Origin of the sequence: Streptomyces sp. DT224 (genome assembly GCF_049844595.1) — a bacterium.
Lineage (GTDB): Bacteria > Actinomycetota > Actinomycetes > Streptomycetales > Streptomycetaceae > Streptomyces.
In genome coordinates, this window is record NZ_JBNCLI010000015.1 from 115,076 (window position 1) to 166,163 (window position 51,088).

The 51,088-nt window shown below is 71.6% G+C and carries 45 protein-coding genes and 2 pseudogenes (1 of these 47 only partly in view); 15 read left to right on the forward strand and 32 right to left on the reverse strand.

The genetic code is table 11. The features are described from left to right. Both ACLQ2N_RS32205 and ACLQ2N_RS32210 read right to left on the reverse strand, forming a co-directional pair. Positions 1-302, reverse strand: the 5' portion of a protein-coding gene (locus ACLQ2N_RS32205) for a hypothetical protein (RefSeq protein WP_425818654.1). It extends 7 nt beyond the left edge of the window; only the first 302 of its 309 coding nucleotides appear in the window; the start codon lies at positions 300-302; the stop codon falls past the left edge of the window. Between the two features lie 7 nt (positions 303-309). Next, complete coding sequence (locus tag ACLQ2N_RS32210; RefSeq protein ID WP_425818656.1) at positions 310-942, reverse strand: ATP-dependent Clp protease proteolytic subunit; 633 nt, start codon at positions 940-942, stop codon at positions 310-312. A 96-nt stretch (positions 943-1,038) separates the two neighbouring features. Here ACLQ2N_RS32210 and ACLQ2N_RS32215 point away from each other — a divergent pair, with 96 nt between their 5' ends. Next, positions 1,039-1,323, forward strand: a complete 285-nt coding sequence (locus tag ACLQ2N_RS32215; protein ID WP_425818658.1) for a type II toxin-antitoxin system Phd/YefM family antitoxin — start codon at positions 1,039-1,041, stop codon at positions 1,321-1,323. A gap of 59 nt (positions 1,324-1,382) precedes the next feature. Here the strand turns inward: ACLQ2N_RS32215 and ACLQ2N_RS32220 are convergent, their stop codons facing one another. Then, a complete protein-coding gene (locus ACLQ2N_RS32220; protein ID WP_425818659.1) occupies positions 1,383-2,372 on the reverse strand; it encodes an ABC transporter permease in 990 nt (329 codons plus the stop codon). Between the two features lie 123 nt (positions 2,373-2,495). Here ACLQ2N_RS32220 and ACLQ2N_RS32225 point away from each other — a divergent pair, with 123 nt between their 5' ends. Further along, the gene (locus ACLQ2N_RS32225; RefSeq protein WP_425818660.1) at positions 2,496-3,125 is read left to right on the forward strand and encodes a TetR/AcrR family transcriptional regulator; all 630 of its coding nucleotides are present in this window, start codon (positions 2,496-2,498) and stop codon (positions 3,123-3,125) included. 211 nt (positions 3,126-3,336) lie between these two features. Here ACLQ2N_RS32225 and ACLQ2N_RS32230 read toward each other — a convergent pair whose 3' ends face one another. The 6 genes from ACLQ2N_RS32230 to ACLQ2N_RS32255 form a co-directional block, all read right to left on the reverse strand. Then, positions 3,337-4,071, reverse strand: a complete 735-nt coding sequence (locus tag ACLQ2N_RS32230; protein ID WP_425818661.1) for a lysophospholipid acyltransferase family protein — start codon at positions 4,069-4,071, stop codon at positions 3,337-3,339. A gap of 99 nt (positions 4,072-4,170) precedes the next feature. Beyond that, positions 4,171-5,769, reverse strand: coding sequence for a sigma-70 family RNA polymerase sigma factor (locus tag ACLQ2N_RS32235; RefSeq protein ID WP_425818662.1), 1,599 nt, complete (start codon positions 5,767-5,769; stop codon positions 4,171-4,173). Between the two features lie 178 nt (positions 5,770-5,947). Continuing rightward, the gene (locus ACLQ2N_RS32240) at positions 5,948-8,077 is read right to left on the reverse strand and encodes a glycoside hydrolase family 6 protein (RefSeq protein WP_425818663.1); all 2,130 of its coding nucleotides are present in this window, start codon (positions 8,075-8,077) and stop codon (positions 5,948-5,950) included. 139 nt (positions 8,078-8,216) lie between these two features. Further along, positions 8,217-8,402: a hypothetical protein gene (locus ACLQ2N_RS32245; RefSeq protein ID WP_425818665.1), complete on the reverse strand. Its 186-nt coding sequence runs from the start codon at positions 8,400-8,402 to the stop codon at positions 8,217-8,219. After that, on the reverse strand, positions 8,399-11,158 hold the full coding sequence (locus tag ACLQ2N_RS32250; protein ID WP_425818741.1) for a glycoside hydrolase family 48 protein: 2,760 nt from the start codon (positions 11,156-11,158) through the stop codon (positions 8,399-8,401). The genes ACLQ2N_RS32245 and ACLQ2N_RS32250 overlap by 4 nt, the downstream gene beginning before the upstream one ends. A 165-nt stretch (positions 11,159-11,323) precedes the next feature. Next, complete coding sequence (locus ACLQ2N_RS32255) at positions 11,324-12,874, reverse strand: endo-1,4-beta-xylanase (RefSeq protein WP_425818667.1); 1,551 nt, start codon at positions 12,872-12,874, stop codon at positions 11,324-11,326. 822 nt (positions 12,875-13,696) lie between these two features. Between ACLQ2N_RS32255 and ACLQ2N_RS32260 the strand changes: the two genes are divergently transcribed. After that, positions 13,697-14,176, forward strand: coding sequence for a diadenosine tetraphosphate hydrolase (locus ACLQ2N_RS32260; RefSeq protein WP_425818669.1), 480 nt, complete (start codon positions 13,697-13,699; stop codon positions 14,174-14,176). Here ACLQ2N_RS32260 and ACLQ2N_RS32265 read toward each other — a convergent pair. The 5 genes from ACLQ2N_RS32265 to ACLQ2N_RS32285 all read right to left on the reverse strand — a co-directional run bounded on the left by ACLQ2N_RS32265 (position 14,160) and on the right by ACLQ2N_RS32285 (position 18,648). Further along, positions 14,160-14,318 (reverse strand): hypothetical protein, encoded by a 159-nt coding sequence (locus tag ACLQ2N_RS32265; protein ID WP_185992839.1) that lies wholly within the window; start codon positions 14,316-14,318, stop codon positions 14,160-14,162. The genes ACLQ2N_RS32260 and ACLQ2N_RS32265 overlap by 17 nt on opposite strands. Positions 14,319-14,384: 66 nt before the next feature. Then, a complete protein-coding gene (locus ACLQ2N_RS32270) occupies positions 14,385-15,335 on the reverse strand; it encodes a cytochrome c oxidase assembly protein (protein ID WP_425818671.1) in 951 nt (316 codons plus the stop codon). A 118-nt stretch (positions 15,336-15,453) separates the two neighbouring features. Further along, positions 15,454-16,479 (reverse strand): 6-phosphofructokinase, encoded by a 1,026-nt coding sequence (locus tag ACLQ2N_RS32275; protein ID WP_425818673.1) that lies wholly within the window; start codon positions 16,477-16,479, stop codon positions 15,454-15,456. A gap of 167 nt (positions 16,480-16,646) precedes the next feature. Next, complete coding sequence (locus ACLQ2N_RS32280) at positions 16,647-17,375, reverse strand: type 1 glutamine amidotransferase (protein WP_425818675.1); 729 nt, start codon at positions 17,373-17,375, stop codon at positions 16,647-16,649. A 34-nt stretch (positions 17,376-17,409) separates the two neighbouring features. After that, the gene (locus ACLQ2N_RS32285) at positions 17,410-18,648 is read right to left on the reverse strand and encodes a Mur ligase family protein (protein WP_073968916.1); all 1,239 of its coding nucleotides are present in this window, start codon (positions 18,646-18,648) and stop codon (positions 17,410-17,412) included. Positions 18,649-19,035: 387 nt separating this feature from the next. On the opposite strand from ACLQ2N_RS32285, the gene ACLQ2N_RS32290 reads away from it, so the two are divergent. After that, positions 19,036-20,202 (forward strand): alanine--tRNA ligase-related protein, encoded by a 1,167-nt coding sequence (locus ACLQ2N_RS32290; protein WP_425818678.1) that lies wholly within the window; start codon positions 19,036-19,038, stop codon positions 20,200-20,202. Between the two features lie 51 nt (positions 20,203-20,253). On the opposite strand, the gene ACLQ2N_RS32295 is transcribed toward ACLQ2N_RS32290, so the two are convergent. Next, positions 20,254-21,447, reverse strand: coding sequence for a right-handed parallel beta-helix repeat-containing protein (locus ACLQ2N_RS32295; protein WP_425818680.1), 1,194 nt, complete (start codon positions 21,445-21,447; stop codon positions 20,254-20,256). 146 nt (positions 21,448-21,593) lie between these two features. Beyond that, positions 21,594-22,271: a 2-phosphosulfolactate phosphatase gene (locus ACLQ2N_RS32300; RefSeq protein WP_425818682.1), complete on the reverse strand. Its 678-nt coding sequence runs from the start codon at positions 22,269-22,271 to the stop codon at positions 21,594-21,596. 149 nt (positions 22,272-22,420) lie between these two features. On the opposite strand from ACLQ2N_RS32300, the gene def reads away from it, so the two are divergent. Beyond that, positions 22,421-22,975: a peptide deformylase gene (def, locus tag ACLQ2N_RS32305; protein ID WP_425818684.1), complete on the forward strand. Its 555-nt coding sequence runs from the start codon at positions 22,421-22,423 to the stop codon at positions 22,973-22,975. 16 nt (positions 22,976-22,991) lie between these two features. Here the strand turns inward: def and ACLQ2N_RS32310 are convergent, their stop codons facing one another. After that, positions 22,992-23,642, reverse strand: a complete 651-nt coding sequence (locus tag ACLQ2N_RS32310; protein WP_425818686.1) for a TetR family transcriptional regulator — start codon at positions 23,640-23,642, stop codon at positions 22,992-22,994. Between the two features lie 171 nt (positions 23,643-23,813). Here ACLQ2N_RS32310 and ACLQ2N_RS32315 point away from each other — a divergent pair, with 171 nt between their 5' ends. Next, the gene (locus tag ACLQ2N_RS32315; RefSeq protein ID WP_425818688.1) at positions 23,814-25,040 is read left to right on the forward strand and encodes an acyl-CoA dehydrogenase family protein; all 1,227 of its coding nucleotides are present in this window, start codon (positions 23,814-23,816) and stop codon (positions 25,038-25,040) included. Between the two features lie 157 nt (positions 25,041-25,197). After that, entirely contained in the window at positions 25,198-25,596 is a 399-nt protein-coding gene (locus tag ACLQ2N_RS32320) for a hypothetical protein (protein ID WP_425818690.1), read from the forward strand. 8 nt (positions 25,597-25,604) lie between these two features. On the opposite strand, the gene ACLQ2N_RS32325 is transcribed toward ACLQ2N_RS32320, so the two are convergent. Then, positions 25,605-26,093, reverse strand: coding sequence for a glutathione peroxidase (locus ACLQ2N_RS32325; protein ID WP_425818692.1), 489 nt, complete (start codon positions 26,091-26,093; stop codon positions 25,605-25,607). A gap of 35 nt (positions 26,094-26,128) precedes the next feature. Beyond that, a complete protein-coding gene (locus tag ACLQ2N_RS32330; RefSeq protein WP_425818694.1) occupies positions 26,129-26,671 on the reverse strand; it encodes a GNAT family N-acetyltransferase in 543 nt (180 codons plus the stop codon). A gap of 216 nt (positions 26,672-26,887) precedes the next feature. Between ACLQ2N_RS32330 and ACLQ2N_RS32335 the strand changes: the two genes are divergently transcribed. Then, entirely contained in the window at positions 26,888-27,325 is a 438-nt protein-coding gene (locus ACLQ2N_RS32335) for a DUF7144 family membrane protein (protein WP_425818696.1), read from the forward strand. 7 nt (positions 27,326-27,332) lie between these two features. Here ACLQ2N_RS32335 and ACLQ2N_RS32340 read toward each other — a convergent pair whose 3' ends face one another. From ACLQ2N_RS32340 to ACLQ2N_RS32355, 4 genes are all read right to left on the reverse strand, one after another. Then, complete coding sequence (locus ACLQ2N_RS32340) at positions 27,333-29,084, reverse strand: cation:proton antiporter (RefSeq protein WP_425818698.1); 1,752 nt, start codon at positions 29,082-29,084, stop codon at positions 27,333-27,335. Positions 29,085-29,334: 250 nt separating this feature from the next. Further along, positions 29,335-30,033: a hypothetical protein gene (locus tag ACLQ2N_RS32345; protein WP_425818700.1), complete on the reverse strand. Its 699-nt coding sequence runs from the start codon at positions 30,031-30,033 to the stop codon at positions 29,335-29,337. Positions 30,034-30,096: 63 nt separating this feature from the next. Continuing rightward, positions 30,097-30,981 (reverse strand): acyl-CoA thioesterase, encoded by an 885-nt coding sequence (locus ACLQ2N_RS32350; RefSeq protein WP_425818702.1) that lies wholly within the window; start codon positions 30,979-30,981, stop codon positions 30,097-30,099. A 17-nt stretch (positions 30,982-30,998) separates the two neighbouring features. Continuing rightward, a complete protein-coding gene (locus ACLQ2N_RS32355) occupies positions 30,999-33,512 on the reverse strand; it encodes a DEAD/DEAH box helicase (protein ID WP_425818704.1) in 2,514 nt (837 codons plus the stop codon). Positions 33,513-33,682: 170 nt separating this feature from the next. On the opposite strand from ACLQ2N_RS32355, the gene ACLQ2N_RS32360 reads away from it, so the two are divergent. Next, on the forward strand, positions 33,683-34,474 hold the full coding sequence (locus tag ACLQ2N_RS32360; protein ID WP_425818707.1) for a metal-dependent hydrolase: 792 nt from the start codon (positions 33,683-33,685) through the stop codon (positions 34,472-34,474). Positions 34,475-34,524: 50 nt separating this feature from the next. Here the strand turns inward: ACLQ2N_RS32360 and ACLQ2N_RS32365 are convergent, their stop codons facing one another. Next, positions 34,525-36,321 carry an ABC transporter ATP-binding protein gene (locus ACLQ2N_RS32365; RefSeq protein ID WP_425818743.1) on the reverse strand — a complete coding sequence of 599 codons (1,797 nt, stop codon included), beginning with the start codon at positions 36,319-36,321 and terminating at the stop codon, positions 34,525-34,527. Positions 36,322-36,332: 11 nt separating this feature from the next. Beyond that, the gene (locus ACLQ2N_RS32370) at positions 36,333-38,135 is read right to left on the reverse strand and encodes an ABC transporter transmembrane domain-containing protein (RefSeq protein WP_425818709.1); all 1,803 of its coding nucleotides are present in this window, start codon (positions 38,133-38,135) and stop codon (positions 36,333-36,335) included. 318 nt (positions 38,136-38,453) lie between these two features. Between ACLQ2N_RS32370 and ACLQ2N_RS32375 the strand changes: the two genes are divergently transcribed. Further along, positions 38,454-39,173 (forward strand): L,D-transpeptidase family protein, encoded by a 720-nt coding sequence (locus tag ACLQ2N_RS32375; RefSeq protein ID WP_425818745.1) that lies wholly within the window; start codon positions 38,454-38,456, stop codon positions 39,171-39,173. A 10-nt stretch (positions 39,174-39,183) separates the two neighbouring features. Here the strand turns inward: ACLQ2N_RS32375 and ACLQ2N_RS32380 are convergent, their stop codons facing one another. Continuing rightward, positions 39,184-42,117, reverse strand: a complete 2,934-nt coding sequence (locus ACLQ2N_RS32380) for an FAD-binding and (Fe-S)-binding domain-containing protein (protein ID WP_425818711.1) — start codon at positions 42,115-42,117, stop codon at positions 39,184-39,186. 58 nt (positions 42,118-42,175) lie between these two features. Further along, a complete protein-coding gene (locus tag ACLQ2N_RS32385) occupies positions 42,176-42,619 on the reverse strand; it encodes a MarR family winged helix-turn-helix transcriptional regulator (protein WP_425818713.1) in 444 nt (147 codons plus the stop codon). A gap of 143 nt (positions 42,620-42,762) precedes the next feature. Between ACLQ2N_RS32385 and ACLQ2N_RS32390 the strand changes: the two genes are divergently transcribed. Together ACLQ2N_RS32390 and mltG are read left to right on the forward strand one after the other, a co-directional pair. After that, positions 42,763-44,568 (forward strand): ABC transporter ATP-binding protein, encoded by a 1,806-nt coding sequence (locus ACLQ2N_RS32390; RefSeq protein WP_425818715.1) that lies wholly within the window; start codon positions 42,763-42,765, stop codon positions 44,566-44,568. A 65-nt stretch (positions 44,569-44,633) separates the two neighbouring features. Further along, complete coding sequence (mltG, locus tag ACLQ2N_RS32395) at positions 44,634-45,494, forward strand: endolytic transglycosylase MltG (protein ID WP_425818717.1); 861 nt, start codon at positions 44,634-44,636, stop codon at positions 45,492-45,494. An 11-nt stretch (positions 45,495-45,505) separates the two neighbouring features. Here mltG and ACLQ2N_RS32400 read toward each other — a convergent pair whose 3' ends face one another. Next, a complete protein-coding gene (locus ACLQ2N_RS32400) occupies positions 45,506-46,606 on the reverse strand; it encodes an NAD(P)-binding domain-containing protein (RefSeq protein ID WP_425818747.1) in 1,101 nt (366 codons plus the stop codon). A 102-nt stretch (positions 46,607-46,708) separates the two neighbouring features. Here ACLQ2N_RS32400 and ACLQ2N_RS32405 point away from each other — a divergent pair, with 102 nt between their 5' ends. From ACLQ2N_RS32405 to ACLQ2N_RS32415, 3 genes and pseudogenes are all read left to right on the forward strand, one after another. Beyond that, positions 46,709-47,134: a secondary thiamine-phosphate synthase enzyme YjbQ gene (locus ACLQ2N_RS32405; RefSeq protein ID WP_425818719.1), complete on the forward strand. Its 426-nt coding sequence runs from the start codon at positions 46,709-46,711 to the stop codon at positions 47,132-47,134. A gap of 531 nt (positions 47,135-47,665) precedes the next feature. Further along, positions 47,666-47,887 carry a hypothetical protein gene (locus ACLQ2N_RS32410; protein ID WP_425818721.1) on the forward strand — a complete coding sequence of 74 codons (222 nt, stop codon included), beginning with the start codon at positions 47,666-47,668 and terminating at the stop codon, positions 47,885-47,887. Positions 47,888-47,952: 65 nt separating this feature from the next. Further along, a pseudogene (locus ACLQ2N_RS32415) lies at positions 47,953-48,177 on the forward strand (IS3 family transposase); the annotation flags it as partial. 92 nt (positions 48,178-48,269) lie between these two features. Here the strand turns inward: ACLQ2N_RS32415 and ACLQ2N_RS32420 are convergent. The 4 genes and pseudogenes from ACLQ2N_RS32420 to ACLQ2N_RS32435 form a co-directional block, all read right to left on the reverse strand. Continuing rightward, entirely contained in the window at positions 48,270-48,653 is a 384-nt protein-coding gene (locus tag ACLQ2N_RS32420; RefSeq protein ID WP_425818749.1) for a hypothetical protein, read from the reverse strand. A gap of 36 nt (positions 48,654-48,689) precedes the next feature. Beyond that, entirely contained in the window at positions 48,690-48,869 is a 180-nt protein-coding gene (locus ACLQ2N_RS32425) for a transposase domain-containing protein (protein WP_425818723.1), read from the reverse strand. Positions 48,870-49,030: 161 nt separating this feature from the next. Continuing rightward, positions 49,031-49,889, reverse strand: a pseudogene (locus tag ACLQ2N_RS32430) (IS5 family transposase). Positions 49,890-50,059: 170 nt separating this feature from the next. Next, positions 50,060-51,088 (reverse strand): KR domain-containing protein (locus tag ACLQ2N_RS32435; RefSeq protein WP_425818725.1); only part of this gene is annotated, 1,029 nt, incomplete at its 5' end.

The window sequence follows — 51,088 nt, forward strand, 5'->3', positions numbered from 1 at the left end:
GGCGGCGCCGGAGGCAGGGTGATCCGGGCCGCCCGCCGCTCGCCGTCCAGAGCCCGCAGCGCGCGGGTCAGCGTGGTGCTGTGGATACGTGTCTCGCCGCGCCGGTGCATCAGCGCGAGGGCGTCCCGCAGCTCCGCCGCGTGCGAGGCGAGCGCCTGGGCCGCGCGCAGGGCCGCGTAGGTGTCGTCGCCGTGAGCCGGGTTGATCCGGCCCACCTGGTCGAGTACATCGAGATAGCGGTCGACGAACGCGGATTCAGCTCCGGTCAGGGCGGGCAGCGGAGAGAACTCCGGTGGCTGCATCGCCGGTTCACCACTCTGGGCGCGGCGGCGCAGGTACCCGGTTACGCACGATGTGGTCGACCAGCCCGTACGCCAGGGCGCCCTCCGCGTCGAGGACGAGGTCGCGTTCGGTGTCCTCGGTGACCTGCTCGACGGAGCGTCCCGTGTGCCGGGCCAGCATGCCGGTCATCGTCGCCCGCATCCGGGCCAGTTCCCGCGCCTCGATCTCCAGGTCGGACGGCTGCCCCTGGACCGGCTCGTCCAGGGCGGGCTGGCTCACGACCACCTTGGCGCCGGGGAGCATGTGCCTCCGGCCCGGGGCGCCCGCGGCGAGCAGCACGGCCGCTCCGGCCCCCGCCCGGCCCAGGCAGAAGGTCTCCACCTCGCAGCTGAGGAAGTTCATCGTGTCGTACAGGGCCGTCATCGCGCCGAACGAGCCGCCCGGCGAGTTGATGTACAGCGAGACGGGCCGGTCCGGCGCGTCGTGCTCCAGATACATCAGCTGGGCCACCAGGTCGTTGGCGGCCGTCTCGTCCAGGGCCGTGCCGAGGAAGACCACCCGCTCGGCGAGCAGCTTGGAGTACGGGTCCAGGGGCCGGGAGCCCTGGGAGGTGCGCTCGGTGAACTCGGGCAGGACGTAGCGGGCGACGGGACGGTACACGGCTGTGCCTCTCCTCCGGTCGCGCGGGCACAGCGGGGAGCCCGCGCACGCTTCCGTAAAAAATGTACAGGATGTACAGAAGGTTATGATGGGAGCATGGCCTACGAGATTCCGGTGACGCAAGCCCGGGCTGAACTCGCCGAACTGATCAACCGTGTCGTCTACGGCGGCGAGCGCGTGGTCGTCACGCGCCACGGCAAACCGCTCGTCGCCCTCGTATCGGCCGCTGACCTGGAGCGACTCGAAAAGGAGGAGGCGGCGGAGCAGGAGCACGTGATCAGCTCGGTCTCCTCGATCGGCTCCACCCCGTCCGCTCCCGGCGAACGGCAGCGCTTCGGCATCGCCGCCGAGCGCCGCGGCCACCACGGCCGGGACGACTGACCCCCGTACACGGCGAAGCGCCCCCGACCAGCCGGACGGGGGCGCATTCCTGAGCGTGGTCAGCCGGTCAGTGCGGGCTCCCGCACCGCCGCCGGCGCCGCGGTGTCCGCAGCCGTCCTGCGGCGCCCGCCGACGAGCACCGCGGCCAGCCCCAGCGCCGCCCACGCGCCGAGTGCCAGGGCGGGGGCGGCCGCCGCCGCGCCGTCGAAGAACGCCACCGAACGCAGCATCGACCCGCCCGCTCCGGGCGGCAGCAGCTGACCGATCAGGCCGACCGGCCGGGGGAGCAGTTCGGGTGCGCTGGTGACGCCGGAGAAGGGGTTGCCCAGGAGCACCATGAGCAGGGACCCCAAGCCGATCCCCGGCGTCCCGATCAGGGCCGCGAGCCCCGCGACCGGTGCCCCGATGGCGAGCACGGCCAGGGCGATGGTCCCGGCCTCGCTCCACCAGTCGCCGGTGAGGGCGCCGAGCCAGCTGTCCGTCACGGCGGTGGCCAGGAGCCCCACCGCGACGGCCACGCCGAGCAGTGCGGCCCCGGCCCGCGCCCCGCGCAGCCGCAGCATGGTGACGGCCGCACCGGCGGCGACCCCCGCGATGGCCAGCGGCATGATGCTCGCGCCGAGCACGGCGCCCCTCGGGTCGGCGGCGGGCGCGGCCACGACATCGGTGACCGGCACCTCGGAGCCGGCCGGGGCTGCGGCGGTCACCGCCTCGCGCAGCAGCTGGGCGACCACCGTGCCGCCCGCGCTCGCCGTCAGCAGCTCGGGGCCCTCGGCGGTGACCACGACCGCGCCGTAGACGGTCCGGTCCTCGATCGCGGCCCGGGCCGCGGCCTCGGAGTCGTACCGGTGCACGTCGAAGGCCCCGTCGCGCTCCTCGAGCCGCTGCTGGAGCCGGTCGGCGGCCGGTGCGGTACCGGCGATCCCGACCGGCAGGTCGCGCGGGGCGGTCCGGGCGGCGGGCCAGGCGAAGGCCCACAGGGCGAGGGTCACCACCAGCGGAACCAGCAGGACCACCACCACCAGGCGGCGGTTCGGGGTGAGGGGCATGGGACGGGCCTCGATTCAGGGGGATCCCTCAAAGAGAAGGATCGTTCGTTTTATAAGACATGGCCACTGTCACCCCGGCTGTCGGCGGTTGTCAAGAATGAATGTTCGTTTTAGGTTGGCCGCATGGCCCGTGTATCCCAGGCGCACCTCGACGCCCGCCGCAGACAGATCCTCGACGGCGCCGCGCGCTGCTTCGCCCGTGACGGCTTCCACGGCACCTCGATGCAGGACGTGCTGAAGGAGGCCGGTCTGTCGGCGGGGGCGGTCTACCGCTACTTCAGCGGCAAGGAGGACCTGATCGCGGCCATCGCCACCGAGGCCGTGAACGGGGTGCGCCGGGCCTTCGAGGGGGCGGCCCGGGACACCCCCGTCCCCGCCCCGGACGTCCTGATCGGCCGGGTGTCGCGGAGTCTGTTCGCGGACGGCCTCGAATCGGGCCGGGGGCTCGAACCCCGGGCGTACGCGGGGCTGATCGTCCAGGTGTGGTCCGAGACCCTGCGCAGCGAGCGGCTGGCGGCCACCCTCTCCGAGGCGTTCGAGGGACTGCGCCGCGTCTGGACCGAACTGGTCGGGCTGTACCGGGAGGCCGGGGTGCTCCGGGCGGACGTGCCTGACGAGCACGTCGCCCGGGCCCTGATCGCGACCGCCCAGGGGTTCATCGCCCAGCTCGCCATGTTCGGCGACACCGGCCCGGAGGCCCTGGAGAACGGCCTGCGCGGGCTGATGTCGATGGACCTGACGCAGGCGGGCTGACGCCGCCCGGGGTCATGCCTTCCGGCCGTGCTCCTCCCGCCAGGCGTCCTCGGCCGCGTGGTCGAACAGGCTACGTGCCGTAGGCCCGCGCCATCCGGCGCGCACAGCGGCCCGTCCTGTCTGCCCCGCCGCTCCCCGTACCCATGCGTTTCCCTTGCTCATGGCCCGTGGGCCGGGCCCGGCCCACGCCCCCTGCCCCGGCCAGCGGCGTTCACCGCTCGCGGATCCGCTGTCGGCGTCGCCGGTTCGGGAACCCGCCCGGCTGCTTGCCCTGGGCCGCCTCCTTCACCTTCACGGCGTACTCGTCCACGTACTCCTGGCCGGAGAGCCGCAGGATCGCGTACATGATCTCGTCGGTCACCGCGCGGACGGCCGCCTTCTCGTTCTCCAGGCCCGCGTAGCGCGAGAAGTCCAGCGGTTCACCGAAGCGGATGGTGACGGGCTTGATACGGGGGAGCCGGCGGCCGGGCGGCTGGATCTCGAAGGTGCCGACCATCGCGCACGGCACCACCGGCACCCCCGCCCGGAGGGCCATCACCGCGACCCCGACCTTGCCCTTGTAGAGCCGCCCGTCGTGCGAGCGCGTGCCCTCCGGGTAGACGCCCAGCAGCTCGCCCCGCTCCAGCACCCCGATGCCCTCGCGGATCGCGGCCTGCCCCGCCTCCTTGCCCGACCGGTCCACCGGGATCTGACCCGCGCTGCGGAAGAAGGCGGCCGTCAGCCGCCCCTTCACGCCCGGGCCCGTGAAGTACTCCGCCTTGGCCAGGAAGGTGATCCGCCGCCTGAGGATCGCGGGCATCAGGAAGTGGTCGGAGAACGACAGGTGGTTGCCCGCGACGATCGCGGCGCCATCGTCCGGGACGTGCTCCGCGCCCTCGATGACCGGCCGGAACAGCAGCCGCAGCACCGGCCCGAGAACGACGTATTTGAGGACGTAGTAGAACACGGTCGCTCCCCGGTCCGGTGGCGTCAGCGGGTCGATGATGGAGACATGGGGCCGCTGATGGAGACATGTACCCCGTACCCGCCGGGCGACGCCGTGGTCTCACATACCCGCGCCGAAGTCCTGGGTCCAGACGATGCCGCCGGGGCTGTCCTGTATGCCCACGCCCAACTCCTTGAACGAGCAGTTCAGGATGTTCGCCCGGTGGCCCGGGCTGTTCATCCAGGAGTTCATCACGTCCGCCGGCGTCCGCTGCCCCTTCGCTATGTTCTCCCCGTACGTGCTCCACCGGTAGCCGGCGGCCGTGATCCGCTCGCCGGGGCCCGAGCCGTCCTGCGAGGTGTGCGAGAAGTAGTCCCGCGCGGCCATGTCCTCGGAGTGCCGCTGCGCGGCGGTCGTCAGCTCGTCGTTGCCGGTCACCGGCGAGCAGCCCTCCTTCGCGCGCTCCGTATTGACCAGGGCCAGGACCTGTTCCGCGTCCGACGGCGGGCTCGGCGCGGACGGGGCCGGGGCAGGCCGCGTCGCGGCCGGGGACTTCGCCGCCGGGGGACGGCTGGTCGCGGGGGCCGTCTTCCTCGGCTTCGCCCGGTCCTTCCTCTCCGTGGCGCTCGGGCTCGGTCTCGCGGCGGGGTGCGAGGGCGCGGCGGACGGCGTCGCGGAAGCGGACGCCTCGGCGGAAGCGGTCGCGATGACGGAACCGCCGGTCTCGGGGGCGGTCGCGACGGAGACCTCGTCGCCGCCGTCGTCCCCCGTCGACAGATGGACGGCGGCGCCCCCGGCCCCCAGCACGCCCACCGCGACGACGGACGCCACCACGGCGTTCCGCCGCCGGCGGCGCGCCTGGTCCCGGCGCAGCGCCGCCCGGCCCGGCCGCGCGGACGCGCCGAGGGGCGCACCGGCCGCGACCTCGGCCGGCCGGTGGCTCCGGCCCGCCCCGGCCACCGCGATCGGCACCAGCGCGAGGCCCACGAGCAGGCCCTCGGCCGGCACCAGCCCCGAGCCGAACCCGGAGCAGACCGTGCAGCCGCGCGCGTGCCGTGCGATGCGCTTGCGCCACAGCGGCGAGGGGGCCCCGTCCCACCCGACGAGGATGTCGTCCAGCAGGACGCACCGGGGCCGGGCGGCCAGCGCGCCCACCACCACCCGGGCGGTGTCCAGCCGCGCCTTCATCCGCTGCACGCGTACGGCGGTGTGCTCGGGCGACAGGTTCATCGCGGCGGCCACCTCGGCCCGGGTCAGCTCGCCCGCCGCCTCCAGCCACCACAGCGAGAGCAGCGCCCGGTCTTCCTCGTCCACCCAGCGGGTCGCCTCGGCGACCTGCCGGCGCTGCCCGGACAGGCCGAGCCGCAGGATCGTCACGTCCACGAAGTCCGCCGCGGGATCGACCCGGTCGTGGCCGGTGGCCAGGGGCTCCACGGGGATCGCGGCGGACTGCCGGTCGCGCCAGTGCCCCCGTATCTCGTTCATCGCGATGGCCACCAGCCAGGAGCGGAAGCGGTCCGGGTTCCGCAGGCCGGGCAGGGCGCGCAGCATGCGCAGGACCGTCTCCTGCACGACGTCGTCCACGTCCGCGTGGCCGTTGAGCGCGCGTCCGACGATGTTGTAGAGCAGCGGAAGACAGGAGGCGACGAGCTGGTCCTTGGCGTCGCCGTCACCGGCCCGTGCCGCCTTGATCAACGCCCGTTCGCGGTCCTGGCCCATGCTGTGCTCACTCTTCCGGAGTCCTGTTCTGGCTTCACGCACACCTGGGAGATGCGGCCCGGCCGGAGACCATAACAAAAACCCGTCGCTCACTTGTGCGGGTGCGCCGAAAGGGGTCCGGCCCCGCCACGGAGGTGGCGGGGCCGGACGGGATTCACCGGATCATCCGGCGGGTTGTTCAGGGCGCGGTGCCCCAGGAGAGCGCACCGGCCGTGTACACGCCGACCTTCGAAGCGTCGGCGAACGAGGTGCCCGTGCCGTGGCTGTAGTCGTCCGCCTCGTTGAAGTTGGACCAGTCGCTCTTGTTCAGCCGCAGCTGCATCTCACCGGTGGAGGCGCCGGCCGCGAGGGTGCCGCTGCCGAAGGAGACCTCCAGGTAGTGACTGGCGCCGGCCGCGGAACCGCCCGACTTCACCGCCAGGCTCAGCTTCCCGCAGCCCAGGACCGCGTAGTCGCACGAGGTGCCGAAGGTGGAGGAGCCGGACTCGGGGGTGAACCAGTAGCGCAGCTTCACCGTGGACAGGTCCACCGCCGTGCTGCCGGTGTTGGTCAGCTGGAGACCGAACCGGATCTGGTTGTCGGTCGCGGAGGAGTCGTTGTTCTTGTACTGGACCTTCAGCGCGCCCGTTCCGGTGCCGCCCCCGGCGGAGGTGGTGACGGAGAGGGCCGAGGAGGCCGCCGAGACGTTGCCGGCCGCGTCCTTCGCCTTGACGGTGTAGCTGTAGGCGGTCGAGGCCGACAGACCCGTGTCGGTGTACGAGGTGGTGGTGGTCGAACCCACCTTGGTGGAGCCCCGGTACACGTCGTAGCCGGTCACGCCGGTGTCGTCGCTCGACGCCGACCAGGACAGCGAGACGCTGCTGCTGGTCTTCGCCGTGGACGTCAGACCCGTCGGCGCGGTCGGCGCCTGCGTGTCGTCGTCGTCGCCACCGCCATTGTCGCCGCCGCCGTCGATCGGCGGGTAGGCGTTACGCACCAGCTCCTGGAACTGCGCGGAGAACCAGTGACCCGCGACCGGGGCGTTCGGCAGGGCGCCGGACATGCTGTTGCCGTTGCGCCCGTTGCCCTCGTAGGTCGGGTCGCACATCCGGTCCCAGCCCTTGCCCTCGTCGTTCTCCACGGGCTCGCTGTTGCCGTCCGACTCCCCCGGGGGCTTCGCCCACACGTAGGCGTCGATCCCGGGCTCCGGGGCGGCGGTGGGCCGCTCACCGATGCCGGCACCGCTCTGGTTGCACCAGTTGCCGGCGTGGATCCGCCGGTCGACGCGGCCGCCGTTGATGTAGGCGTCCACGCTGGTCAGCGGGCCCGCCGAGGTGGGCCGGTCGGGACCGCCCCAGCCGTTGCGGGCGGTGTCGATCAGCATGCCGATGTTGGAGTTGAAGCCCTGACCGACCAGTTGGGTGCGCAGCGCCTGGGCGAACGTCAGCTCATCGGTGTAGTAGTTCCAGTCGATCCACTTGGACTGGCGCACCGTGGTGCCGTTCACCGAGTCGGTGATCTTGAAGTTCGGCTCCTTGAGGGCCGAGTAGTTCGCCGTGTTCACGATGAAGCCGGCGACGTCGTTGACCGTGGCGCCCTCGGAGGTGGCGGCCTTCTTGAACTCCAGGCCGGCCGGGGCCATGTTGCTGTCCCAGCCCAGCCAGCCGTGGTGCGCGGCGTCGATGTAGTTGTAGACGTTGGGAATGGCACCCAGGGTGTGCAGGGCGTAGCCGACACCCTTCTCGTAGTTGCCGTTCGCCTTCATCGTCGCGCAGTCCTCGGTGGAACCGGCGGTGCCGCCCGCGTTGGTGACGATGTTGGGCAGCGAGTCGGGCTCGATGATCGTGACGATGCGCAGGTTCGCGTACGCCGGGTCGGCGAGGATCTCGGCGATCGGGTCGATGTATTCGTCCTTGTACCGGTCGAGCTCCGTGGCGCCGAGCTCGCCTTGGGACGCCAGGGCCGCACAGTCACGACCCGGCAGGTCGTAGATGACGACCTGGAACAGGTCCGCACCCTGGGCGAGGGCGGTGTCCAGGTGGTCGCGCAGGCTCCGCTTCCCCTCCGTGCCCTCGATAGCCGCGATGCGGTCCATCCAGACGAAGGCGGGGGTGTCGGCGATGGCCGCACCGCCCGGCTCGGCCGCCGCCAGGGCGGACCAGTCCGGGTTCACGTACGCCTTGGCGCCCACGTAGGGGTTGTCGACCCGGGCCGCCGCCGCGTCGGCGGTGGTGGGGATCGCCACCGCCAGCGCCGCGCCCATGGCCAGGGCGGAGGCCGCGGCCAGCCTCCTGCGCAGACCTTGCTTGATGGTGCCTCTGGTACTCATTGCGGCTCCGTGCTCCTCTCGTACGCCTGCGGAGACTCCCCGCAGACGGGTTCATGGGGGGTGTGCCCGATGGCGGGCTGAGCGGGGTGAGTGTGTGGCCCGCCATCGGGAGTAGGGGGGTGACCGGTGGTTCGGCCGGTCACGGGGCGGTGTCCTTGACGTACACCCCGGCCTTCGAGGCGTCGGTGACGGTCGTGTGGGCGGCCGGGCCGTGGTCGCCGGTCTCGTGGGATGAGGCCGAGGACGCGCCGGTCAGCATCGACGCGGCGGCCAGGACCAGGGCGGCGGCCGTCCCGGCCAGCGCCGGCAGCGGGCGGCCTGTCACGGCTCGACACCCCAGGCGAGGGTGCCGGCGACATAGGCGCCGACCTTCGAGGAGTCCGCGTACGAGGTGTTGGTGGCCCGGCTGTAGTCGTTCGCCTCGTTGAAGTTCGACCAGTCGCTCTTGTTGAGCCGCAGCTGGATCTCACCGGTGGACGCCCCGGCGGCCAGCGTTCCGGCGCCGCCGGTGAATCCGACCTCCAGGTAGCGGTCGGCGCCGGTCTTCGGGCTGGAGACGGCGACCACCGTGTGCGTGATGGTGGAGGAGCCGAGCGCCGCGTAGTCGCAGTAGGTGCCGAAGGTGCTCGGTCCGCCGTCCGCGGTGAACCAGTACCGGACCTTCACCGTCGACAGGTCGACGGGCGCGCTGCCCGTGTTCACCACCTGGAGGCCCATCCGGATCTGGTTGTCCGTCGCGGAGGAGTCGGTGCTCTTGTACTGGACCTTCACCGCGCCGGTCCCGGACGAGCCGCCGGTCTTCGTCTTGGCGAGGACCGCGTCCGACAGCGCCGAGGTGTTGCCGCCCGCGTCCCGCGCCGCGACCGCGTAGGTGTACTCGGTGTTGGCGGCGAGCCCGGAGTCGGTGAACGTCCGCCCGGTCGCGTTGCCCGCCAGCACACCGTTGCGGTACACGTCGTAGCCGGTCACCGCGACGTTGTCGGTGGACGCCGACCAGGAGAGCGAGACGCTGTCCTTGGTGGTCGCCGTCACCGTCACACCGCCCGGCGCGGTCGGCGGCTCGGTGTCGACGCCCGGCTCGCCGCCGCCGCCCTCCACCAGCAGCTCTGCGTAGATCGCGAAGGCCAGGGCGAGCGCCGCCTGCGCCCAGAAGCGGTGGTACGTGAAGACGGGCGCGTCCCCGCCGTCCAGGTACGCCTGCACCTTCGGCCAGTCCGGGTCGTCCTTGTACCAGCTGCGGATGGAGAGGAAGGTCGAACCGGGCCGGATCGGGTCGCCGTTGGGCATGGTCCCCGACCAGCCGGACGGGATGTACACCTCGTCCTCGAACCGGTTGTAGTCCAGCCGGGTCTCCGGCACCGAGATGCCCTTGTCCGTCGTGTTCAGGGCCATCGCGTCCAGCAGCGCCTTGGCGAGCGCCGCCGCGTCCTGGTCGCCCGACTTGGCGGCGTAGTAGGTGAGCGTCTTGACGTACGCGGCACCCACACCGACGTCGTTGGCGTAGTTCACGACCGAGACGTGCAGGCCGGCGTTGTCCCCGGGCGACGCGGCGTTCCAGGTGTCCGGCTCGCCCGTCCAGTTCAGGGTGGAGGGGAAGCGGAAGCTGCCGTCGGAGCCGATGGTCGTCTCGCTCGACGCCCAGGCGACCCACTTCGAGAGCACCGCCTCGGCGGTCGCGTTGCCGGTCACGTAGTAGTACGCGGCGACGCGCTCCATGCCCCACGCCTGAAAGCCGAACCAGTTGTTGCTCGCCGGGTCGTGGTACACCGGCTGCCAGTCGTACGCCATCCCGTAGAAGGTGGGCGTGCCGGCCGGGGGTTCGCTGTAGCTGCCCTCCCAGCTGTTGGTGCAGCCGCCCGCGAGGGCACCCTCGCTCGACTGGAGCCAGGTCAGGAACTCCAGCTGCCGGGTCAGGCTCTTGGACCAGTCCGACCTGGCCGTCGCCGACTTCGGGGTGAGCGAGGGCACGTTGGACAGCGCCCACGCGGCGAGCGGGTTCTGGTAGCCCTGGTGCGAGGCGCTGTCACCGATGCGCCAGGCCCAGCCGCCTCCGCTGCCCGCGGACCCGCCCCAGGCGTAGTACCACGACAGCAGGTAGTGCTGGGAGTCCCTGCCGGAGGCGGCCGGGCAGGAGTTGGGATCGGTGCAGTCGCCGATGCGCTTGAAGTACTTGTCGAACATGGCGTAGCGGAGGTAGTCGCCCATCTTGGCGGCCTTCGCCACCGACGCGGCGACCTGGCTCTCCTTGCCCTGCTCCGAGGCCCAGCGGTACGCCCAGTAGGCAGCCTGCACCGCGCGGGCGTCGGCGTCCGGCGCGTTGGTGTACTTCCACTGCTTGGCGTAGCTGGAGTCCCCGACGAACAGGTCGAGGTACCCGTTGGGGCCGCCGTACTTGAAGAGATCGGTGGTCGGCTGCGGCACCGTCTCCCACACCGACTCCTGCGCACCGCGCTGGTAGGTGTTGATGAAGGAGGCGCCGGCGCCCGGCCCGGACTGGTCGCCGGTGCCCGGCTTGTTGCCGTAGCCGTAGATGTTGTCCAGGTCCATCAGCCAGTGCATGCCGTAGACGTCCATCGTCCCGTAGGACGAGGCGAGTTCGGCCGAGAGCGGGTCGCTGCCGACCGGCACCGAGCCGTTCATCGCCGAGGGGTATCCGCTGGGCAGCGGGTGCTCGGCCGCGAAGGTCGCGGGTGCCGAGGGCTTGTACGAGCCGCTGGTGGGCTGGTCCACGTGCTGCGGGATGATGGTCTTTTCGGTCACCGCCCAGGCCGCGTTGAACGGTGCCCAGTCGCCGGTCACCCTGCCGTACGCCGCCTCCAGCCACATCCAGAAGCTCACTGCCTCCGACGTCGTCTGGTGGCCGTGGTCCGGCGCCTCGACCATCAGGGTCTCGACGGAGTGGTACGGGAGGCCGTCGGGGCTGAAGTAGCCGTTCGCGGGGTCCTTGAGCTTGGCGTACTGGGTGAGGAACGCCTGCGTGTACGGGTCGTCGGCCGCGGCGGCCGACTTGGCCCCGGCACCGGCCTGTGCCGAGGCGGGCTTGGCGACCGCGGTGCCCTGGACCAGGCCCATGGCCAGCACGCTGCCGCCGAGGGCGCTGCTGAACGTTCTACGTGATATCGACACAAATCCTCCAGTGGCGGGTGTCGTCGAGGGGGAGGGGAGGAGGGAAAGCGGTGGGGACGGGGAGCGGCGGGTTCGTGCGAGGGTTGCGCGGGGGAGCGGGGGCCTGAGCGGGCCCCGGGATCAGGGCTCGATGCCCCAGACCAGCTCGCCGCCGACGTACACGGTGACCTTCGAGGCGTCCGCGTACGAGGCGCCGGTGCCGTGGCTGTAGTCGTCGGACTCGTCGAAGTTCGACCAGTCCGTCTTGCTCAGGCGCAGCTGCATCTCGCCGGTCGATGCGCCCGGGGCGAGGGTGCCGCTCGCGAAGCCGACCTCGAGGTAGCGGTCGGCGCCGGCCTTCGGGGTGCTCGCGGCCGCCACCCGGTGCGTGATGGTGGAGCAGCCGATCGGCGACCAGTCACACCAACTGCCGTACGTAGTAGCGCCGTTGTCGCCAGAGAACCAGTAGCGGACGGTCACGGCGGGGAGGTTGACCGCGGTGCTGCCGGTGTTCACGAGTTGGAGACCGGGCTTGATCTGGTTGTCACCGGCCGCGGTGTCGTTGGCGCGGTACTGGACCTTCAGCGTGCCCGGCGTGGAGCCGTCGTCACCCCCGTCGTCGCCGCCGTCCTCGTCGCCCAGGGCGGTGCGCACGGCGGCGTAGGCGGGCTTGGGGGCCAGGTTGTCGTCGTACAGGTTGGCGGCGCCCTCGCCCGGGAAGGTGCTCGGCACCCAGGAGTACTTGTCCGTGTAGTCCCAGACCGTGATGCCGACGCAGCGCTCGACGGCGAGGCAGGCGTCGACCACCTGCGCGTAGTAGGAGGACTGGGTGGCGAGCTTGGCGGAGTCCGCCGGAAGCTGCATGCGCACGTCAAGCTCGGTGACGGCGACGTCCAGGCCCAGATCGGCGAACCGCTGCATGTTCGCCTGCATCTGGTACGGGAAGCCGTACTGGGTCGCCAGGTGCGCCTGCATCCCGACCCCGTCGAGCGGCACGCCGTCGGCGAGCAGGCCGCTCACGAGGTCGTACATCGCGTCGCTCTTCGCGCCCTTGCCCTCGACGTTGTAGTCGTTGATGTACAGCTTGGCGTCCGGGTCCGCGGCGTGCGCCGCGCGCAGGGCCTTGGCGATGTAGTCCTTGCCCATGGCGTTGTAGAACGGGCTGGTACGGAAGGTCCCGTCCTCGTTGAACGGCTCGTTCACCACGTCCCAGGCTGCCACCTCGCCGCGGTAGTGGGTGGCCTCCGCGGTGATGTGGTCGGTCATGGCCGTCTCCACCTCGGCGGAGGGCAGCGCGCCCACCCAGCCGGGCAGCTGGTTGTGCCAGACCAGGGTGTGTCCGCGCACGGTCTGGCCGTGCTCCTGGGCGAAGTCGGTGACCACATCGCCCTTGGTGAAGTCGAACCGGCCGCGGGTGGGCTCGGTGGTGTCCCACTTCATGGAGTTGCCGGGGGTGATCTGCCCGAACTCGGAGCCCAGTTTCGCCGCGTAGGCCGCGTCGGGGAGCTCGGGGTTGTCGGTGGCGGAGCCGAAGTACTTGCCCTGGGCTGCGGCGAGGTCGTGCAGTGTGTCCTGCGACGCGGCCGACGCCGGCCCGCCGGCCAGACCGGTGGCGGCCAGGGCGAGGGCGCCGGCCACGAGGGCCGGGAGCCCCGTGGTGCGGCGGGGCCTACAGCGCTTCACCAAGCTCATGACAAACGCCTTCCTCTGCCGGGCAGCGCGGACTGTCACGGGGAGCGCGGCTGCGCCCCGTAACGCCCTTGCGGCTCAACGGCGTTGGGGGAGAAGGGGAGGGGGTGGAGTGTGCAAGTCTTGATTGTGGGAGCGCTCCCAAGGTGGCGTGGCGACAGGCACCTGTCAAGAGTTAAAGCGCAACTGGCTTACGGGCGTGTGAACGGCGCCACACGTCGAACGGACACCCGTCGCAGGGGAGTTGCCGTTCAGGTAACTGCAGGTAACCAGGTCCGGCGGCACCCCTGCCGCGTCCCTGGCGGTCGTTCGCAATCGCATGCGAGGGGGCGCGCGTGCGGCCGGAGCGCGCCGTGTGGTGAGCAGCCGTGCGGTCACCCGGGGTGAGATGTGCGTACGGAGCGGTGACGGGTTCCACGCTGCGTCCGTGGCGACGAAGCGCAGGGCAGAGGCGTGTCCGGCCGGACTCATCGGCGGTGCGGCCGGCCCGGCGGTAACGTTCGCTCCCGCGCCGAAACGCACCGGGAGTGACGGACGAGGCAGGAGCCGTCGTGGCCGCCCGGGGCGTTTGCGACGTTCGCATCGTGGTCCGCCGGGGCCGGATGTGTGCGTGACAGCCGCAGGGCCCGCGCGCGGGGCGGGCCGGTCGCGCGGGGCGGACGGAACCGGTTGCGGCCGGTTACCGTATGCGCCGGTTCACCTCTGCGTAACGCTGCCCGATCCTCGCCGGGCGGACGCGGAACAGTGCGTGGGAGCGCTCCAGTCCCCGGGCCGGGAGGTGTCCGGAGCCCGGAACGGCCCCGGCCGTGGGTACAGTCGTCGCCCATGACGGACGACTGGCGGCAGGACCGGATCGGCGCCGCGCTCCGGGGCGAGAATCCGACGGTGCTCCGGCGGCTGGAGGCGGGGTTCGCCGTGATCGGGGACGTCCAGTTCCTGCCGGGCTACTCGGTGCTGCTGGTGGACGACCCCGGCGTGCGGCGTCTGTCGGAGCTCCCCCGCGCGGGGCGGCCGGCCTTCCTGGCAGACATGGACGCCCTCGGCGAGGCCGTCGAACGGGCCTGCGAGCGGCTGGACCCCGCCTTCCGGCGGGTCAACCTGGAAATCCTCGGCAACACCGATCCGTTCCTGCACGCGCACGTGTGGCCCCGCTACGGCTGGGAGCCGCCGGAGGCGCTGAGCAGGCCGGTCTGGCTGTACCCGCGTGAGCGGTGGCACGACGAGAGCCACGCGCTCGGCCCCCGGCACGCCGCCGTGCGCGAGGCGATCGGCGAGGAGCTGGACCGCCTCACGTCTCCCGCGTAGCCGCCATCCCGATCGTGATCAGCCCCAGGATCACCCAGCCGAACCAGAGCCAGCCGTTGCTCCCCAGGGCCACCGTGTACGCGGTCACCGCCACCAGAGCGCCGGCGGTGAGCATTCCCATCGTCTTCGTGGATCCGGACATGCGCGCACCCTCCTCGTCGGCCGCGCGGCCGTAAAGGCCATCGTCACCCGAAAGGAGGGTCCGCCGCTACTGTCCGCGCGCCTGCAACGAAGCGAGGTACGCGTTGTACGCCTGGAGCTCCCGGTCCCCGTCGCGGTCCGCCGCCCGGTCCGAGCGCTTCGCCGTCCGCTGTTCCGAGCGGTACCACTGGAACACCAGGGCCACCAGGACCACCACCGAGGGGATCTCGCTGAACGCCCAGGCGATGCCGCCCGCCGCGCTCTGGTCGGACAGCGCGTCGATGCCCAGCGAGGCCGGCGGGTCCTGGTACACCTCCACCATCGGCGTGGAGGCCATCATGAGGGCGATCCCGAAGAACGCGTGGAACGGCATCCCGGCGAACAGTTCCAGCATCCGCATCACATAGCCGGGGCGGTGCGGCCCCGGGTCAACGCCCATGATGGGCCAGAAGAAGAACAGGCCGACCGCCAGGAAGTGCACCATCATCACGAGGTGCCCGGCCGTGGAGCCCATCAGGTAGTCGAAGAGCGGCGTGAAGTACAGGCCGTACAGGCTGGCGATGAACAGCGGGATCGTGAACGCGGGATGCGTGACGATCTTCATGTACCGGCTGTGCAGGAGCATCAGCAGCAGCTCGCGCGGCCCCTTGGTGCCACGCGGCGCGACCGGCAGCGCGCGCAGCGCGAGTGTCACCGGCGCACCCAGCAGGAGCAGGATGGGCGACAGCATGCTGATCACCATGTGCTGCACCATGTGCACGCTGAACATGACCATGCCGTAGTCGTTGAGCCGGGTGCACATCACCAGTGCGATCGTCAGCACGCCGATCACGAACAGGACCGTGCGCCCCACCGGCCACTCGTCGCCCCGCCGCCGCAGCCGCAGCACCCCGTACCCGTACAGCAGCACCGCCAGGACGCAGCCGATCAGGAAGAACGGGTCCGCGGAGAAGTGGAGCCCCCGTCCCAGCGTGAACGGCGGCAGGTCCATGTTCATGCCGTGCCCGCTGTGATCCATCAGTTCACTCCCGATGGGAACGCCGGGACGTCCCCGTTTCGTGCTGGTTGTCCCGACCAGAGTAGAACCGCCCCCGGCCGAGGATGCGGCCGGGGGCGGTCTCGTGCCGGGGTGTCGCTCAGAGCACGCACTCCGCCTCGGCGTACCGGGCGGCCGGGACCGTCTTCAGGGTCTCCACCGCGTGCGCGAGCGGCACCAGGGTGATGTCCGTGCCGCGCAGCGCGGTCATCATGCCGAACTCACCGCGGTGCGCCGCCTCGACCGCGTGCCAGCCGAACCGGGTCGCGAGGACGCGGTCGTACGCGGTCGGCGTGCCGCCGCGCTGGACGTGGCCCAGGATCACCGGGCGGGCCTCCTTGCCGAGGCGCTGCTCCAGCTCGACGGAGAGCTGGGTCGCCACGCCCGTGAAGCGCTCGTGGCCGTAGACGTCCGTGGCGCCCGAGGTGAACTCCATGGAGCCCTCGCGCGGCTTCGCGCCCTCCGCGACCACGACGATCGCGAACTTCTTGCCGGCCGAGAAGCGCCGGCCCACGACCTCGGTCAGTTCGTCGATGTCGAAGGGACGCTCCGGGACGACGATGGCGTGCGCGCCGGCCGCCATGCCGGAGTGCAGCGCGATCCAGCCGGTGTGGCGGCCCATGACCTCGACGATCATGACGCGCTGGTGCGACTCGGCGGTGGTCTTCAGCCGGTCCAGCGCCTCGGTGGCCACGCCGACCGCGGTGTCGAAGCCGAAGGTCACGTCGGTGGAGGCGATGTCGTTGTCGATGGTCTTCGGCACACCGACGATCGGCAGCCCCGCCTCGGAGAGCAGGTTCGCCGCCTTGAGGGTGCCCTCGCCGCCGATCGGGATGATCGCGTCCAGCCCGAGGTCACGCACATGGCCCCGGGCCGTCTCGATGCCCCCGCGCAGATGTGCCGGCTGGACCCGGGAGGAGCCGAGGATCGTGCCGCCTCGGGCGAGGATGCCGCCCACGCCGTCCAGGTCGAGCTTGCGGTAGTCGCACTCAAGGAGGCCCCGCCACCCGTCGTGGAAGCCGATGACCTCGTCGCCGTGGTCGACCACAGCGCGGTGGACGACGGACCGGATGACGGCATTGAGGCCGGGGCAGTCGCCGCCGGAGGTGAGCACACCAATTCGCATTGCCCGGGAAACCTTTGCAACGTGGGCCGACGACCGGACCACGTCGTCCGGTTGGATCCCCGCCACCCTACCGGCGCAGGGTGACGGGACCGAACCCGGCGTCCGCCTGCTGGACGCCGCTCATCCGAGCCCCGCGTCACTCATCGGACAACCAGTGAAGAGCCTGGTCAGGCGGGCTGTGTGGCAGCCGCGACGCGCTCCGCGCGCAGCGCCTCGTACCACCGGTCGTCGGTCGGCGGGAGCGCGTTCACATCGAGGGCCAGCTTGAGCAGCAGGTCCGCGATCAGGGGGTTCCGCGCCATCACCGGACCGTGCATGTACGTGCCGAACACGGTGTCGTTGTACGCGCCCTCGGTGCCGTCGCCCGTGCCGTTGCCCCGGCCGAACCGCACCCGGGCGAACGGCCGCGCCGTCGGCCCGAGGTGGGTGACGCCCTGGTGGTTCTCGAACCCGGTCAGCGGCGGAAGCCCCAGCTGCGGGTCGATGTCCGCGAGCACGTCGCCGACGCACCGCGCACCCTCGCCGCGCGTCGAGACCACGTCCAGCAGGCCGAGGCCCTGCTCGCGCTCACCGAGGTCGTTGATGAACTCGTGGCCGAGGATCTGGTAGCCGGCGCAGACCGAGAAGATGATCGCGCCGTTGGACGCGGCCCGGGCGAGCCCGCCGTCGCGGCGCAGCCGCTCCGCCGCGAGCCGCTGCGGCCGGTCCTCGCCGCCGCCGATCAGGTAGATGTCGCCCGACGTGGGCACCGGCTGGTCGCTGCGCACGTCGACGCGCGCCACGTCCAGGCCGCGCTGGCGGGCCCGGCGCTCCACCACCAGGGCGTTGCCCTGGTCGCCGTAGGTGCTCAGCAGGTCCGGGTACACCCACACCAGCCGCAGGCTGTTGTTGCTCATGCTTCGTCCTCTCCGGAGCGGCCCGGGGCCGGGGTCAGTTGCCGACACGGCGGCGCAGGTCCTGGAAGGCGGTGTAGTTGGCGATGACCTCGATGCGCCCGGGCGGAGCCTGCTGCACGGCCTCGTCCAGGTTCTCGCAGACCCGGAAGTCGAGCCCGGCCACTTCGAGGCGGACCGCGAGGTCCAGCTTGCGGTCACCGAGCACGAAGATCGGGTGGCCCGCGAGCTGGGTGTAGTCGACGTCCCACAGCCACGAGGTGTCCGTGCCGTCCGCGCCGCGCGCGTTCACCGAGAGGATCACCGGGGTCGGCGGCGGGTCGATCAGCGAGAACGTCTCCAGCCAGCCCGCCGGGTTCTTCGCCAGCAGGAGCCGCAGCTCACGGCCGAGGAAGCTCACCACGTCGTACCGGCCGGCGACGGCCTGCACCTGGTACATGCGCTCCAGTGCCACCTGCGGCGGCACACCGAAGACGGCGGCGACGGCCGCCGAGCTCGTGGCGTTGGCCTTGTTGGCGCGACCGGGGAGCTGGAGGTGGATCGGCCACGCCGAACCGTGCGGGTCGAGCACGTAGTCGCCGTGCAGCACCCAGCTCGGCGGCGGACGCCGGAAACCGCACTCGCCGCAGAACCAGTCGTCGCCGGGGCGCTGCATGACGCCGCCGCAGGACGGGCAGGACCAGGCGTCGTCCTTCCACGCCTGGCCGGCCGCGACCCACACCACGTTGGGGGAGGAGGAGGCCGCCCAGACGATCAGCGGGTCGTCGGCGTTGGCGACGATCACGGACTTGGAGCCGGACAGCCCCTCGCGCCACTTCTCGGCCAGCATCCGCGTCTCCGCGGCCCGGTCCAGCTGGTCGCGCGAGAGGTTGAGGAGCGCGATCACCTTGGGCGTCGTGTCGCGGGCCACCCCGGCGAGGTACTTCTCGTCGACCTCGATCACGCCGTACTGCGCGTCGGAGCCGCCGGCCAGCGCCGACGTGATGCCCGCGGGCATGTTGGCGCCGAGCGCGTTCGACACGACCGGGCCCGCTGCGCGCAGCGCCTCGGCGATCAGCCGGGTGGTGGTCGTCTTGCCGTTCGTCGCCGAGACGAGGATCACGTCCAGATGCTGCGCCAGCCGCCCGAGCAGGTCGGGGTCGAGCTTGAGCGCCACCCGGCCGCCGATCACCGATCCGCTGCCCCGCCCGGCCGCCCGCGACACCGCCGCAGCGGCCTTGCCCGCCGTCACGGCCAGCTTGGCCCGCGGCGACAACGGCTCCGTGTTGCCTGCCATCGTCCTAGATCCTCCTTGCATCGGTCCGCCGCCCAGCCTATCGATGTCCGGCACCATGACCGCACGGCGGCACCGTCCGGCACGTGGACTTCCCTTGGAATGGAGGACGCGTGAGCGGGCCGTCGCGTTCTCCGTGGGCCCGCGGGCGAGGGAATCCGGGTGCACGGGCGGCCGGGGGCGCGCTACCGTCGGCGTATGGACGTCAACGGCATCACCACCACCGCGACCGCGCGAGCGACCAGCTCGCCGGTTGCCGCCGTCTGACATTCCCTTCCCCCGGCGACCGGAAACGGTCCGTCGGTGGTGCCGCGGTGATTCCTCCCCGGCCGGGTGACCCAACGGTTCCGTTCTCCGGCGCCTCCCCGCCACCGCGAAGGAGCCGTCCCCATGGAAACCGAACAGATCGCCCGTACCTTCCTGGAGTACTTCGAGGAGCGAGGCCACCGCCGCATCAACGGCTCCACCCTGCTGCCGCCGCCCGGCGACCCCGTGCTCTTCACCACATCCGGGATGCATCCCCTCACCCCGTACCTGGAGGGCCGCCCGCACCCGCTGGGCAGCCGGCTGGCCGGCCGGCAGCGGTGCCTGCGCACCACCGACCTGGACGAGGTCGGCGACGCCACCCACCTCACCGTCTTCGAGATGCTCGGCAGCTGGTCGCTGGGCGACTACGAGGGCCCGCGGAGCCTGGAATGGGGCTACGGGCTGCTCACCGAGGGACTGGGCATCGACCCCCGCCGGCTGCACGCCACGGTGTACGCCGGGGACGAGCACACCGAGCGCGACACCGCCTCGCTGCGGGTGTGGCAGGAGCTGGGCGTCCCCGTGGAGCCGGCCGTCGAGGACAACTGGTGGTCCAACGGGCCGACCGGGCCGTGCGGACCCGACTCGGAGATCTTCCTGTGGAGCGGCGAGGGGCCGCCCGTGTCCACGCCCACCGGGGACGACCGCTGGGTGGAGGTGTGGAACCACGTCACGATGAGCCACCGCAGGCTCGACGACGGCTCACTGGTGCCGCTGCCGCGGCGCAACGTCGACACCGGGCTCGGCCTGGAGCGGCTGGCCTCGCTGCTCCAGGGCCGGCGCTCGGTCTTCGAGTGCGATGTCTTCGAGCCCTGGCGCCGGCTCGTACCGCCCCTGTGGCCGCTGGACGAGCCCTCGCTGCGGCTGGTCTGCGACCACCTGCGCTCCGCCGTCGTCGTCATCGGCGACGGCGTCCGCCCGGCCGCCACGGGCCGCGGTTATGTGCTGCGCCGCCTGCTGCGACGGGCCCTGACCGTGCTCCGGCGCGACGACCCCTCGCGCACGCTCGGCGATCTGCCGTCGGAGCCGGTCCGGCACACCCTGGACCGCTTCCGGCAGGACGTGGAACCCGGCGAGGTGCTGCGCGTGCTGGCCGACGAGGAGCGACGGTTCGTCCGGCTCCTGGAACGCGGACGGCAGGTGCTGGCCCGGCCCCGGTTCCGCGGGACGCTGACGGAGGAGGACCTCCACTACCTCCACGACACCCACGGGCTGCCCCGCGACCTGGTCACGGCCCTGCGCGAGGAGTGAGACGACGGCGGTGCCGGGGCTGCCCGCCCCGGCACCGCCGTCCGTCGCGTGTTACGGGGTGACCACGCTCCCGCCGAAGGACACGACCAGGCGGCCGTCGGAGGCGAACGACCAGTCCAGGGCCCCGTCGTACGCGGAGCACCGGGAGCCGTTCGAGCCCGTCCAGAACTGGTTGGAGCCGTCCGCGTCGCCGACGGTCTTGTCGTTGGAGCCGTCACCGCTGCGGCAGGAGGTGTTGCCCCGGAACACCGAAGTGCCCTTGTCGAAGGAGAAGTTGCGCTCCTCGTTGTCGATGCCGACGTTGTCGGACACGGTCATCGAGCCGGGGTTGCTGTTGTAGGTGAAGCCGTGGTGGCCGTTGTTGTAGGCGATGTTGCGCCGCACTATGTGGTTGACCTTGATCCCGTCGCCGCCGAGCTTGAAGCCGTTGCGGTCGCCGTCCTCGTTCACGGTGCCGTCGGAGAGGGTGCCGTTGTCGTAGCTGAGGGAGTCCTCGATGGTCACCGGGCCGATGGGGCCGGTCTCCGTCTTGGTGTAGAGGTCCCAGCCGTCGTCGATGTTGTTGTGCGAGACCGTGTAGCGGAAGACGTTGCCGGGGCCCGCGGTGAGCTTGGCGGCGAACCCGTCCGCGTCCTCGCCGTCGGAGTCCGCGTTGTCGTGGGACTCGGAGCTGAGGACGAGGTTGTTCGCCGGCCACTCGTCGTCGGGGGTGTCGGAGGAGATCCGGGAGATCTGGAGCCCCGAGTCGTGGTTGAAACGGGTTACGACGTGCTCGATGACGTTGTCGCTGCCGCCGACGAAGATGCCGTTGTCGCCGGCGTGCTCGACCGTGAGGCCGTCGATGTGCCAGTAGTCGCCGTTCACCGCGAGGCCGCGGTTGGCCGGGTCCTCGCTCATCTCCGAGAAGTTCAGCACGGGTTGCTCGCCCGGGTAGGCGGCCATGGTGGTGCGGGCGCCGGACGTGCCGTCGTTGCCCGGCGGGATGGTGACCGTCTGCCCGTAGCGGTACGTGCCGCCGCGCAGGTAGATCGTGCCGCCGGCGTTCACCCGGCTGATCGCCGAGGCGAGCGTGGTGGGGTCCGACTCGGTGCCGGCGGCGTCGGCGGTCCCGTCCGGCGCCACGTACAGCGCCGAGGCCGCCAGGGAAGCGTTTTCCTGACCAGGGGCGGCTTGTGCGGTGGTGCCCAGGACGGCGAGCGAGCCGGCGAGCAGGCCGGCACATGCGAGAACAGGCTTGAGCTGCATCTTCTACTCCAGGTGGGGGGAGTGGGCCGGACGGGTTGCCGTCCAGCGGGGTGCAAGCGCTTTCCATCGACCGTAGAGTGACGCCATGGGCACGTCAATGGTCATGCATGTATTCGCCAATCGGATATGTGAACAGCGAGCCGTCTCTACGCGAAGATGTACGGGCGCAGCACCATGAGGGAGTCCTCCGGCGTCGCCACCATGGCGAAGGGGAACCGGTCGAGTTCGAGGCAGAGCGCCGCGTCATCGGGGTGGGCCCCCTCGCGCACCCCCTGCGCCAGCTCGGCGGCGGCCCGCGAATCACCGGCCCTGCGCAGGTACGGCTCCGCGTCCGCCGCCTCTCCGGCCGCCCGCCGTGCGATGTACTGGGCGCACGCCAGGTCCTCGTCGGCGCGCCCGTCCTCCCCGGTGACCACGAACGTGACGTCGTCGCAGCCGCGTTCCCGCAGCAGCCGCGCCGTCGCCTCCGCCACCACGAAGCCGGCGCACAGCACCAGGGGCGCGTCCTTCACCGCGAGGGCGCCGACCGTCCCGGCCGTGGTCTTCTGCACCACGGTCCGGCCGCCCAGCTTTCGTGAGCGCAGCAGCCCCGGCGAGTTGACGGCGTCGAACCCGGGCGCGGGCGCCCCGTCCTTGAGCGTCACCCAGTCCGGGTGGCGGCCCTTGAGCTCCAGCGCCTCGTCCAGTGAGCCGGCGAGCACGATCTTCTCCGCACCCCGGGCGAAGGCCCAGGCGGCCACGGTGCAGGCGCGCATGACGTCGACGACGACCGCCACGGAGGGGGTCGCGGGCAGCTCGGCCGTACCGGAGAAGCGGGCATCCATCCGTCCATGATCACCCATGGCCGGCCGTGTCCGCCCGGGCGGTGGTGCGGCCGACGGCCCGGAAGGGCCCGGGCGAGCGCGAGCAGGGCGCTGACGCGGGGCCCCGGCAGGCCGTCCGGCGTTTTCGGGGCCACCCCGTGGAACGTACGATGAGCGCCATGCGCCACCGCCCGATCCCCGGCAGTTCCGGAATCGTCCGCACCATGAGCCTGCTCGGCGACCCGGTCCTGCACGCGGTGTGCGAGCCGGTCACGGAGTTCGGCCCCCCGCTCGCCCGGCTCGTCGAGGACATGTTCGCCACGATGTACGAGGCGCGGGGCGTCGGGCTCGCCGCCAACCAGATCGGTGTGCCGTCACGGGTGTTCGTCTTCGACTGCCCCGACGACGAGGAGGTGCGCCACCTCGGGCACGTGGTGAACCCGGTCCTGGTGGAGGCGGACGGGATCACGGTGCGCGGCGCCGAGGGCTGCCTCTCGCTCCCCGGCCTCGAGGCCGGCACCCCGCGCTTCGACCACGCGGTGGTCGAGGGCGCCACCGTGACGGGTGAGCCGGTGCGGATCGCCGGCACCGGATTCTTCGCCCGCTGCCTCCAGCACGAGTGCGACCACCTGGAGGGCCGGGTCTACACCGACCGGCTGACCGGGCTGCGCCGGGCCCGGGTGCTGCGGGCGGCCCGCCGGGCGTCCTGGGCGCGTACGGGCTGAGCCGGCCGGCGGCCCGTCAGAAGCCGGGCCCGTCCTCGCGGTCGCCCGCCTCGGCCAGCCTGCCCCAGAGGAGGTCGGCGAGGCTGCGGACCAACTGCTCGCGCGAGCAAGGGCGTTCGCCCAGCCACCAGTCACCGGCCGCATGCATCATGCCGACGATGCCGTGCCCCCAGATCCGGGCCATCGCCTCGCTGTCGGGGCCGAGGTCCACCCGCTCCGCGATCACCGTGGCCAGCTCCTCGCCCAGGCGGCGCAGCAGCGGTGCGGAGTGCCGGCCCACGTCGAAGCCCTGCTCGGGGGAGGGGGCCGAGTCGTCGGACGGGTGCATCAGGAAGCGGTAGACCTGCGGGCGGGCCTCGATCGCCGCGAGGTAGGTGTCGAGCGTCGACTCGACCCGGGCGCGCCGCTCGGCGGGGGCGTCGAGCGCGGCGCGCAGGGCGCTCAGCAGCGCGTCGGTGTGCCGCTTGGCGAGGGCCCGGTAGAGCCCGCCCTTGTCGCCGAAATGCCGGTAGAGGATCGGTTTCGTGATGCCCGCCTCCGCCGCGATGGCGTTCATCGAGGCCCCGGGCCCGTCCCTGAGCACCACGCGGTCGGCGGCTTCGAGCAGCTCTCGGCGGCGGCGCTCGGCCGTGGTCCGCTGGCGCTCGGCCTGTCGTGTGGTCTCCATGTCGTCTCTCCCACCCCTGACCGTGCCTGTCCGTCGTGCCTGCGCAACGTAACACCCCGGCCGACGGGGAGCGGATGGCGTCTCATGCGGTTGACACAGGCTACTTGCCAGTAACAGACTGTTGTTACCGCAAGTAACGAAGCGCTTCGACGGCAGTACGTGGAGGGGAACATGGCCGAGTTCACGCTTGAGCTCAACGATGACCAGAAGCAGGTCCGTGACTGGCTCCACGGCTTCGCCGCGGACGTGATCCGTCCGGCCGCCGCGGAGTGGGACGAGCGTGAGGAGACGCCCTGGCCCGTCATCCAGGAGGCGGCGAAGGTCGGGATCTACTCCCTCGACTTCTATGCCCAGCAGTTCTTCGATCCTACGGGGCTCGGCATCCCGATGGCCATGGAGGAGCTGTTCTGGGGCGACGCCGGCATCGCGCTGTCGATCGTCGGTACGGGCCTGGCGGCCGTCGGCGTCCTCGCCAACGGCACCGAGGAGCAGATCGGCACCTGGATCCCGCAGATGTACGGGGACGCCGACGACGTGAAGGTCGCGGCCTTCTGCTCCTCCGAGCCCGACGCCGGTTCCGACGTCGCCTCGATGCGCACCCGCGCGGTCTACGACCAGGCCAAGGACGAGTGGGTGCTCAACGGCACCAAGACCTGGGCGACCAACGGCGGCATCGCCAACGTCCACGTGGTCGTCGCGGTCGTCGACCCGGAGCTCGGCTCCAAGGGCCACGCCTCCTTCATCGTCCCGCCGGACACCCCCGGCCTCTCCCAGGGGCAGAAGTTCAAGAAGCACGGCATCCGCGCCTCGCACACCGCCGAGGTCGTGCTGGAGGACGTGCGCGTACCGGGGCACTGCCTGCTCGGCGGCAAGGAAAAGCTGGACCAGCGCCTCGCCCGCGCCCGCGAGCGTGCAGCCACCGGTGGCGAGCGCGTGAAGAACGCGGCGATGGCCACCTTCGAGGCGTCCCGCCCGGCCGTCGGCGCCATGGCGGTCGGCACCGCCCGGGCCGCGTACGAAGTGGCGCTCGACTACGCGAAGACGCGCACCCAGTTCGGCCGCCCGATCATCGACAACCAGGGCGTCGCCTTCCAGCTCGCCGACATGCGGACCCGGATCGACGCGGCCCGGCTGCTGGTCTGGCGCGCCTCCTGGATGGCCACCACCGGCAAGCCGTTCGAGTCGGCCGAGGGCTCCATGTCCAAGCTGTACGCGAGCGAGACGGCCAAGAAGGTCACCGCCCAGGCGATCCAGATCCTCGGCGGCAACGGCTTCACCCGTGAGTATCCGGTGGAGCGCATGCACCGGGACGCCGCGATCTACACGATCTTCGAGGGCACCAGCGAGATCCAGCGCCTGGTCATCGCCCGCACCCTGTCGGGCATGCCCATCCGCTGACCGCCTCGCGAGGCCCGTCCGGCCCCGGCCCCCGTCCCACCGGCACGTTCCGGGGGGACGGGGGCCGGGGCCGCGGGGCGCTCGCGATGGTGTGCACCTGCCATGTACCTGTAGATTCCCGGTGGAGATCGTGACCGGGTGATGGAGGGAGCAGGGCATGGGGAGAGCCGGTGCGGGACGGATCGCGGTGACCGCGGCGGCGGCTTTCGGGCTCGTGGTCACCGTGCAGACGACGGCGCACGCCGAGCCCCGGACGGTCGAGGCCGTCTTCGGCGGCTACGGGGAGTGGAACGCGGACCCGTACGGCGCCGCCCCCGGCGACTCGATCCGCGCCTGCGACACCGTCGCCGATGGCTGGAGCATCGAGGTGAAGCTGGACATCGGCCGGGACGGCACCTGGGACCGCACCGCCACCACCCGCGGCCACACCTCGCCGTACTGCACGCCGTGGAAGACCGGCAACATCAAGGAGGGCACCCCCGTCCTCGTCCAGGTGGCGAACGTGGGCGGCGATGCCACCTACCCCAAGGGCTCCGTACTGCTCAGCCGCGCCTGAAGCACGTGCTACGCCGGCAGCTGCGCCTCGATCGCCGCCACCAGCTCGGGCGCGTCCGGCTCCGTGCGGGGGCGGATGCGGGCGACCGGCTCGCCCGCCGGTGAGATCAGGAACTTCTCGAAGTTCCACTGGACGTCCCCGGCCTCGCCCTCCGCGTCCGCGAGCCGGGTCAGCTCCACGTACAGCGGATGCCGGTCCGCGCCGTTCACCTCGGTCTTCTCCAGCAGCGGGAAGCTCACCCCGTACGTCGTCGAGCAGAAGGTCTCGATCTCCTCGGCGGTTCCCGGCTCCTGGCCGCCGAACTGGTTGCACGGCACACCGAGCACGGTGAACCCGCGGTCCCCGTACTCCTTCTGAAGCCGTTCCAGACCCGCGTACTGCGGGGTCAGCCCGCACTTCGATGCCACGTTCACCAGCAGCACGGCCTGCCCGCGGTAGTCGCCCAGCGTCGCCGGCTCGCCGGACAGGGTGCGCAGCAGAATGTCGTACAGCGTCATGGATGTCTCCTCGTCGGTGTCTTCCCGGCCCATTCTCACCCCACGGCCGCGCCGGCGACGCGGCCGACCGCCTTGTAGTAGAAGGTCGTCGGCTTCAGGACCCCGTCGGGCCCTGCCGCGTAGTCGGGAACGGACCCGCACTCCGTCCACCCCGCCGCCCGGTACAGCCGCTCCGCAGGGCTGCCGCTCTCGGTGTCCAGGACCAGGAGCGAGACGCCGTCCTCGGCCGCCGCACGCTCCGCCGCGGCCAGCAGCTCACGGCCGAGCCCGCGCCCGCGCGCCGAGGGCCGGACCATCAGCTTGGTCACCTCCGCGCGGTGGCGGGCGTTGGGCAGCGGCGCCCGGACCAGGCCGATGGTGCCCGCGACGCGCTCCCCGTCCCGGGCGATCCACGCCTGGAGCCACCCCGCCTCCACGGCCGCGGCCCGGGCGCGCCACCACTCGGCGGCGGCGCCCCGGTCCAGGGGCGCCAGGAAGCCCACGGACGAGCCTCCCTCGACGGTCTCCACCAGCAGGGCGGCCAGTTCATCGGCGTAGGTGACCAGCTCGGGGCCGGACACCGGGACGATCTCGGTCATGGGGGAGGTCCTTCCGTGGGACGCCGGGCCGCATCCCCGCGCGGGCCGGCTGCGACGTGATCCTAAGCGGGTGCCCGGCGGGCAGCGGACGGGGCTGTCGGCCGTCCCCCTGCCCGCCGTACTGCCGGACACGCGCCCTCGTGACACTCTGGAAGCGGAACGTCCGGTTCAGCTCTGGCCCACGCCGGGCGACCATGCCAGAAAAGGAGGCCCGACATGGCCAATACGGGCAGCGCACCGGCGGCTTCACACGGCACCGGCGGATCACACCATCCCGCGCGCACGGGCTGGACCGCGTTCGCCGCGGTCCTGATGATCTTCGGTGGTGCCATGGCGATCTTCCAGGGCATCGCGGCCATCGCCAAGGACGACGTCTTCGTCGCCACGCGCAACTACGTTTTCGAATTCAACCTGACGGGCTGGGGGTGGATCCACCTCATCCTCGGAATCGTCATCGTCCTCGCCGGCTGCGCGCTGTTCACCGGCGCCTTCTGGGCGCGGGCGGTGGGCGTGGTCCTCGCCGGGCTCGGCGCACTGGCCAACTTCCTGTGGCTGCCGTACTACCCGCTGTGGTCCATCGTGCTCATCGCCATCGACATCTTCATCATCTGGGCGCTCTGCGCGGGCCCGGACCACCACCGCGCGAAGGCCTGACAGGGCCTCACCGCTCCCTCAGCAGAACAAGCGTGTCGCCCGGAGCCGGCTCCGGGCGACCGTTCTGTGTGGCGGGGACCAGCCGGCCCTCCGGCCGCACCACGAACAGCAGGTGCTCCCCGGGCGCCGGCGGACTGTCGGCCGGCCGGGTGACCACGCGTGCCCCGGCCTCGTACTTGCGGGCGATCTCGGGCCGGGTGAGACCGGGCCCGAACAGGGCCACACCGTCGGTGTACGGGGCCACCACACCGTGGTTCGCGGAGGGCGGGGCGAGCCGGCCGATCTCCCCCTCGACGCTCTCCCGGAGCGTGACCGACGCGAGCGCGTTGAAGTCGTCCTCGCCGGTGAGCAGCAGCACCGAGGTGATCCCCTCCAGCTCCGCACCGGCCCCGGTGGCCGAGGCGAACAGCTCACCGGGCGCCAGCTTCAGCCCCGCGGCCGTGATCCGCGCCCGTTCCTCGTCCGCGCCGGCCCACATCAGCACGTCGAGCCCCGCCGTACTCAGGGCGCACGCCAGGTCCACCGCCCAGGGCGCCCCGCCCACCAGCAGCGGCCGGGACCGGGCGGGCCGCAGCACCCCGAGCCGCCGCGCCGCCGGGAACGCCGTCAGGCCGTAGAGCGTCACCGTCGCCACGATCACCACGAAGGTTGCGGGCAGGATGCGCTCCGCACCGGCGATGCCGTGCCCGGCCAGTTCGGCGGAGAACGTCGAGGCGGTGGCCGCGGCGACGATGCCCCGGGGCGCCATCCAGCCGATGAACCACCGCTCCCGCGCGGGTACGTCGGTGCCGGCCGCCGCGAGGTGGGCGATGAGCGGCCGGGTCACCAGGACGAGGAGGGCGGTCAGCGCGAGCGAGGGCAGGACCACGTGCCGCAGCGAGGCCGGGGTGACCGTCGCCGAGATGGAGACGAAGAGCAGGCCGATGATCAGGGAGACCAGCGTCTCGAAGAACGGGCGGCGCACCGGCAGGTCGAGGCCGGGCAGATTGGCCATGGCCATCCCCATGACGACGGCCGAGATCAGCCCCGTGTCGTCCCGCAGCGCGTCGCAGGCCGCCGCCACCCCGACCACGGCGGCCAGCTGGAGCGACGTCTCCAGCTCCTCGCTGAGCCGCACCCGCCGCAGCACCAGCCACAGCACCGCCGCACCGGCAGCGCCGGCCCCCAGGCCCAGCGCCGCGCTCGCGAGGAAGTGCCCGAGCCCGCTGCCGAACCCCGGCCGGTCGCCCGCCACGACCCCGTGGAAGACGAGCGCCCCCAGAATGCCGCCGACCGGGTCGATCAGAGCGCCCTCCCAGACGAGGATGCGCCGCAGCCGCTCCGTGGGCCGCACGAAGGCGAGCAGCGGCCCCACGACCGTCGGACCCGACACGACGAGGATCGCCGCGAGCATGACCGCCGCCTGCCTCGACATGTCCAGCACCGGTACGGCGAAGAGCGCGGCGGACACCAGCGTGAGCAGCGCCCCCAGCCACAGCAGCCGGATCACCACCCGCCGGTTGTGCCCCCTGAGCCGCTTAAGGTCCAGCCCCAGCCCGGCGTCGTACAGGATCACGGCCACCGCCAGCGACACCAACGGCGGGAAGGCGGGGCCGAGCAGCCGTTCGGGGTCGATGTCGTCGGTGAGCGCCCCGGCGGTGAAACCGGCCGGCAGCAGCACGAGCAGCGCCGGCACCCGCAACCGCCTCGCCAGCAGCTGCGAACCGACCGCGAGGACCACGATCAGCCCGAGCCCCACGTACACCTGGTCCGCCGTCATCGACCCGCCTCCTCCGGCGCACCCGGGCGCCGGACGCGACCCGCACAGCAGCGCGCGCGACCACCTTCCGTGCCGCTGCCCGGCCGGGACGCGAGGGCTCGCCTCAAGAAGCGGACCCGGTGACCGGGATCGCCCGGACGGGCTATCCGCCGAGGCGGGACCCGCGCGCGGAGGGCCGCCCTCACGGCCGCGCGCGGAGGGCCGCCCTCACGGCCGCGCGCGGAGGGCCGCCCTCACGGCCGGACGCGCGCTACTCCCGCTTGTCGTCCCAGGGCATGCCCAGCCAGCTGTCGAAGGAGGTGACCAGCGCCGTCAGCGCCGCCGCCAGCCGCTGGTCGGTCCACTGCGCGTGCACGACGACCTCGCCGTCGGCGTGGAACTCGAACGGGGTCTCACTGGCCGCCCGCCAGCGGATGCGCCGGGGCCCGCGCGGTACGTCGCCGCCGCCATTCACCAGGCTGCCCACGCCGATCGCCAGCCACAGCGGGTACAGCAGCCACCAGACGTACCACCAGAAGATCCGGCCCTTGAAGCCGACGGCCTCGGGGCAGCCGGCCTGGGTGACCGTCCAGCGGGTGCGCAGGCCCTTGCCCGAGCACGCCTTCTCGCGCACGACGGTGCCCAGCACCTCCCCGTAGCCGCCCAGCACCTGATACGCCGAGACCCCGTCACCGGCCGACGCGGTGACGACCGTCGCCAGCCGGGCGCGGCGCTCCGGGTCGGCCCACAGGACGAAGGAACGGGCCCCGGTCCTGCGGGCCGCGAGGTAGGCGGGTATGCCGCCCGGCGGCAGTTCCCGCTCCAGATGCGCCAGCACCCGCGACTGTGCGCCCGGCATGTCCGTGACCTTGACGACATGGCTGAAGGGCGAGATGGGCGCGGGCGCCGGCGCGCCCTTGCGCGGCTTCCTCCCTGTGGCGACGGCACTCACTTTCAGGACGGTGGCCACGTGCGCGCTCCTCCGTTGCGATGATCCGGAAGTCGAACAGTAGCCCTACCGTCCTGAACGGGGTTACGCGGACGGGGCGTCGCCCAGCCGCCGGAACAGGCCCTCCTGCACCACCGACACCAGCAGATGGCCCGCCCGGTCGTAGATCCGGCCGCGCGCCAGACCCCGCCCGCCCGTCGCGACCGGCGACTCCTGGTCGTACAGGAACCACTCGTCCGCCCGGAACGGCCGGTGGAACCACATCGCGTGATCCAGCGAAGCCATGTCGAAGCCGCGCGGCCCCCACAGCGGCTCCACCGGGATGCGGACCGCGTCCAGCAGCGTCATGTCGCTCGCGTACGTCAACGCGCAGGTGTGCACCAGCGGATCGTCGCCCAGCGGCCCCACCGCACGCATCCACACCGCGCTGCGCGGGTCCGCGTCCTTGATCTCCTCGCGCGTCCAGCGCAGCCGGTCCACGTAACGGATGTCGAACGGCTGGCGCCGCGCCATCCGTTCCAGGGCCTCCGGCAGACCGCCCAGGTGCTCGCGCACCTCCTCGGCGACCGTCGGCAGCTCCTCCGGGTCCGGCACCACCCGGGCAGGCGGCAGCTGGTGCTCGAAGCCCGCCTCCTCCGGGCGGTGGAACGACGCCGTCAGATTGAAGATCGTCCGGCCCTGCTGGACGGCCGTCACCCGCCGGGTGGTGAACGACCTGCCGTCCCGGACGCGCTCCACGTCGTACACGATCGGCACACCCGGACGGCCCGGCCGCAGGAAGTAGGCGTGCAGCGAGTGCACCGGACGGTCCCCGTCCGTGGTGCGGCCGGCCGCCACCAGCGCCTGCCCCGCGACCTGGCCGCCGAAGACCCGTTGCAGGGACTCGTCCGGGCTGCGGCCCCGGAAGATGTTGACCTCGATCCGCTCCAGGTCGAGCAGGTCCACCAAAGGCTCGGCGGGGTTCGTCATGCCGTTCTTCTCCACTCTCACAACTGGCCCACGGACGTGACCCGCACGACCGCCCGGCCCTCCTCGTCCGACGCGGCGAGGTCGACCTCCGCGCTGATGCCCCAGTCGTGGTCGCCGTTCGGGTCGGCGAACGTCTGGCGGACCCGCCACACACCGTGCGCCGCGTCCTCGTCGATCTTCAGCAGCTTGGGGCCGCGCGCGTCCGGGCCGGTGCCCAGCTCCTCGTACTCGTCCCAGTACGCGTCCATCGCCTCGCCCCACGCGTCCTCGTCCCAGCCCGCGTCCGCGTCCAGCTCGCCCAGGTCGCGGACCCGGTCCAGCGCGGCCAGCTCCACCCGGCGGAACATCGCGTTGCGCACCAGCACCCGGAACGCGCGGGCGTTTGCCGTGACCGGCTTGACCTCGTCCGCCCGCTCCTGCGCCTGCTCGGCGGTCTCCACCTCGGGGTTGGCCAGCTGCTCCCACTCGTCCAGCAGACTGGAGTCGACCTGCCGGACCATCTCGCCCAGCCAGGCGATCAGATCCTCCAGGTCCTCGGACTTGAGGTCGTCCGGGATGGTGTGCTCCAGCGCCTTGTACGCGCTCGCCAGATACCGCAGCACGATGCCCTCGGTCCGCGCCAGCTCGTAGTTCGAGGTGAACTCCGTGAACGTCATGGCCCGTTCGTACATGTCACGGATCACCGACTTCGGTGACACCGGATGGTCGCCCACCCACGGGTGGCTGCGCCGGTAGACGTCGTACGCGTGCCACAGCAGCTCGCTCAGCGGCTTCGGGTACGTCACCTCCTGGAGCAGCTCCATCCGCTCCTCGTACTCGATGCCGTCGGCCTTCATCTGCCCGACCGCCTCACCGCGCGCCTTGTTCTGCTGCGCGGCCAGGATCTGGCGCGGATCGTCCAGCGTCGACTCCACCACGGAGACCATGTCCAGCGCGTACGACGGCGAGTCCGGGTCCAGCAGCTCGAACGCGGCCAGCGCGAACGTGGACAGCGGCTGGTTCAGCGCGAAGTCCTGCTGGAGGTCCACGGTGAGCCGCACGATGCGCCCCTCGGCGTCCGGCTGGTCCAGCTGCTCCACCACACCGCCGTCCAGCAGCGACCGGTAGATCGCGATGGCCCGGCGGATGTGACGCAACTGCGCCCGGCGCGGCTCGTGGTTGTCCTCCAGCAGATGCCGCATCGCCTCGAAGGCGTTGCCCGGGCGCGCGATCACGGAGAGCAGCATCGTGTGCGTGACCCGGAAACGCGAGGTCAGCGGCTCCGGATCGGACTGGATGAGTTTGTCGAACGTGGTCTCCGACCAGGCCACGAAGCCCTCGGGGGCCTTCTTGCGGACGACCTTCCGCTTCTTCTTCGGGTCGTCGCCCGCCTTCTTGACGGCCTTCTCGTTCTCGATGACGTGTTCGGGGGCCTGGGCGACGACGAAGCCCGCCGTGTCGAAGCCCGCCCGCCCGGCCCGGCCGGCGATCTGGTGGAACTCCCGCGCCCGCAGCGTCCGCACCCGGGTGCCGTCGTACTTGGTCAGCGCCGTGAAGAGCACCGTGCGGATCGGTACGTTGACGCCGACACCCAGCGTGTCCGTACCGCAGATCACCTTCAGCAGACCCGCCTGCGCCAGCTTCTCCACCAGCCTGCGGTACTTGGGGAGCATCCCCGCGTGGTGCACACCGATCCCGTGGCGCACGTACCGCGAGAGGTTCTGGCCGAACTTGGTGGTGAAGCGGAAGTTGCCGATGAGATCGGCGATCTTCTCCTTCTCCTCCTTGGTGCACATGTTGATGCTCATCAGCGACTGCGCCCGCTCCACCGCCGCCGCCTGCGTGAAGTGCACGATGTACACCGGCGACTGCCGGGTCTCCAGCAGTTCGGTCAGCGTCTCCGTGATCGGCGTCAGCCGGTATTCGTAGCTCAGCGGCACGGGACGGGTCGCCGAGCGGATCACGGAGGTCGGGCGGCCGGTGCGCCGTGTCAGGTCCTCCTCGAACATCCGGACGTCGCCGAGTGTCGCGGACATCAGGACGAACTGGGCCTGCGGCAGTTCGAGCAGCGGGATCTGCCACGCCCAGCCGCGGTCCGGCTCCGCGTAGAAGTGGAACTCGTCCATCACGACCTGGCCGATGTCCGCGTACTTGCCGTCACGCAGCGCGATCGACGCCAGCACCTCGGCGGTGCAGCAGATCACCGGGGCGTCGGAGTTGACCGAGGCGTCCCCGGTGAGCATGCCGACGTTCTCCGTACCGAACAGCTTGCACAGGTCGAAGAACTTCTCCGAGACCAGCGCCTTGATCGGCGCGGTGTAGAAGGTGACCTTGTCCTGGGCCAGTGCCGTGAAGTGCGCACCCGCCGCGACCAGGCTCTTCCCGGACCCCGTCGGCGTGGAAAGGATCACATTGGCCCCGGACACCACCTCGATCAGCGCCTCCTCCTGAGCGGGGTAGAGGGTGATCCCCTGCGTCTCGGTCCAGGACGAGAAAGCCTCGAAGAGAGCGTCGGGATCGTCGGTCGGGGGGAGCTGATCGATAAGGGTCACGCCCCCATCTTGCCTGTCTTCCGCCCCGATGAGGGAACCGGACGACGGCCCGAAGATCACGGACGATACGCTTCCCACTCAACTCGGCCACGCCGCAACGGCGGTGGCCGGATCTCGCGTCAGGGGCACCGCCCGGCGCACTCGGCGACACCTACGGGGGCTCGGCAGTCATGATGGGACCGGCACACTCTCTGTCAGGGGCGGCGGCCTGGCTGGGGATGGGCGCCGCGGCGGCGGCCACCGGCCACACCATGCCGTGGCCCGTCCTCGTCGTCGGGGCGCTGATCAGCGCGGGCGCCGCGCTCGCCCCCGACCTCGACCACAAGTCGGCGACCATCTCCCGCGCCTTCGGCCCCCTCTCGCGCGGGGTGTGCGAGATCGTCGACAAGCTCTCGCACGCCGTCTACAAGGCCACCAAGCTCCGGGGCGACTCCCACCGCAACGGCGGCCACCGCACCCTCACCCACACCTGGGCCTGGGCCGTCCTGATCGGGGCGGGCGCCTCCGCCGTCGCGTACACCGGCGGGCGCTGGGGGGTCCTCGCGATCCTCTTCGTCCACCTGGTCCTCGCCGTCGAGGGGCTGCTCTGGCGGGCCGCCCGCGTCTCCAGCGACGTCCTGGTGTGGCTGCTCGGGGCGACCAGCGCGTGGATCCTCGCCGGGGTCCTCGACAAGCCGGGCAACGGCGCCGACTGGCTGTTCACCGACCCCGGTCAGGAATACCTCTGGCTCGGGCTGCCGATCGTGCTGGGTGCCCTCGTCCACGACATCGGCGACGCGCTGACCGTCTCGGGTTGCCCGATCCTGTGGCCGATCCCGCTGGGCCGCAAGCGCTGGTACCCGATCGGCCCGCCCAAGGCCATGCGCTTCAAGGCCGGCAGCTGGGTGGAGATCAAGGTGCTGATGCCGGTCTTCATGATCCTCGGGGGCGTGGGCGCGGCGGCGGCGATGAACGTCATCTGAGCCGCCCGGGCACCGGATCCGGGGGCCGGCGCACCGGCCCCCGGGACCCGTCAGCCGTGCCAGGAGCGCCAGAGCGCCGCGTACGCCCCGTCCGCCGCCACCAGCTCGTCGTGGCTGCCCAGCTCGGTGATCCGGCCCTGCTCGACCACGGCGATCACGTCCGCGTCGTGCGCCGTGTGCAGCCGGTGCGCGATCGCCACCACCGTCCGGCCCTCCAGCACCCGGGCGAGCGACCGCTCCAGGTTGCGGGCCGCCCGGGGGTCGAGCAGCGACGTCGCCTCGTCCAGGACCAGTGTGTGCGGATCGGCCAGCACCAGCCGGGCGAGCGCGATCTGCTGGGCCTGCGCCGGGGTGATCACCAGGCCCCCCGAGCCGACCTCGGCGTCGAGCCCCTGCTCCAGCGCCCGCGCCCAGCCGTCCGCGTCGACCGCGGCGAGCGACGCCCACAGCTCCGCGTCCTCGGCGTCCGTACGCGCCAGCCGCAGGTTGTCCCGCAGCGAGCCGACGAACACGTGGTGCTCCTGGTTGACCAGCGCGACGTGCGACCGCACCCGCTCCGTCACCATCCGCGACAGGCGCGCGCCGCCCAGCGTGACCTCCCCGTCCCGGGGCGCGTAGATCCCCGCCAGCAGCCGGCCCAGCGTCGACTTGCCCGCACCCGACGGGCCGACCAGCGCCAGCCGCGTACCGGGCGCGACGTCCAGCGACACCCGGTGCAGTACGTCGACCCCGTCCACGTACCCGAAGCGCACCGCGTCGGCCCGCACGTCCCGGCCGTCCGGGGACACCGACGCGTCGCCCGCGTCCGGCTCGATCTCCCGGACGCCCACCAGCCGCGCCAGCGACACCTGGGCCACCTGCAACTCGTCGTACCAGCGCAGGATCAGACCGATCGGGTCCACCATCATCTGGGCGAGCAGCGCACCCGTGGTGAGCTGGCCGACGGTCATCCACCCCTCGATGACGAACCAGCCGCCCAGCAGCAGGACGGCCCCGAGGATCGTCGCGTACGTGATGTTGATGACCGGGAACAGCACCGTCCGGAGGAACAGCGTGTACCGCTCCCACGCGGTCCACTGCCTGACCCGCAGGTCCGACAGCGCGACCCGGCGCGCCCCCAGCCGGTGCGCCTCCACGGTCCGGCCCGCGTCCACGGTCTCCGCCAGGGCCGCGGCGACCGCCGCGTAGCCGGCGGCCTCCGAGCGGTACGCCGAGGGCCCCCGGCGGAAGTACCAGCGGCAGCCGATGAGCAGCACCGGCAGCGCCACGACCACCGCCAGGGCCAGCGGGGGAGCGGTGACGGTGAGGGCGGCGACCAGCAGGCCCACCCACACCACGCCGATCGTCAGCTGCGGGACGGCCTCGCGCATGGCGTTGGCGAGCCGGTCGATGTCGGTGGTGATCCGGGACAGCAGATCACCCGTACCGGCGCGCTCCAGCACGCCCGGCGGCAGCCGCACCGACCGGACGAGGAAGTCCTCGCGGAGGTCGGCGAGCATCTCCTCGCCCAGCATGGCGCTGCGCAGCCGCATCATCCGGGTGGCCACGGTCTGCACCACGAGCGCGCACGCGAACACCGCGGCGGTGCGCTCCAGGTGCAGGTCGCGGACCCCGTCGGACAGGTCCTCCACGAGCCCGCCCAGCAGGTACGGGCCGACGATGGACGCGATCACCGCGAACGTGTTGAGCAGGGTCACCACGACGAACGGCTTGCGGTGGCGCCGCATCAGCTCCAGCACGTAGGCCCGCACGGTCGCGGGCCGGCCGACCGGCAGGGTGGTGGCCGTCTCGGGGGCGGCCGGGTCGTAGGCGGGCGGTACATGGGCCGGTGGGGCGACGCCGGTCATTGCCTGGCCTTTCATGCCCGTTCCTCGATTTCCTGGGGTGCTTCCTGGTGTCCGGCGGCTTCGTCGTCGGTCTCACGGGTGACGACGGTGCGGTAGCGCTCCTCGGTGCGCATCAGCTCGCGGTGCGTACCGACCGCCACCACCGTGCCGCCGTGCACCAGCGCCACGCGGTCGGCCAGGTCGAGGAGCAGGGGCGACGAGGAGAACACGACGGTCGTACGGTCCGCGCGCAGCGCCTTGACGCCCGCCGCGACACGGGCCTCGGTGTGCGAGTCGACCGCCGAGGTGGGCTCGTCCAGGACGAGCGTGTCCGGGTCGGTGAGCAGCGACCGCGCCAGGGCGAGCCGCTGGCGCTGGCCGCCGGACAGGGACCGGCCGCGTTCGGTGATCCGGGTGTCCAGCGGCTCGCGGTCCGGCTCGGGGGACGCCTGGGCCAGGGCGGCCAGCACGTCGTCGCACTGCGCGGCGGACAGGGCGGCGGAGGCCGTCACCTGCCCGGACGACGGCACGTCCAGCAGCTCGCGCAGGGTGCCCGAGAGCAGGACGGGGTCCTTGTCCTGGACGAGTACCGCGGTCCGTGCCGCGCCCGGTTCGAGTTCGTCCAGCGGCACGCCGCCGAGCAGGACGGAGGGCGGCTCGGGGGCGTCGGCGTCCGGTGCCTCGGGCCTGGCGTGCCCGCCGAGCCGTTCCGCCAGCCGCCCCGCCTCGTCGGGGTCGCCGCAGACGACCGCGGTGAACGCGCCCCGCGGGGCCAGCAGCCCGGTGACGGGGTCGTACAGGTCGCCGGACGGGACGGTGTCGACGGTGGCCGGGCGGGTGTTCCGGCTCAGCGACAGCACGCGTACGGCGCGCTGCGCGGAGGGGCGGGAGAAGGAGTACGCCATGGCGATCTCCTCGAAGTGCCGCAGCGGGAACAGGGTCAGGGTCGCCGCGCTGTACACCGTGACCAACTGGCCCACCTCGATCCTGCCGTCCCGGGCCAGCGAGGCCCCGTGCACGACCAGGGCGAGCAGCAGGAGGCCGGGCAGCAGGACCTGGACCGCCGAGATCAGCGACCACATCCGGGCGCTGTGGACCGCGGCCTCGCGGACCTCCTGCGAAGCCCGCCGGTAGCGGTCCAGGAACAGCTCCTCGCCGCCGATGCCGCGCAGGACGCGCAGCCCGGCCACGGTGTCCGAGGCGAGTTCGGTGGCCCGGCCGCCCTTCTCGCGCTGCACATCCGCCCGCCGGGTGGCACGCGGCAGCAACGGCAGGACGGACAGGGCGAGGAACGGCATGGCGACCGCCACGAGAACGCCCAGCGACGGGAGGTAGAGGAGGAGCCCGACGCTGATGACGACGAGGGCTGTGGCGGCGGCCAGGAAGCGCGAGAGCGCCTCGACGAACCACCCGATCTTCTCCACGTCACCCGTGGACACCGCCACCACCTCGCCCGCGGCGACCCTGCGGGTCAGGAGTGAGCCCAGCTCCGCGGTCTTGCGGGAGAGCAGCTGCTGGATCCGGGCGGCGGCGGTGATCCAGTTGGTGACCGCGGCCCGGTGGAGCATCGCGTCGCTCACCGCAGTCAGCACGCCCAGCAGCGCGGTCAGCCCACAGGCCAGCGCGAGCCTGCCGCCGGAGCGGTCCACGACCGCCTGCACCGCGAGTCCCACGGTCAGCGGGTATCCCGCGATCGAGCACTGGTGCAGCAGCCCCCAGAGCAAGGACTTGAGCTGCCCGCGGATCTGATTGCGGCCCAGCCACAACAGGAAGCGCGGGCCTGAACGGACGTCGGGATCGCCGGGGTCCGCGTACGGAAGATCGCGAATGTGCATGACATCCCAAAGGATCGGAAGCGGCCGGGCCCGCGAGGCGCCGCGAAGGCGCGTCGGGGCAGCACCGGGTCGCCCACGGGGTAAGCGGGCAAGGGAACCGGACCGAGCAAGCCTTGCCTGTCGCCGGGAGCGCGGCAAACGGTTTTACGCGGCGGCTGACACGGGTGCGGTCTCAGGTGCTGGTGGGGTGTGCCGGGGCCGCCCGCGCCCCGGACGGGTAAAGATTCGGCACGCATTCGCCGGGGCCGCCCGGCCCGGCCGATCGCGTGCATCGCCAGGTGCGAGCATGGACGGATGCGTATAGCCGGTGCGGTTCGGATGGTGGCCTCGGCGGCCGCCTGTGGTGTCCTGCTCACGACCCTGACGTCCTGCGGTGACGGACAGGACACGAAGAAGGGCGCCGCCGCCGAGCGACCGGCTGCCGGGAAGGGCAGTACGAAGGCCCCGATCAAGGATCTGAAGCGCATCCCGGATGTGGGCGACCGGCTCCAGTCGCAGATTCCGGCCGAATCCCGCCAGGTCGTCGCCGTCTACGGCGAAGGCAAGGACTCCGCGGACTCCACCGTCGTGCTCTACACCAAGTCCGGCTCCACCTGGGACAAGACCGCCTCCTGGAAGGGCCACAACGGCAAGAAGGGCTGGACGCCCGACCACCACGAGAACGACAACCGCAGCCCCGTCGGCGTCTACACCCTCAGCGACGCGGCCGGTGTCCTGCCCGACCCGGGCGCCCGCCTCCCGTACACGCAGACCGCATCGATCCAGGCCCCGCACTACTGGGCCAAGTCCCACTGGCACGACTTCGACTACGTCATCGCCATCGACTACAACCGGGTCAAGGGCACCCCGCCCAACGACCCGACGCGCCCGCAGGGCCAGACCAAGGGCGGCAGCATCTGGCTGCACATGGACCACGGCAGCGGTACCTCGGCGTGCGTGAGCGTGTCCAAGCAGGCCATGGAGAAGCTGCTGCGCACCCTCGACCCGAAGCAGCACCCGGTCGTCGTCATGGGCGACCGGGCCAGCCTCCGCGCCTGATCCCCGCCGCTCAGGCGGGGCCCGGACGGGTCGCCCACTCCAGCTCCATCAGAGCCGAGTGGTACGAGCGGCCCGTCGCGCGGTCCATGCCGATCTCGCACATCCGGTTCGCCGAGAGGTACGCGTCGTACTCCCGGGACCGCACCTCGGCGGCCTCCTTGGCGGTCGCGGACGCCGTCAGCTCCTTGTGCAGCATCCCGCGGTCGCCCGCGAAACCGCAGCACGCGGCGTCGTCCGGGATCACGGCCTCGTCCGCGCAGGCATCGGCGACCGCGCGCAGCCGGTCCACATCGTCCAGATGCTCCATGGAGCAGGTCGGGTGCAGCACGGCCGAACGGGACTTGCGTAGCACCGTCAGCTCCGGAAGCAGTTCGTCCGCCGCCCAGACCAGGGAGTCGACCACGGTCAGTTCGCGGTGCAGCGCACGGTTGTCCTCGGTGAGATACGGGACCACCTCATGGGCGATGCCCAGCGTGCACGAGGAGGCGTCGACCACCAGCGGCAGCTTCCCGCCCGCCGTCCAGCCCCAGGCCGCCTCCACGATCCGGTTGGCCATCACGGCGTTGCCGGAGTCGTACCCCTTGGAGTGCCAGATGGTGGCGCAGCAGGTGCCGTTGACGTCGTCCGGGATCCAGACGGGCTTTCCCGCCCGGGCCGACACGGCCACCACGGCCTGCGGCAGCGACGGGCCTCGATGGCTGTCCGGGCTGCCGAAGATGCGGTTGACGCAGGCCGGGTAGTAGACCGCGCTCGCCCCCGCCCTGGAGGTGCGCGGCAGCTTGCGGGACGCGGCGCCGGGGACCTCCGGAAGCCACTCGGGGACCAGGTCGGGGTGCACCGCCCGGCGGGCGAGCCGGGTGACCCCTTGCAGCAGCCGGTCGTCGATCCGGCTCGCCGCGGCGACCGCGAGCCGCGCCGCCGTCTCCGCCGTACGGAAGTGCTTGGCGGCGAGCGCGGCGATCCGCTCCTCGCGCGGGGAGTGCCGCTGATGGCGGAAGTTCTTCATCATGGCGCCCGTGTCGATGCCGACGGGGCAGGCCAGCTTGCAGGTCGAGTCCCCGGCGCAGGTGTCCACGGCGTCGTAGCCGTAAGCGTCGACCAGGCCCGTCTCGACGGGCGAACCGTCGGGCTGGCGCATCATCTCGCGGCGGAGCACGATCCGCTGGCGCGGCGAGGTCGTCAGGTCGTGGCTGGGACAGGTCGGTTCGCAGAAGCCGCACTCGATGCAGGGGTCGGCGATCGCCTCGACCTTCGGGATGGTCTTGAGCCCGCGCAGATGGGCCTTCGGGTCGCGGTCGAGGACGATCCGCGGCGCCAGCACCCCGTCGGGGTCGATGACCTGCTTCGTACGCCACATCAGTTCCGTGGCCTGCGGGCCCCACTCCAGTTCGAGGAAGGGGGCGATGTTGCGGCCCGTCGCGTGCTCCGCCTTGAGCGATCCGTCGAACCGCTCCACCGTCAGCCGGCAGAAGTCCGCCATGAAGGCGGCGTACCGGTCGACGTCGGACGGGCGTGCCGCGTCGAAGGCGAGCAGGAAGTGCAGGTTGCCGTGGGCCGCGTGACCGGCGACGGCGGCGTCGAAGCCGTGCTCGGCCTGGAGCGCGAGCAGCGCCTCGCAGGCGTCGGCCAGCCGGGACGGAGGGACCGCGAAGTCCTCGGTGATCAGCGTCGTACCCGAGGGGCGCGAACCGCCCACCGCGGTGACGAACGCCTTGCGGGCCTTCCAGTAGCCGGAGATGGTGCGGGCGTCCCGGGTGAACTCGTTGGTCACCGAGGTGACGGGCCGGACCAGCTCCAGCCGCCGCACCACATCGGCCGCCGCCCGCTCCTGCGCCTCCTGGCCCGCCTCGTCCGGTGCCCGGAACTCCACCAGCAGCGCGGCGGTCTCCTTCGGCAGCCCCGCCCAGTCCGCGGGGACCCCCTGCACACTCACGGAGGCCCGCAGGGTGTTGCCGTCCATCAGCTCGACGGCGATGGCCCCCGCCTCGTTGAACAGCGGGACGGCGGCCGCCGCGGCGGTCAGCGACGGGAAGAACAGCAGCGCCGTGGAGATCCGGCGGTCCAGCGGAAGGGTGTCGAAGACGACCTCGGAGATGAAGCCGAACGTCCCCTCGGAGCCGACCATGAGGCCGCGCAGGATCTCCACCGGGGTCGAGCCGTCGAGGAACGCGTCCAGCCGGTAGCCGTTGGTGTTCTTGATCTCGTACTTGGCGCGGATACGGGCCGTGAGCGCCGCGTCCGCCTCGATCTCCGCCTTCAGCGCCAGCAGCCCCTCGCACAGCCGCGGCTCGGCCCGGGCCAGGTCCTCGTCGGCGGCCGGATCGCCGGTGTCCACGACGGTGCCGCTCGGCAGTACGAAGGTGAGCGAGGAGACGGTCCGGTACGCATTGCGGGTGGTACCCGCGGTCATGCCCGAGGCGTTGTTGGCGACGACTCCGCCGATCGTGCACGCGATGGCGCTGGCCGGGTCGGGGCCCAGCAGCCTGCCGTACCGGGCGAGGGCGGCGTTGGCCCGTACGACCGTCGTCCCGGGGCGGATCCGGGCGCGGGCCCCGTCGTCCAGGACCTCGACGCCCGCCCAGTTCCGCCGGACGTCGACGAGGATGTCCTCACCCTGGGCCTGGCCGTTGAGGCTGGTGCCGGCGGCGCGGAAGACGACGTTGCGGCCGTTGCCGTGCGCGTACGACAGGATCGCCGAGATGTCGTCCAGGTCCTCGGGGACGACGACCACCTGGGGCACGAACCGGTACGGGCTGGCGTCCGAGGCGTACTTCACCAGGTCGGAGACCTTCCAGAGCACCTTCTCCGGGCCGAGCAGGGCGGTGAGGCCGGCGCGCAGCGTCTCCGGTGTGCCCTGCGCCCGCGTGTCGGGGACGCGGTCGTGGGAGGGTGGGCGCACCGCTGCGGGGCGCAGCGTGTCGGGGTCCGGCTCCAGCAGCGGCATGGTGGTTCTCCTCGGCGGGCTCGTCGGTCCGCGGCTCGGCGCCGCGTCCCGTGACCGGTCAGCAGCGGCGCTCCGGCATTCCGTCGACCAGGGCGGTCAGCAGGCCGCCGAGCACCTCGCGCTGGTCGGCGGTCAACGGAGCCAGGATCTCCTCCGCGGCCGCCCGGCGCGCGTCGCGCAGCGAGCGGAGCGTGGCGATGCCCTCGTCCGTGATCTCGATCCGGACCACCCTACGACTGTCCGGATCGGGGACGCGACGCACCCTGCCGCTCGCCTCCAGGGCGTCGACGAGCGTGGTGACGGCGCGGGGGACCACGTCGAGGCGCTGTGCGAGATCCGCCATCCGGGGCGGACCGTCGTAATGGGCGACGGTGCGCAGCAGCCGGAACTGCGCGGGCGTGATGCCGATCGGCTCCAGCTGGCGGCCCTGGATGCGCTGGAGCCTGCGCGTCAGCCGCAGCAGCTGTTCGGCGAGTACGCCGTCGGGGTCGGGGGAGTCCATGGGGAAACAGTATCAGGACCCTGTTCATTGTGAGTAGGGGTAACAATGAGCTATGCTCTCATTAGAGTCGACTGTCACGGTCGCGATCCCCGCGTCCGGGCGGCCCCGCCCGTTCCGTTGCCGCACGTCCGACGAAGGAGCCCATGAAGCCCGACGAACCCACGTGGACGCCCCCGCCCAAGGAGGCCGCCCAGCCGCCCGCCGAGCTGCGCCGCATCCTCCGCCTCTTCCGCCCGTACCGCGGCCGCCTCGCCGTGGTGGGTCTGCTCGTCGGCGCCTCGTCGCTGGTGTCGGTCGCCTCGCCGTTCCTGCTCCGCGAGATCCTGGACACCGCCCTTCCGCAGGGGCGGACCGGGCTGCTCACGCTGCTCGCCCTCGGCATGATCCTCACCGCCGTGATGAACAGCGTCTTCGGCGTGCTCCAGACCCTCATCTCCACCACCGTCGGCCAGCGCGTCATGCACGACCTGCGCACCGCCGTCTACACCCAGCTGCAGCGGATGCCGCTCGCCTTCTTCACCCGGACCCGCACGGGCGAGGTCCAGTCGCGGATCGCCAACGACATCGGGGGCATGCAGGCCACCGTCACCTCGACGGCGACCTCGCTCGTCTCCAACCTCACCGCGGTCATCGCCACCGTCGTCGCCATGCTCGCGCTCGACTGGCGGCTCACCGTCGTCTCGCTGCTCCTGCTGCCCGTCTTCGTCTGGATCAGCCGCCGGGTCGGCCGCGAACGCAAGAAGATCACCACCCAGCGGCAGAAGCAGATGGCCGCCATGGCCGCCACCGTCACCGAGTCGCTGTCCGTCAGCGGCATCCTGCTCGGCCGCACGATGGGCCGCTCCGACTCGCTCACCCAGGGCTTCGCCGAGGAGTCCGAGCGGCTGGTCGACCTCGAAGTGCGCGCCAGCATGGCCGGACGGTGGCGGATGTCCACGATCGGCATCGTCATGGCCGCCATGCCGGCCGTCATCTACTGGGCCGCGGGCATCGCCCTGCAGTCCGGCGGGTCCGCCGTCTCCATCGGGACCCTGGTCGCCTTCGTCTCCCTCCAGCAGGGCCTCTTCCGTCCCGCCGTGAGCCTGCTCTCCACCGGTGTGCAGATGCAGACGTCCCTCGCACTCTTCCAGCGGATCTTCGAATACCTCGACCTCACCGTGGACATCACGGAGCCGGAGAATCCGGTGCGCCTGGAGAAGATCCGCGGCGAGGTCCGCTTCGAGAACGTGGACTTCAGCTACGACGAGAAGAGCGGCCCGACTCTCAGTGGCGTCGATGTCACCGTTCCCGCCGGAGCCGGACTGGCCGTCGTCGGCCCCACGGGGTCCGGCAAGTCCACCCTCAGCTACCTGGTGCCCCGGCTGTACGACGTGACCGGCGGCCGGGTCACCCTCGACGGGGTCGACGTGCGCGACCTCGACTTCGACACCCTCGCGCGTGCGGTCGGCGTCGTCTCGCAGGAGACATACCTCTTCCACGCCTCGGTCGCCGAGAACCTGCGCTTCGCGAAGCCGGACGCCACCGCCGAGGAGATCGAGGCGGCGGCCCGCGCCGCGCAGATCCACGACCACATCGCCTCGCTCCCCGACGGCTACGACACCCTCGTGGGGGAACGCGGCTACCGGTTCTCCGGCGGCGAGAAGCAGCGCCTCGCCATCGCGCGGACGATCCTGCGCGACCCGCCGGTGCTGATCCTGGACGAGGCGACGAGCGCGCTCGACACCCGGACCGAACACGCCGTGCAGGAGGCCATCGACGCACTCTCCGCCGGACGCACCACGATCACCATCGCCCACCGGCTCTCCACCGTCCGCGACGCCGACCAGATCGTCGTCCTCGACGGCGGCCGCACGGCGGAGCGCGGCACCCACGAGGAACTGCTCCGGCTCGATGGACGGTACGCGGCCCTGGTCCGCCGCGACACGGAGATGGCCCCGGTGGCGGGCTGAAGGGGAGGCGTGCCGCCGGGCATGCCGTCCCCGAGGCCGGGACCGGCGCGGGTTAGCGTGCCCGCATGGCGCACGAGCCCCCGGACACCACGCCTTCGGTCACCCCGCCCCACCGCCGCCGCCCGCGCCTGACCCGGCGCGGCCGCCTGACGCTGTTCATCGGCTCCCTGCTCGTCCTCGTCGCTGCCGCAGCGGTGCTCGTCCCCCTGCTCACGCGAGAACCGAAGACCGAGGAGACGGCCCGCACCCTGGTGATCCCCGAGGGCCGCCGGGCGACCCAGGTCTACGCAGCCGTCGACCATGCCCTCGGCGTACCCGCCGGCACGACTGCGGGGGCGGCGCCGACGTCCGGCCTGCCGCTCCCGGCCGCCGCGAAGGGGAATCCCGAGGGCTACCTCTACCCGGCGACGTATCCGGTCACCTCCGCGACCACCCCGAAGAGCCTGCTGCGCTACATGACCGAGACGGCGGGCCGGCACTTCGGCGCCGACCACATCACGGCGGGCGCCCGCCGCAACGACGTGACTGTGTACCAGACGGTGACCATCGCCAGCATCGTCCAGGCCGAGGCGGACACCGAGACGGACATGGGCAAGGTCGCCCGCGTCATCCACAACCGCCTCGACCGGGGGATGCCGCTCCAGATGGACTCCACCCTCAACTACGCGTTGAACCGCAGCACGGTGGACACCACCACGGGCGACACCGAGCTCGCCAGCCCCTACAACAGCTACGCCCACAAGGGCCTGCCGCCCACCCCGATCGGCAACCCGGGCGAACAGGCGATGAGCGCGGCGATCAGCCCCACCCCGGGCCCCTGGCTGTACTTCGTGACGGTGGCCCCGGGCGACACCCGCTTCACGGACGACTACGCGGAGCAGCAGCGGAACGTGGCGGAGTTCAACCGGAACCGCGGAGGGGGATGAGGCGCGCCCCCTCAGGCGAAGGCAGGCACCTCCACATGCCCCGCAGGTGCCACCGGCACGCCGTCCCGCAGCAGCGCGACGATCTCGCGCACGGCGGCGCGTCCCGCGCGGTTGGCGCCGATCGTGCTGGCGGAGGGGCCGTAGCCGACGAGGTGGACGCGAGGGTCGCGTACGGCTCGGGTGCCCTCGATCCGGATGCCGCCGCCGCGCTCGCGCAGCCGCAGCGGGGCGAGATGATCGATGGCCGCGCGGAAGCCGGTGGCCCAGAGGATGACGTCGGCCTCAATGTGGCGGCCGTCGTCCCAGGCGACACCGGTGGGCGTGATCCTGTCGAACATCGGCAGCCGGTCGAGCACCCCGGACTCGCGGGCGCGCCGGACGGCGTCGTTGACGGGCAGCCCGGTCACGCTCACCACACTCTGCGGCGGCAGCCCGCGCCGCACCCGCTCCTCCACCAGGGCGACCGCGGCCCGCCCCTGGTCCGCCCCGAAGGGCCCTTCCCGGAAGACCGGCGGCCGGCGCGTGACCCAGTGGGTCTCCGCCGCCACCTCGGCGATCTCCATCAGGTGCTGCGTACCGGAGGCGCCGCCACCGACGACGACCACCCGCTGTCCGGCGAACTCGGCCTGGCCCGGATAGCCGGACGTGTGCAGCTGCCGCCCCCGGAACGTCTGCTGCCCCGGGTAGCGCGGCCAGAAGGGCCGGTCCCAGGTCCCGGTCGCGTTGACCAGCGCCCGCGTCGCGTACGTGCCCTCGGAGGTCTCGACCAGCAGCCGGCCGCCTTCGCCCTCGCGTACGGCGCCGACGTCGACCGGCCGGTGCACGCGCAGCCCGAAGGAGCGCTCGTACCGGTCGAAGTAGGCGCCGATGACCTCGGACGACGGCCGCTCCCCGTCCGCGCCGGTCAGCTCCATGCCGGGCAGCGCGTGCATGCCGTGCACCTTGCCGTACGTCAGCGAGGGCCACCGGAACTGCCAGGCGCCGCCCGGGGCCGGCGCGTGGTCGAGGACCACGAAGCCGCGGTCCGGCTCCAGACCGTTGTGCCGCAAGTGGTACGCGGCGGACAGCCCCGCCTGCCCGGCGCCGATCACCACGACGTCCACCGACCGCATCGCCATATCGTTCACGCTTCTACCAACTGTGGTGGACTCGCGGAACTTCCCGCCTGCCCGTCGCTCAGCGGATTCGGCCCCGGGCGCGGCAGGATGGGAACCATGTCTGCTGCCGCCTTCACCACCACGGTCCTGCACCTCACGACGGGCTCCACGGAGACCGTCACCGACCTGACGTCGGACTGCGAACAGTTCCTCGCCCGCGCGGCCTCCGGCCGCGACGGCCTGCTCAACATCTTCGTCCCGCACGCCACCGCCGGAATCGCGGTCCTGGAGACCGGCGCGGGCAGCGACGACGACCTCCTCTCCGCCCTCCACACCCTGCTCCCGGCCGATGACCGCTGGCAGCACCGCCACGGCCACCCCGGCCACGGCCGCGACCACGTGGTCCCGGCCCTGGTCCCGCCGCACGCGACCCTGCCGGTGATCGCGGGCCGGCTGGAACTGGGCACGTGGCAGTCGGTGTGCCTGGTCGACACGAACGTCGACAACACAGAGCGGCAGGTGCGGTTGAGCTTCCTGGGGTGACCAAGATCGTTCAGCTGGGTCGTGCCGCCGATTCTCCGTACCATGCGCGCTCGAACGGAGAGAAGAACTGCGCGGTACGGACCTCGATGCGATCAAATGACCCTACGACGGATGCGGCAAGTGCCTGCTCGGAGTGCGGCGGCTGTCGCGCGTGAAGCTGGCGACGTCTTCGCCTGAACGCCAGCGCGAGAACGTGCTCTCTGCCGCCTCCTCCGAAGGGGCTCACATCATCGGTTGGGCCGACGACTGGGAGGTCTCCGGCGCCACCGATCCCGTGACCCGCGCCCCAGCCTGGGCCCGTGACTCCGTGACGAGAAGGGCTCGTACGGCGGCTTGGTCGCTGCAGCGGTGGACCGGCTCGGCCGCAACGTCGTCGACTGAGCTTGATCCGCTTTGGCGGACATTCGAGATCAGGGGTTCAGCCCCGGGAGGATGTCCATCATGGAGAGCATGGGGAAGAAAAGCCTCGCCCCCCTCGCCGTTCGTTCACGCCGTAGTTCAAGGCCGAGATCGTCGGGCTGTGCCGACGGGGTGACCGCTCGGGTCGGCCAGGTCGCCAAGGACTTCGAACTGACCGAGACCGCGGTGCGGGACTGGGTGAAGCAGGCCGAGGTCGACGCAGGCGAGCGCAACGGGCTGACCAGCGGGGAGCGCGAGGAACTGGCTGCGTTGCGGCGGGAGAACCGCCGACTGCGTGAGGATGTCGACGTCCTCAAGCGGGCCACAGCTTTCTTCGCGAAGGAGACCCGGTGACGGTGCACCCGTTCATCGAGGCGGAGAAGCGTGCAGGTCACAGCGCCAAACGGGCGTGTGAGCTGATGAAGGTCTCCAGGACCGCCTTCTATGCCCGTCGCTCCGGCCTGCCCGGCTCCCGGGCGGTGCGGGATGCTGAGCTGACCGAGCAGATCGCTGAGGTCCATGCGCGATCGCGTGGCACCTATGGGGCCCCGCGTGTGCATGCCGTGCTCACGCGCGAGGGCGCCGGGTGCAGCCGGCGTCGTGTCGCACGGCTGATGCAGGCCGCTGGTCTGCAGGGCCGGCACCGCCGCCGACGGCAGGTGACCACGGTCCCCGATCCCAGGGCTGCTAGGGGCGAGGGTGAGGGTGGCCTCGATGACACGGACGGCTACGGCGCCTATGCGGGACAGGGACGTGCCGTGGGGCAGACGACGCAGGATCGGCAGTTTGAGTGCGGTGCTGCGGCGCCCGTGGACGCGACCGTGTCCACGAACTTGGTGGCGGAGAAGTTCCGGTCACCCAGCAGCAGCATCGGGTAACCGGCGGGCCCGTTCTGTCCTGCCTTCGCCTTGGGGAACACCGACAGGTTCGCGGGCGTGTCCGCCAGCGCGATCTGGGTGCCGTCGATCGCGACCACCAGCCTGCCCGCAAACCGTGGCGCCTGTGTCGCGGTCACCACTGCCGGGCCTTTGACCAGGTCAAAGACTGCTTTGAGTGGTTTGGGGCCGACCCGTCGCATCGCGGCTGTGATCGATGAAGGCACCGGCTTCGGCAGCGGCACGGCCAGCGAGGCGGTCAGCCGGGACCAGATCCCGGTTCAGCCCTGTCCGGTGAACAGTGCGCCGGCGAGCAGGAGGTAGACCACCACCCGCGACGGCAGCCGCCGCACCCGCTGCTGCAGACCGCCTGCGGATGCGAGTGCCTCATCGACGAGATCGAACGGAACAACCTGGGGCAACTCACCCAGGTGCCCCACGGCGAACACGCCGGGGGGCATGCGTAATGACAGAATCAGACACTGCAGCCCTTGTGGAGGAACACGAGTCTTGGCGGACCCGAGAACCACTACCAGGGCTGCACCCGTATCACCAGCCGCAACGCCGACAGTTGCACCGCCGATCGAACCCCTAACCGAACGGCATTGCCCTACTGATCGTTTCAGAATGAAGTCCGGAGTCGTCTCAAGCAGATGATGCTGCAGGCGAGTTGAAGTAGTCCGATGTGGAGGTCGGCTCGTATCTCGTAGCGGATGCGGAGTCTTTTGAACTGGTGGAACCAGGCGAAGGTGCGCTCTACGACCCACCGGGTCTTGCCCAGGTCGGAACCGTGCGGGGTACCGCGGCGGGCGATCTTGGATGTGATCCCGCGAGCCCGAATGAGACGGCGGTATGTGTCGTAGTCGTAGCCGCGGTCGGCGAACAGTCGCCGGGGCCGGTGGCGTGGCCGGCCGCGCAGGCCACGGATGCGGGGTATGGCGTCCAGCAGCGGCATGAGCTGGGTGACGTCGTGGCGGTTTCCGCTGGTCAGAGAGACGGCGAGCGGGGTTCCGTGCCGGTCGACGATCAGGTGGTGCTTGCTGCCGGGGCCCGATCGACTGGCGAAGGTCCGGTGTGAGCCCCCCTTTGAGGGCCCTGATGTGCGAGCCGTCGATCGCGGCGTCGTTCATCTCCAGCAGGCCCTCTTTGCGCAGTTCTGCCAGCAGGACCTCGTGCAGTCGGGGCCATACTCCGGCCTCGGTCCAGTCCCGCAGACGCCGCCAGGCCGTCACCCCGCTGCGGCCCACCCGCGCCGCGGGGACATCCCGCCAGCTCACGCGCTTGCACAGCACGTAAACGATGCCCCGCAGAGCAGTGCGGTCATTCACCGGCAACCGCCCGGGATGCCGATGCCTCCGAGGCGGTCGCTCCGGGAGCAGCGGGGCTATGCGTTCCCACAGATCATCTGGCCCAAGGTCAGCAGCCCCCACCAGATCCTGCCGACCCGGCACCCAACTGCCAATCCAGCACGCCGATCTCATTCTGAAACGATCAGTTAGTCAGTTTTACGGCTACGCACACCGCCGCACATCCCGCAACTGCCACTGCGGCGCCTGGACCGGTTCGTCGGCCGAGAGCTCACCCAATCGACACGGCCTCCACGCCCCCACAACGGAACCGCCGACCGGCCACCGCTTGTGGCGTGGGCGGTTCAGAGTGCGTTGTCGATGAAGGCGAACATTTCGTCGTCGGTTGCGTCGTCGAGCTGGTTGGTGACTTTGCTTTCTTGATTGCCGAGGTGGTTGAGGCTGGTGAGGACGTCTTTGAGTCGGGTGGACAGGCGTGCGCGCAGGGTGTCTTCCTGGGCGAGGTTGGACAGGGAGGTCTCGATCCGGTCGAGTTCGGCGAACAGTCGTAGTACGCCGATGTTTTCGTCGTCTGTGTCGTTGTTGAACTGGCTGACGAGGTGGTCGGTCAGTTCGGCGGGGGTCGGGTAGTCGAAGATGAGTGTGGCCGGCAGGCGCTGGCCGGTGGTTTCGTTGAGGAGGTTGCGGAACTCGACCGCGGTGAGTGAGTCGAAGCCCAGTTCTTGGAAGGGGCGGCTCGGGTCGATGGCGGTGGCGTCGTGGTAGCCGAGCACGGCTGCGGCTTGGGTGTGTACCAGGTCGGACAGTGTCCGTTCCCGCTCGGCGGGGGCGAGGGTGGCGAGCCGGTCTGCGAGGTTTGCGGTGCCGGCGCGTTGTGTGGGGATGCGGGTGGTGCGGGTTTTGGCGAACTTGGCTGTGACGAGGGTTGGTTCGGTGGTCGTCAGTGCTGCGTCGAGGAGGGCGAGGCCGTCGGTGTTGGTGAGGGGCTTGATGCCGGTTTGTTCCATGTGGTGGAGGTCGGTGGGGGTGAGGGTGGCGGCCATGCCGGTTTCGGCCCAGGGGCCCCAGGCGAGGGAGGTGGCGGGGCGGCCCTGTGTGACGCGGTGGTGGGCGAGGGCGTCCAGGACGGCGTTGGCGGCGGCGTAGTTGGTTTGTCCGGTGTTGCCGAGGGTGCCGGCGAGGGAGGAGTAGAGGACGAACGCGGTCAGGTTCAGGTGGCTGGTGAGTTCGTGGAGGTGCCAGGCGGCGTCGGCCTTGGGCCGCAGGACGGTGTCCAGGCGTTGGGGGGTCTGGGTGGGGAGCAGGCCGTCGTCCAGGACGCCGGCGGTGTGGATGACCGCGGTCGGGGGGGTGGTGTCGAGGAGGCCGGCGAG

What these genes read in the sequence shown, in the direction of transcription:
- ACLQ2N_RS32215 (WP_425818658.1), top strand. Translation starts at nt 1,039, where the DNA reads ATGGCCTACGAGATTCCGGTGACGCAAGCCCGGGCTGAACTCGCCGAA.
- ACLQ2N_RS32220 (WP_425818659.1), bottom strand. Translation starts at nt 2,372, where the DNA reads ATGCCCCTCACCCCGAACCGCCGCCTGGTGGTGGTGGTCCTGCTGGTT.
- ACLQ2N_RS32225 (WP_425818660.1), top strand. Translation starts at nt 2,496, where the DNA reads ATGGCCCGTGTATCCCAGGCGCACCTCGACGCCCGCCGCAGACAGATC.
- ACLQ2N_RS32235 (WP_425818662.1), bottom strand. Translation starts at nt 5,769, where the DNA reads ATGGGCCAGGACCGCGAACGGGCGTTGATCAAGGCGGCACGGGCCGGT.
- ACLQ2N_RS32240 (WP_425818663.1), bottom strand. Translation starts at nt 8,077, where the DNA reads ATGAGTACCAGAGGCACCATCAAGCAAGGTCTGCGCAGGAGGCTGGCC.
- ACLQ2N_RS32255 (WP_425818667.1), bottom strand. Translation starts at nt 12,874, where the DNA reads ATGAGCTTGGTGAAGCGCTGTAGGCCCCGCCGCACCACGGGGCTCCCG.
- ACLQ2N_RS32260 (WP_425818669.1), top strand. Translation starts at nt 13,697, where the DNA reads ATGACGGACGACTGGCGGCAGGACCGGATCGGCGCCGCGCTCCGGGGC.
- ACLQ2N_RS32265 (WP_185992839.1), bottom strand. Translation starts at nt 14,318, where the DNA reads ATGTCCGGATCCACGAAGACGATGGGAATGCTCACCGCCGGCGCTCTG.
- ACLQ2N_RS32270 (WP_425818671.1), bottom strand. Translation starts at nt 15,335, where the DNA reads ATGGATCACAGCGGGCACGGCATGAACATGGACCTGCCGCCGTTCACG.
- ACLQ2N_RS32275 (WP_425818673.1), bottom strand. Translation starts at nt 16,479, where the DNA reads ATGCGAATTGGTGTGCTCACCTCCGGCGGCGACTGCCCCGGCCTCAAT.
- ACLQ2N_RS32280 (WP_425818675.1), bottom strand. Translation starts at nt 17,375, where the DNA reads ATGAGCAACAACAGCCTGCGGCTGGTGTGGGTGTACCCGGACCTGCTG.
- ACLQ2N_RS32285 (WP_073968916.1), bottom strand. Translation starts at nt 18,648, where the DNA reads ATGGCAGGCAACACGGAGCCGTTGTCGCCGCGGGCCAAGCTGGCCGTG.
- ACLQ2N_RS32290 (WP_425818678.1), top strand. Translation starts at nt 19,036, where the DNA reads ATGGAAACCGAACAGATCGCCCGTACCTTCCTGGAGTACTTCGAGGAG.
- ACLQ2N_RS32295 (WP_425818680.1), bottom strand. Translation starts at nt 21,447, where the DNA reads ATGCAGCTCAAGCCTGTTCTCGCATGTGCCGGCCTGCTCGCCGGCTCG.
- ACLQ2N_RS32300 (WP_425818682.1), bottom strand. Translation starts at nt 22,271, where the DNA reads ATGGATGCCCGCTTCTCCGGTACGGCCGAGCTGCCCGCGACCCCCTCC.
- def (WP_425818684.1), top strand. Translation starts at nt 22,421, where the DNA reads ATGAGCGCCATGCGCCACCGCCCGATCCCCGGCAGTTCCGGAATCGTC.
- ACLQ2N_RS32310 (WP_425818686.1), bottom strand. Translation starts at nt 23,642, where the DNA reads ATGGAGACCACACGACAGGCCGAGCGCCAGCGGACCACGGCCGAGCGC.
- ACLQ2N_RS32315 (WP_425818688.1), top strand. Translation starts at nt 23,814, where the DNA reads ATGGCCGAGTTCACGCTTGAGCTCAACGATGACCAGAAGCAGGTCCGT.
- ACLQ2N_RS32320 (WP_425818690.1), top strand. Translation starts at nt 25,198, where the DNA reads ATGGGGAGAGCCGGTGCGGGACGGATCGCGGTGACCGCGGCGGCGGCT.
- ACLQ2N_RS32325 (WP_425818692.1), bottom strand. Translation starts at nt 26,093, where the DNA reads ATGACGCTGTACGACATTCTGCTGCGCACCCTGTCCGGCGAGCCGGCG.
- ACLQ2N_RS32330 (WP_425818694.1), bottom strand. Translation starts at nt 26,671, where the DNA reads ATGACCGAGATCGTCCCGGTGTCCGGCCCCGAGCTGGTCACCTACGCC.
- ACLQ2N_RS32335 (WP_425818696.1), top strand. Translation starts at nt 26,888, where the DNA reads ATGGCCAATACGGGCAGCGCACCGGCGGCTTCACACGGCACCGGCGGA.
- ACLQ2N_RS32340 (WP_425818698.1), bottom strand. Translation starts at nt 29,084, where the DNA reads ATGACGGCGGACCAGGTGTACGTGGGGCTCGGGCTGATCGTGGTCCTC.
- ACLQ2N_RS32350 (WP_425818702.1), bottom strand. Translation starts at nt 30,981, where the DNA reads ATGACGAACCCCGCCGAGCCTTTGGTGGACCTGCTCGACCTGGAGCGG.
- ACLQ2N_RS32360 (WP_425818707.1), top strand. Translation starts at nt 33,683, where the DNA reads ATGATGGGACCGGCACACTCTCTGTCAGGGGCGGCGGCCTGGCTGGGG.
- ACLQ2N_RS32365 (WP_425818743.1), bottom strand. Translation starts at nt 36,321, where the DNA reads ATGACCGGCGTCGCCCCACCGGCCCATGTACCGCCCGCCTACGACCCG.
- ACLQ2N_RS32370 (WP_425818709.1), bottom strand. Translation starts at nt 38,135, where the DNA reads ATGCACATTCGCGATCTTCCGTACGCGGACCCCGGCGATCCCGACGTC.
- ACLQ2N_RS32375 (WP_425818745.1), top strand. Translation starts at nt 38,454, where the DNA reads ATGGTGGCCTCGGCGGCCGCCTGTGGTGTCCTGCTCACGACCCTGACG.
- ACLQ2N_RS32380 (WP_425818711.1), bottom strand. Translation starts at nt 42,117, where the DNA reads ATGCCGCTGCTGGAGCCGGACCCCGACACGCTGCGCCCCGCAGCGGTG.
- ACLQ2N_RS32385 (WP_425818713.1), bottom strand. Translation starts at nt 42,619, where the DNA reads ATGGACTCCCCCGACCCCGACGGCGTACTCGCCGAACAGCTGCTGCGG.
- ACLQ2N_RS32390 (WP_425818715.1), top strand. Translation starts at nt 42,763, where the DNA reads ATGAAGCCCGACGAACCCACGTGGACGCCCCCGCCCAAGGAGGCCGCC.
- mltG (WP_425818717.1), top strand. Translation starts at nt 44,634, where the DNA reads ATGGCGCACGAGCCCCCGGACACCACGCCTTCGGTCACCCCGCCCCAC.
- ACLQ2N_RS32400 (WP_425818747.1), bottom strand. Translation starts at nt 46,606, where the DNA reads ATGCGGTCGGTGGACGTCGTGGTGATCGGCGCCGGGCAGGCGGGGCTG.
- ACLQ2N_RS32405 (WP_425818719.1), top strand. Translation starts at nt 46,709, where the DNA reads ATGTCTGCTGCCGCCTTCACCACCACGGTCCTGCACCTCACGACGGGC.
- ACLQ2N_RS32425 (WP_425818723.1), bottom strand. Translation starts at nt 48,869, where the DNA reads ATGCCCCCCGGCGTGTTCGCCGTGGGGCACCTGGGTGAGTTGCCCCAG.